Below are 56,769 nucleotides of genomic sequence, written 5' to 3' on the forward strand. Positions count from 1 at the left end.
GTGCTGCGACTGCGGCGTCTGCCCGCAGATGGGCACCCGGATCGAGGTGGGGCCCTCCGGGCGCACCCTGCTGCCCCTGTCCGTGGCACCAGCGGACCTGGACCGGGCTCGCCCCGAGTGAGGAGACATCCGTGACCCCCCGGAACGACCAGCCCGAGCAACAGGCCCCACCAGCGCAACGACTGCGGCTGCGTTACGCCAAGCGCTCAACCGCCCGATTCACGAGCCATCGTGACTTCGCCCGGGCCTTCGAGCGAGCGCTCAACCGCGCACGCATCCCCATGGCCTACTCGTCGGGGTTCAACCCCCATCCGCGCATCTCCTACGCCAACGCCTCCCCGACGGGGGCGGCCAGCGAGGCCGAGTACCTCGAGATCGCCCTGGCCCGGGTGTGCGACCCGGCGAAGGTGGCCTCGGCCCTGGCGGCACAGATGCCCCCGGGGATGGTCGTCCTCGAGGTCGTCGAGTCGGACCGGGCGGCCTGGACCGACGTCCTCACCGCCTCGGCCTGGGTCGCCGGGCTGCCGGGTCGGGCCGAGGAGGGACGTGTCGACAGGGGGGAGGACGACCTCGGTGTCGACTCGGCGGTGGCGGCCCTGCTGGCGGCCCGGAGCTGTGAGGTCGAGCGGATGACCCGCTCGGGGATGCGGACCTTCGACGTGCGCGGGGCCGTCATCGGGTTGGGCCGGCAGGGCGACCGGTTGCGGATGATGCTCCACCACGACACGCCGTTGGTGCGGCCCGACGACGTCCTGTCCGCTCTCGTGGCCCGGGGTGCCCGACTCGATCCGCGGGTGTGCCCGCTCACCCGACTGGCCCAGGGCGTCGTGCAGGGTGAGGGGCTCGACGCGGCCCTCGTCGACCCCTTCGACGGACGGTCGGTCGTCGTCTGGCCGGTGGACGAGGAGTGCACACCCTCCCAGGTGTGACATACTTGGCCGCAGGTGATGGGGTACCTCCCCGACCTCCGGCCTGTCGGTCCTCACCGCGACGCCCATGGCGACCGCGGGGGATGACGGAGCCGAGGGATCACCGCCAGCTTCTGCACCGCGCCCGGTGCTCATGACGTCGTCCCGACGTGTCCACCGGGGACGGGTGCACCCGACTGCGCCGAAAGGCCGAGGAGAGCACGCATGCTCCAGGACGATCCTGAGATCCAGAACACGGCGGATCCCGCCACCCCCCAGGCGGATCCCGCCACCACCACCCGANCCCCCCGCCCCTCCTCCGGCCAGGCCGAGAGCGCCGAGTCCGGCTCTCCCGAGCCGGGGACCGCCGAGGCCGAACCGGAGACTGCCCGGGCCGAGGAGCAGGCCGTCGACGAGGCGCCCGAGGAGCCGACCGAGTCCGGGGAGCCGACCGAGTCCGAGGATCTGGCCGAGGAGTCGACCTCCCGTCGTCGCCGTCGTCGTGGCGGACGCCGTCGTCGCAAGGGGGACGCCGAGGACGAGTCGACCACGGAGAGCGCCGAGGAGGACTCCTCCGACCGGGCCGAGGAGACCCCGGCCGAGGACACCTCCGAGGAGTCCGGCGAGGACCAGGCCGAGGAGTCGACCTCCCGTCGTCGCCGTCGTCGCCGTCGTCGCCGCGGTGAGGACACCGCCGGGTCCCAGGACGACCCGAGCGACGTCGTCGTCAAGGTCCGTGAGCCGAGGTCGCGTCGGTCGGCCGCCGACGAGGTCACCGGGATCGAGGGATCGACCCGCCTCGAGGCCAAGAAGCAGCGTCGTCGCGAGGGCAGGGCCGCCGGGCGCCGTCGCAGCGCCATCCTCACCGAGGCCGAGTTCCTCGCCCGCCGCGAGTCGGTCGACCGTCGCATGGTCGTGCGCCAGTCGGCCGAGTACTCCCAGCTGGCCGTCCTCGAGGACGGTGTGCTCGTCGAGCACTACGTCGACCGGGCCTCGGCCGCCTCGTCCATCGGGAACATCTACCTGGGCAAGGTGCAGAACGTCCTGCCCTCGATGGAGGCCGCCTTCATCGACATCGGCCGGGGGCGCAACGCCGTCCTCTACGCCGGCGAGGTCGACTGGTCCGCGTACGGCAACGAGGGTCAGGACCGCCGGATCGAGCAGGTGCTCAAGTCGGGCGACCAGGTGCTCGTCCAGGTGTCCAAGGACCCGGTCGGTGCCAAGGGTGCCCGCCTCACCAGCCACATCTCCATTCCCGGCCGTTACGTCGTCTACTCGCCCGGCGGCCAGCTCTCGGGCATCAGCCGCAAGCTCGCCGACACCGAGCGCAAGCGTCTCAAGAGGATCATCGAGGACAACATCCCCGCCGACGCCTCCGTCATCGTGCGCACCGCCGCCGAGGGGGCCTCCGAGGACGACCTCGTCCGCGACATCAGTCGGCTCAAGGCCCAGTGGGAGGTCATCGAGCGCAAGTCGCAGTCGAGCCACGCCCCGACGATGCTCTACAGCGAGCCCGACCTCACGGTGCGGATCATCCGTGACCTCTTCACCGAGGACTTCTCCGAACTCGTCATCGCCGGTGACGGCGGCCCCGAGGACGCCTACGACACCATCAAGGCGTACGTCGACCACGTCGCCCCCGACCTGGCCTCGCGGCTCACCCGGTGGGACTCCGAGCAGGGCGATCCGTTCGCGCAGTACCGGGTCGACGAGCAGATCGCCAAGGCCCTCGAGCGCAAGGTCTTCCTGCCCTCGGGTGGATCCCTCGTCATCGACCGCACCGAGGCCATGACGGTCATCGACGTCAACACCGGGAAGTTCACCGGGTCGGCGGGCAATCTCGAGGCGACGGTGACGGCCAACAACCTCGAGGCGGCCGAGGAGATCGTCCGCCAGCTGAGGCTGCGTGACATCGGCGGCATCATCGTCGTCGACTTCATCGACATGGTCCTGCCGGCCAACCGGGAGCTGCTCGTGCGGCGTCTCACCGAGTGCCTGGGACGTGACCGGACCCGTCACCAGGTGGCCGAGGTGACCTCCCTGGGCCTGGTCCAGATGACCCGCAAGAAGATCGGCACCGGTCTGGCCGAGGCCTTCACCGAGGAGTGCAAGGAGTGTGGGGGACGCGGCTACCACCGGCACACCGAGCCGGTCGACTCCCAGGCCCCCGCCGACGGCGGGGAGCGGTCGTCCCGCAAGGGGCACCGGTCCTCCGGTGGCCGCAAGGCGTCCCGATCCTCGTCGAATTGACCCGGGTCGGGGCCGCAGGTAGAGTGGGTAGCCGGTCCGACGTGCGTGTGCGTCGCGTGTGCGCGTACAGCCCCACGTCGGTCAGGTTTTCCGGGGCCGACGGTTCCGGTCCCGTGATAGCGACAACAACGAGAGTAGGTCAGGCGTGTACGCGATCGTGCGTAGTGGCGGCCGCCAGCACAAGGTGGCAGTGGGTGACATCGTCGAGATCGACAAGGTCGCCGACGAGGTGGGCAGCAGCATCGAGCTGACCCCGCTTCTGCTGGTGGACGGCGAGTCTGTCACCTCGGACAAGGACGGACTGGGCAAGGCGAAGGTCACCGCCGAGGTCCTCGGTGAGGCCAAGGGTCCCAAGATCCGCATCCTCAAGTACAAGAACAAGACCGGCTTCCGCAAGCGCCAGGGGCACCGTCAGAAGTACACCCAGGTCAAGGTCACCGGAATCGAAGGCTGAAGGTAGACAGACATGGCACACAAGAAGGGCGCATCCTCGTCCCGCAACGGTCGTGACTCGAACGCTCAGCGCCTCGGCGTCAAGCGCTTCGGCGGCCAGCTCGTCAACGCCGGCGAGATCATCGTCCGCCAGCGTGGCACCCACTTCCATCCGGGCGACGGAGTCGGCCGTGGTGATGACGACACCCTCTTCGCCCTGCGCGAGGGGCACGTCGAGTTCGGCACCCGCCGTGGTCGTCGCGTCGTCAACGTCAACCCTGTCGAGGCCTGATCGCCCAGCCGATCACCTCTCGATCTCGAGCAAGGGAGCCCGGACCGCCCCAGGCGGTCCGGGCTCCGTCATGCCGCGACAGGGGGTGCCGGCAACCTGAACATCCTGAGGGTCCGGTGTGAATACCCGAGAAGTTCTGGAAAGCCGGCGGTTTCGACCTACGGTCGACAGTGGCAGCAAGAAGGATGCGTCCGACGGCATCCATCGGAAGGGAACAGGGGCGAGTGGATTCATGAGTGGTGCCCTGCATGAGACGACCTATGACTACGGCGGCCCGATCTTCCGGCCCCAGCGCAGGGTGGCGCGAATCCAGATGCCTTCGGAGACCCAGGTGCAGACGGCGGTCCGCCCGACCGGGCTCGACGACGTACGCGAGGCCGAGCCATGGCGGTCCGCTGCGGTCGCCATGGCACCGGAGCGCGGGGTCGACATGGCCAGCCGTCAGGCCGACGCCGCACCCGAGAAGGTCCAGCGCCATGGCCTCAACCTCCACGGCCACGAGATTCTCGGCGGTGCCTGTGCCTCGGCCCTGGCGACCGGGGTCGTCGGCAGCCTGGGGATCAGCGGGTCGATGATCGGGTCCGCGGTGACGAGCCTGGTCATCGCCGTCTCCGGGGCCCTGTTCACCCGATGGTTCGCCCACACCCGGCGTCGTGTCGGCGCCGGCCGTGAACGGGGCATCTGGGCCCGCACGGTCGCCGTGGCCGCTGCGCTCACCGTCGTCACCGGGGTCATCGGCGCGCTGGTCCTGGGCCAGGAGGTCGGCTCCGACGTCAACCGCAGCCTGTCGCAGGCGATGGTCGACGTCACGAGCTCCGGCTACCGCTGGCAGCAGATGTTCGAGCGCGCCTGGCCCTACCTCAAGGAGGCGTGGCGCGCCGCCCACCGGTGATCGCCGGTACGCTGGGCCCGACCCGATCTCAGGAGAGTTCCATGGCCATCCCGTCCTTCGTGGACCGAGCCACCATCCTCGCCGTCGCCGGCAAGGGGGGCAACGGCTGCGCCTCCGTCAAGCGTGAGAAGTTCAAGCCGCTGGGCGGCCCCGACGGCGGCAACGGCGGCCACGGGGGATCGGTCGTCGTCCGGGTCGACCCGCAGTTGACGACCCTCGTCGACTACCACCGGCTGTCCACCCGCAAGGCCACCAACGGTGAGCCCGGACGTGGTGACGACCAGGACGGGGCCAACGGACAGGACGTCGTCCTGGCGGTTCCCGACGGCACCGTCGTCTCCGATGCGCAGACCGGTGAGGTCCTCGCCGACCTCACCGGCGCCGGGGCGCAGGTCGTCGTCGCCGCCGGTGGACGCGGTGGGCTCGGCAACGCTGCCCTGGCCACGGCGGCCCGCAAGGCGCCGGGTTTCGCGCTCCTCGGCGAGGCGGGTGAGGAGCGTCGGGTCAACCTCGAGCTCAAGGTCGTCGCCGACATCGGCCTGGTGGGGTTCCCCTCGGCCGGAAAGTCGAGCCTCATCGCGTCGATCTCGCGGGCGAGGCCGAAGATCGCCGACTACCCCTTCACCACCCTGGTGCCCAACCTCGGCGTCGTCGTGGCGGGGGAGACGACCTTCACCGTGGCCGATGTCCCCGGCCTCATCCCCGGTGCCTCCCAGGGCAAGGGACTGGGCTTCGACTTCCTGCGCCACATCGAACGCTGCCGGGCCCTCGTCCACGTCATCGACTGCGCCACCTACGAGCCGGGACGCGACCCGATCACCGACCTCGACGTCATCGAGGCCGAGCTCGAGGCCCACGGCGGCCTGACGGACCGGCCGCGGCTGGTCGTCCTCAACAAGGTCGACATCCCCGACGCCGCCGAGCTCGCCCTCATGGTCAAGGCCGACATCGAGGCCCGCGGCCTGCCGGTGTTCCTCGTCTCGACGAAGACCGGGGAGGGGCTCAAGGCCCTGGAGTTCGCCATGGCCGAGCTCGTCCACCGGGCGCGCGAGGCCGAGCCGGAGCCCGAACCCGAGCGGATCGTCATCAGGCCCGCCCCGGTCGCCGGCGGCCCCGAGTTCCGCATCAAGCGCCAGGGCGATGGGGACGGCGGCTTCCTGTGGCGGGTCACCGGCGACAAGCCGACCCGCTGGGTCAACCAGACCGACTTCACCAACCCGGAGGCCGTCGGCTACCTGTCCGACCGTCTCAACCGGCTCGGCGTCGAGGAGGAGCTGTTGGCCCTCGGTGCCGTGGCCGGTGACGCGGTGGCGATCGGCGGACAGGACGCCGTCATCTTCGACTTCGCCCCGCAGATCGAGTCGGGGGCCGAGATCCTCTCCCGCCGCGGCGAGGACCAGCGTCTGCAGGGGGAGCGGCCGTCGGCGACCCGACGACGTGAGATGGACCGGCGGTACCACGAGGCCCGCGAGCAGTTCGGCGGGGTGGGACGGGACCCGCGCGGCGAGTCGTGGCGGGCCCGGGCTGCCGAGCTCGAGGACGAGGAGTGACCGGCACGCGGGCCGACGTCGCCCGCGCCGGACGGGTCGTCGTCAAGGTGGGGTCGTCCTCACTCACCCTGCCCGGAGGCGGTATCGACGTGTCCAAGGTCGACGCCCTCGTCGGCGTCATCGCCGAGCAGCGGGCCGCCGGCCGTGAGGTCGTCCTCGTGAGCTCGGGGGCCATCGCCACCGGCTTCCCGGCCCTGGGGATGGCCCACCGTCCGCGCGACCTGGCCGGCAAGCAGGCCGCGGCGTCGGTGGGGCAGGGGATCCTCCTGGCCCGCTACACGGGCGGGTTCGCGCGGCACGGACTGCGCGTCGGGCAGGTCCTCCTCACCGTCGACGACCTCGTCCGTCCGCGCAGCTACCGCAACGCCTGGTCGACCCTGGGCAAGCTCCTCAAGCTCGGCGTCGTGCCCATCGTCAACGAGAACGACGCCGTCGCCACCGGAGAGATCCGCTTCGGTGACAACGACCGGCTCGCCGCTCTCGTCGCCGAGCTCATCCGGGCCGAGGCGCTGGTTCTCCTGTCGGACGTCGACTGCCTCTACACGGCACCGCCGTCGATGCCGGGGGCGCGCCGGATCGAGCAGGTCGACGACATCGACTCCCTCGAGGTCGAGACCCGGGGCAGCGGTTCGGGGGTCGGCACCGGGGGCATGGCCACCAAGCTCGAGGCGGCAAGGATCGCCGTGGCCGCCGGCATCCCGGTCGTCCTGGCCCAGGCCCCCGACGGACCTGCCGCTCTGACCGGGGAGGACGTCGGCACCTTTTTCGCTCCCTCGCGCGCCCACCGGCCGCGGCGGCTGCTCTGGCTGGCCCACGCCGCCGCCCCCCAAGGGGAGATCCACATCGACGCCGGCGCCGTCACCGCCCTGCGGGAGCGCAAGGCATCCCTACTGGCGGTCGGCGTCACCCAGGTGCACGGCGACTTCCAGGCCGGTGACCCGGTGGTCCTCGTCGGACCGGACGGGGAGACCATCGGTCGCGGGATCACGTCCTACAGCGACACCGACGTGCGCACCATGAGGGGACGGTCGAGCTCCTGGCTGGCGGCCGAGATGGGTCCGGCCGCCTCACGCGAGGTGGTCCACCGGGACGCCATGGTCCTCGTGCGGAGGCGTCGGGTCTGAACCCGGGTTCCCGAGACCGGCTCAGAACCCCGTCGTCGACCAGGGCAGTTCGGCCCGACGCAGCAGACGGTCGAGGTCCGCGACGCCGTCCGTGTCGCCCTCGACCAGACCGACCCGGGCCAGGGTGAGCACGGAGACCCCGCCGAGGATGGCCGCCGACAGGCCGCGCACGTCGATCCTCACATCGGCGGCCGTCGTGGACGTGACGTGGCCCCGGCCGCCCTCGGTCTCGAGCAACCATCGACCACCGGCCAACCCCAGGGGATCGACGACCTCGAGAGTCACCGCGGCGTCGACCCGGTAGTCGCGCGCCGACAGGACGGCGGCCGGGTCGAGGACACGCAGCCACAGATGGTCGTGGACGCTCGTCACCTTGTACCGGCGGTGGTCGACGAGCACCCAGGGGAGCGGGTCGTCGAGCGGACCCTTGCGCCAGGTCACGGTGTCGATGAGGTCGAGGGAGCCCAGCAGGTGCCACAACGACAGGTATGCCGACCAGGAGGTGACGACGAGGTCCTGGATCGTCGCGGCCGGCTTGTCGTCGCTCCAGGCGGTCCACGTGACGTAGCCGTCGAGGGCGCCGGCGTCGTCCCAGTGGGCGGCTGCGTGGAGCTTGGGGTCGGCCGAGCCCTTCTCGTCGACGAGCCCCAGGTAGGTCGGCATCGTCGTCGGGTCCCGGTGCACCGAACCGGTCCAGCGGCGGTGGGCTGCGTCGAACACCTCGACGGCGACGGCCTCGAGCTCGTCGGGGTCGACGAACTCGGTCGTGCCCACCGCACGGGTCGCCATCGGGAGCCCGCCGCGGGTGTCGACCTCGGCCCGCTGCAACCGGGTGGCGGGGGCGAAGCCGAAGCGTCCGTAGATCGTCGCCTCGCTGGCCGTCAGACCCGCCACCGGAACACCGTGCTCGTGGGCCCGGTGCAGGGAGGCCGTCATGAGCTGACGCAGCAGCCCGCGGCGTCGATGGGTCGCGCGCACCGTGACCGCCGAGATCTGGTGCAGGTCGACCAGGGCGCCGCCCAGGTCGAGCGACCCGGTCCAGTCGACGAAGGTCGCCACCGGACGGTCGACGCCGACGGCGTGGGCCGGGACGGCGTCGACGTAGGCGCCACGCAGGGTGGCGCCGACCGCATGCATCGTCGCCAGCTCGCGACGGACGAACTCATCGCTGGGCTTCTCGCCGTGGAATCCCCGCTCGACGGTGCGGCACCAGTCGGCGAACCACGGGTTCTCGTCGAGGCTGTCGCTGGTCACGGTGCGGTTGCGCATCTCATAGCTCATGACGACAACTTACGATGAGACCCATGACCTCCGCATTCATGACCCAGGCCCGGAACGCCAAGGACGCCGCCGCGGTGCTGCGTCGGGCCGATCGCGCCGTCAAGGACGCCGCCCTGCACGCCATGGCCGCCCGGCTGCGCGAGGGGGTCGACGCCGTCCTGGTCGCCAATGCCGCCGACGTCGACCGGGGCCGGGCCGCCGGGATGAGCCGGGCCCTCGTCGACCGCCTCACCCTCGACGCCGCACGGGTCGAGGCCATGGCCGTCGGTCTCGAGGAGCTCGCCGCCCTGCCCGACCCCATCGGGGAGGTCATCCGCGGCTGGGTCAACCCGCAGGGTCTGCGGATCGAGCAGGTGCGGGTGCCGATGGGCGTCATCGGGATCGTCTACGAGGCCCGACCCAATGTCACCGCCGACGCCGCCGGGATCTGCCTCAAGGCGGGCAGTGCCGCGCTGCTGCGCGGGTCCTCCTCGGCCCTGGAATCGAACCGTGCCGTCATGGCGGCACTGCGCCGGGGCGCGGTCGATGCCGGGCTGCCGGCGGACGTCGTCAACCTCGTGGAGGGTGGGCACGACGTCACCGACGAGATGATGCACGCCCGGGGACTGGTCGACCTGCTCATCCCGCGTGGTGGGGCCGGGCTCATCCAGGCCGTCGTCACCGGGTCGAGCGTGCCGGTCATCGAGACCGGGGTCGGCAACTGCCACCTCGTCATCGACGCCGACGCCGACCTCGACATGGCCATCGCCATCGCCCTCAACGCCAAGACCCAGCGGCCCAGCGTCTGCAATGCCCTCGAGACGGTGCTCGTCCATGCCGGGGTCGCCGACGTCGCCGTGCCGCGGCTCGTCGAGGCCATGACCGCCGCCGGGGTCACCGTCCACGGGGATCCGGCGTCGGTGGCCCTCGACGAGCGCGTCGTGCCCGCCGAGCCCGACGAGTACGACGCCGAATATCTGTCCCTCGACCTGGCCCTCAAGGTCGTCGGGTCGCTCGAGGAGGCCATCGACCACATCGGGCGGTACGGGTCGGGACACTCCGAGGCGATCATCACCCGGTCCCTGGCCTCCGCCGAGCTCTTCACCGCGAGCGTCGACGCCGCCGCGGTCCTCGTCAACGCCTCGAGCCGATTCGTCGACGGCGGACAGTTCGGCTTCGGGGCCGAGATCGGCATCTCCACCCAGAAGCTCCATGCTCGCGGGCCGATGGGACTGGTCGAGATGACGTCGACGACCTACCGCATCCTCGGGGATGGCCAGACGCGGTCGTGAGGGTGCCGGGAGCACGGATCGGCGTGCGATCTCGGCTATGGTGAGGGGCCATGAGCATCATTCCCCTCCTGACGACGACGTGGATCGTCGGCGTGGTGGCCCTCGTCGTGCTTCTCATCTGCCTGCTCGTCGTGCGGTCCATCGGCAACGGACGTCCGCACAGCTGATGTCGTCGGTCGAGCTCGGCCTGGCCCGCGCCCACGACGGACGCAGGTACCGGCTGGGGGTCATGGGTGGCACCTTCGACCCCATCCACCACGGCCACCTCGTGGCGGCCTCCGAGGTGGCCGCGCGCTTCGATCTCGACGAGGTCGTCTTCGTGCCCACCGGCGTGCCCTGGCAGAAGAAGGGACGCAACGTCTCCCAGCCCGAGGACCGTTACCTCATGACGGTCATCGCGACGGCGTCGAATCCGTCGTTCTCGGTGTCGCGGGTCGACATCGACCGCGAGGGGGACACGTACACCGTCGACACCCTCAAGGACCTGCGTCGGGAACGGGGCGAGGACGTCGACCTCTTCTTCATCACCGGTGCCGACGCGCTGCGCCAGATCCTCACCTGGCGCGGGGCCGACGAGCTCTTCGACCTGGCGACCTTCATCGGGGTGTCGCGGCCCGGGGTGCCCCTGGGGCCCAAGGACATCTCACACCTGCCGGCCGACAAGGTCACCCTGCTCGAGGTGCCGGCCATGGCCATCTCGTCGACGGACTGCCGCCGACGGGTCACCGAGCAGCTGCCGATCTGGTACCTCGTGCCCGACGGCATCGTCCAGTACATCAACAAGCGTGGGCTCTACCTGACGCCCGACGCGCCGGCGTCCGACGCCGGGAAGGGAGACCATTGACCGCCGCCGATCAGGCCATCGAGCTCGCACGGGTCGCCGCGGCGGCCGCAGCCGACAAGAAGGGCACGGACATCCATGCCATGGACGTGTCCGAGCACCTGGCCATCACGGACATCTTCCTGCTCGTCTCGGCCGCCAACGAGCGACAGGTGGGAGCCATCGTCGACGCGGTGTCGGAGGCGCTGGCGCAGCGCGGGATCAAGGCGGCGCGAACCGAGGGCGAGCGGGAGAACCGGTGGGTGCTCCTCGACTTCATCGACGTCGTCGTCCACGTGCAGCACCAGGAGGAGCGTCAGACCTACTCCCTGGAGAGACTGTGGAAGGACTGCCCGCAGGTCGACCTCGGGCTCGAGGAGACCCCCGGAGGCGACGCCGTCGCGGGGGCGGGGGAGCCCGGGGAGGACGCGGACTCGTGAGGTCCGACCGGACCCGGCTCGTGCTCGTGCGGCACGGGAGGACCGCGTACAACGTCGAGGGTCGGCTCCAGGGGCGTCTCGACATGCCGCTGGACGAGGTGGGACGGCGTCAGGCCGTGGCCGTCGCCCAGGTCATCGCCGACATGGACCCCGACGCCGTCATCGCCTCGCCGCTGCAGCGCGCCCACGACACGGCCAGGGCCATCGGTGCGCGCGCCGGGGTGGGCATCGAGCTGGACGACCGGCTCGTCGAGGTCGACGTCGGCCGCTGGGCCGGGCACCGGGCGGCCGATCTGCGCCGCGACGACCCCGAGTACGCCGCCGGCATGGTGAGCCCCACCGACTACCGGCGGGCCGGGGGAGAGACCGCCGGGGAGGTCGCCGAGCGGATCGTCGAGGCGTGTCGGGATGCGGTGGTGCGGTACACGGGCGGAACCGTGGTGGTCGTCTCGCACGGCTTCGCCCTGCGCACCGGGGTGTGCTGGTTGCTCGGCGGCGACTACGCGGCGTCGCGCCAGCTCGGCGGGCTGGGGAACTGCTCGTGGACGATCATCGACCGGTTGGCCGACGACGTCGTCGAGTCCAAGGGGTTCACCTCTCCGTGGCGTCTCATGGGCTACAACTGCACGGTCCCGGCCGTCCTCGATGCCGATTTTGCAAAGTGACGGCGAACCGCTAGAGTTCTACGAGTCGCCCGGGAAACCGGGAGGCGCCTGAGACTGGCTTGAACAGCGAGTTTCCGGGGCATTGGCGCAGTTGGTAGCGCGCTTCCATGGCATGGAAGAGGTCAGGGGTTCGAATCCCCTATGCTCCACCAAGAGTGACATTTTCGAACCCTGCCCCGCAGACCAGCGGGCAGGGTTCGAAGTGTCTTCGGGGTCAGACGCTTCGACAGAGACGATCCGTGTGTGACCATGGGTGACGCAGTCCAACGCCGCCTGGACGGCCTGGTCGGGCTGGTAGCGGACGGTCTCCTCGTCGTCAAGGATGATCTTGTCGAAGAGGGCTCGGTTGAGGATACGGCGTTCAGCAGGTTCGCATCGCGCGTAGACGTCGCCGAGATCGGTGAGGATGTCGGCGAGCTGGTCGAGGCCCTCACGGGCGTCCTCGTAGCTGGTGGCGACGTTCTCCAGCCGGTGTTCGATGGCGTCGAGGGTGGTGCGGATGCGTTCCTGCTCTGACTTGAGGAGGTCGAGCGGGATGGCGTCGGCGTAGTGGGCTTGGACGAGCTTGAGTCGCTCGGCGTCGAGCTTCTCCTTCTGGGTGGTCAGGAGTGCACGTTCGTCGTCGGTGGTGGCTTCGAGCTGGTCGAAGACGGCTCCGAGCACCTCGCGGACACGATCGGCCTCGTCGGGGGTGAGGCCGTTGGCGCCGTAGGTGGAGTCGATCCGGTCCTCGATGCGGTCGGTGAGGATGGCGGACCGCGTGCAGCCGTTCTTCTTGCGGCGCCCGGAGCAGGTGAAGTACTCGTAGGTGATGCCGGACTTGCCGGTGGGGCATTCGATCATCATCTTCGCCCCGCACGAGCAGTAGAGCGTTCCCTTGAGGTAGTGGTCGTGGGTGCGGGGCTTCTCTCCGCGCTGGTTCTTGGCGGCCAGTTCGGTCTGGACGCGTAGCCACGTCTCGGTGTCGACAAGAGGGTCGTGAGCGCCGTCGTAGGTGACGCCGCGGAACGTGACGCTGCCTTGGTAGTAGGGGTTGGTGAGGATTTTGTGCAGTGCCTTCGTCGTCACGGGCTTCGACGGGAAGGACGGCGTCGGCCTGGTGGTGAGTCCTCGGGCTTCCAGCTCGGCGGCGAGGGAGGAGAGGGTCCAGTCGCCGGTGGCGTAGGCGGCGAAGGCAAACGTGATGAGGTCGGCCCGCTCGGGATCGACGGTGACGTCTCGGATCTCGTGGCCCTTCGCGTCGGTGGTGCGTACGTTCAGGTACCCGAGGGGTGCTTTGGCAGGAGTGCCGCCCATGCTGGCTTTCTGGGTCATTCCTTTGAGGACTTCTTGAGCGAGGTTCAGGGAGTAGAACTCGGCCATGGAGGCGAGGATGCCGTGCATGAGCATCCCTGAGGGTGTCTCGTCGATGTTCTCCGTCACGGAGACCAAGCTGATGTTCGCATCCCGAAGCGTCGCGTGGATGATCGCGTCGTCGAGGCGGTTGCGAGCCAGGCGGTCGACCTTGTTGATGATGCAGTACTGGACGGGGTTCTCGGTGACGTAGTCGAGCATGTCCTGGAGGGCGCGGCGTTGCGCCGTCTTGGCGGACTCGCCAGGCTCGATGAACTCCTTGACGATGACGGCGCCAAGCTGGTCAGCCTTTCGCTGAGCCGCCTCGCGCTGGGCGGGGACCGACAGGCCCTCTTCAAGACCGTTTCGCGTGGCCTGATCCTTGGTGGAGACCCGAAGGTAGCTGATCGCAGGGACCAGACCATTCGTGTCAGTCGCGCCCGTGGCCTGCTGGATCTTGGCGGCGGTGGCGGCGAGCTTGCGCAGCTCGCCCATATCGAATCCGGACGGGAGGGACGTGAGAGTCATGGTGACCGCCTTTCACGGACCCCTGAGAGGGGTCTTGTGGGGCGCCGGATGGCGGTCACGTCAAGAAGCAGGAAGAACACCCCGAGTGCGGGGCTTAAGAGGCTCTTCAGGATCCAGGGTGTAGTTGTGACTTGACTGTGTGAGAGTCTGCTGTAGTTGGCCTGTGGGGCCGGGGTGCGTGGGGGGAGGACCCTGCGCGAGGATCGGAGTGTCTTAAGTCCCGTCCTCGTGAATCGCAAGGCCCTCCATGAACCACGCTACCTTCGGCGCCCCCGACCTGACCACATTCGCCCGTCTCGACGAACTCGGTCTGGAGGTCACCGGCCAGCTGATCAGTGACGAGGAGACGGTCCTGGCCTGCCGGGTCGTCGCCCCCGACGACTGGTGCCACTGGTGCGGATGCCAGGGGGTCCCTCGTGACACGGTGATCCGCCGGCTGGCCCATACCCCGATGGGCCACCGGCCCACGATCCTTCAGATCCGGGTACGCCGGTACCGGTGCACCGGCTGCGGACACGTGTGGCGCCAGAACACCGACCAGGCCGCCCAGGCCAGGGCGAAACTGTCGCGGGGAGGGCTGGCCTGGGCACTGGAGGGCCTGGTGCTCGATCACCTTCCGGTCTCCCGTATCGCCGCTGGTCTGGGGGTGGACTGGACCACCGCCAACGATGCGGTGCTGGCCGAGGGCACCCGCCGGCTCATCGACGACCCGCACCGCTTCGAGGGCGTGGAGGTCATCGGGGTCGACGAGCACGTGTGGCGCCACACCAGCCGTGGTGACAAGTACGTCACCGTGATCATCGACCTGACACCGCTTCGCGACGCCACCGGGGCCTCCCGGCTGCTCGACATGGTGGCGGGACGTTCCAAGAAGGTGTTCAAGACCTGGCTGGCCGGCCGCGACCAGGCCTGGCGCGACCGCATCCAGATCGTGGCGATGGACGGGTTCACCGGCTTCAAGACCGCAGCCGCCGAAGAACTCCCGGCCGCGGTCGAGGTCATGGACCCCTTTCACGTCGTGCAGCTCGCCGGCGACCAGCTCGATGTCACCCGCCAACGCATCCAGCAGGACACCACGGGCCACCGGGGCCGGGCGGGCGACCCCCTGTTCGGGGTCAGGCTGACCCTGCACACGGGCCGGGACCTGCTCACCGACCGGCAGGCCGCCCGCCTGGAACAGGTGTTCGCCGCCGACGCCCACGCCCCGGTCCAGGTCACCTGGGCCGTCTACCAGGAGATCGTGGCCGCCTACCGCGCCGAGAACCGTGCCGAGGGCAGACGCATCATGGCCCACCTCATCGACGCGATCGCCACCAAAGTCCCGAAGGCCCTGCCCGAAGTCACCACTCTGGGCCACACCCTGAAGAAGAGAGCCGACGACATCCTGGCCTACTTCGACCACCCCGGGACCTCGAACGGGCCCAGTGAAGCCATCAACGGCAGACTCGAACACCTCCGCGGCATCGCCCTGGGATTCCGCAACCTCACCCACTACATCACCAGATCACTCCTGGAGACCGGAGGATTCAGACCCCGACTACACCCTGGATCCTGAAGAGCCGCTTAAGAGTCTGGTGCCAACGACGCCGGTTAGTTGAGCTTGCCCAACAGTCTACCGGGCGCTGACGAGAAGATCCCGGACGTGGGAACCGGCGTTCCCGGTGGTCGTGCCGTTGCCCGCAGCGCGCAGGGCGATGCGGATGAGAACCTCGGCGACCTTCTCGGCGTCGATCTCGCTGCCTTTGATGTAGCGCACGCGGACCGGCCGGTTGGCGTCCGACCGGTCCGTCGTGCGCTTGTAGGAGCGGACCATCATCCTCACCCGCCCTGGGCACTCTCGGGGCGGTCGTGGATCTCGCCGGTGCGTTCGTCGATGCTCGCATAGAACGCGTCTTCGGCCTCTTGCCTCGGGTGGACCTCGTCGAGGACGTACTGGACGAAGTCCTGATCCCGGTCGGTGATCGCGGTCTCGTCCGCGTGTTCGGCGGGCTCTTCCCCGGGCCATGTGGTTTGTCGCGTGGGGCGGTCGCGATCCAGGCGGGTTCCGGAGGCTGTCACCCAGCCACGCAGGCGTTGGCGGGCGTCAGCGAAGTCGCGGTGCCAGCCCAGCGGCGCGGAGCCGTTCTGGTCAGGGTCGTAGGCGCAGAGCCAGTGCAGGTGGAGGGCGGAGAGTTCCCAGAGGAGTTCGGGGTGGCGGTGCCAGTAGGGCGGGATGACGGAGGCTGGGAGCCCGTAGGTGTGGCCCAGCCAGTCGACCCACCGGTTCAGCTCAAGGAGTTCCTGCTCCAGGTCGGTGGCGGTCAACAGATTCCAGTTGACAGGGTGCGGCGGCTCGGCGATGAGATTTTGCGTGTCGTCGTAGTCAGGCTCCTCGTCGAAGCCCGGCGTGTGAGTGGTCATGGTGCGGTCCTCTCCAGGTTCAGCGGCCGAGCACGGGAGCGCTGGGGCTCGCTGGCGGGGTTGGCCGTCAGGGACCCGGCGTGACACCTGACGCATCCTTCACTCATAGCAACGCGATAGTGGGTTCTACGAGGGGTCGGGGGTGTTCTCGTCCGTTTCCGGTCCAGGTGTGGCCAGATCCAGACCATGAGCCCGCCGCCGGTACTCATCGGGCGAGAGCCCGAGTTCGCGGACGAACTGGTGGCGGGCATGCGAGCGTCCCTCCCATCCGACCTGGCGGCCCACCGCTTCCACCGACCATCCTGGCTTCTCCCGCAGCAGGCGCGCCATCTCCTTGGCGCGAAGCGCCGCCAGGAACTACACCGGCGGCAGCCCGTAGGACTCGTTGAACACGCGGGCCAGGTGCCGCCCGGAAATGTGGGCGACCTGCGCCATGTCCTCCAGCGACCACCTGCGCGACAGGTCCGCTTGGATGGCGTCCCCAACGGCGACGATCTCGGGCCGCAGCGGCGGGAACCGCCCGCCCACGCCGTCCCCAGCCAGGGACACGACGGGTTCGCCGGGCAGCTCCCGGTATGGCATCAGCGAGACCAGGTCGGCCAGGAACGCCGCGAACACCGCCTCGATGTCGTAGAACCCGCCCCCAGCGTCCTGGATGGCCTCGGTGCGGTCCAGCAGGTCCAGCATGTCAGCCGTCGCCTGCGCGGGCGGGGTGGTGGCCCACATGTTGTGGCGGAATGCCTTGGTAGCGATCAGCTCGGCCTCGTGACGATCCCGCAGCAGCCCATTCAGCCGCCACGTGAGCTGGTCCAGCAGGTAGTCCAAGTTCACGAACGCCGTCGTCACCGTCGCGCTGCGCTCCGGAATCGCCCCACACAAGGTACCGGCGCAGACGATCACCAGCATCCCCGGCCGGGCATGGGCAGTCCCGTGACGAGAGTGCACGAACAAGCGGCCCTCACGCACCAGCATGAACCGCAAGCACGTGTACGCCACCGGCTCCACCACCCTGGTGGAAGACTCTGTCTCAACATGGATCGGCCCGGGTGCCCGCTGCCTGACAGCACCTGCGCTGCCCGGGAAGATCCTCTCCATACCCCCATTGTCTCGCACTCACACCCCATTCGACGGGGATCGAACACAGTTGATTCCCGTTCAAACCCGATCTGAAACGGTCTGATCCGCTAGACTGGGCCCGTTTGGAGCTGTGCTGCCCCTACCGATCCAAGGAGGCACCTCGTGAGCGAGCCCTGGCTGTCCACAGATGAGATCGCGGCCCACCTCGGCATCACCAAAGACACCGTCTACGCGTGGATCGCCGACAAGGGCATGCCCGCCCACAAGATCGGGCGCCTGTGGAAGTGCCAAGCCACCGAGGTCGACGAGTGGGTGCGCACCGGCGCCGCAGCCAGCGACAGCCCGCACACACATGACGGTGGTGGCCCCTACCCTGAGCAGGCAGGCACCGGGCCGAAACGGAAGGAGGGGCGATGAACGCCAGCGAGACCGAACGCCTGGTCAAGTCCAAGCAGCGCGTCGCCGAGCACGGCGAAGTCTTCACCCCCTCCTGGATGGTCGAAGACATGCTCAACCTCGTCCAAGAAGAATCTGAACGCATCGACTCCCGTGTCCTGGAGCCAGCCTGCGGGTCGGGGAACTTCCTCGTCCCCGTCCTGACCCGCAAACTCCTGACCGTGGCCGCCAAGCACGGCAAGAGCGACTTCGAGAAGCGCCACTACGCCCTGTTCGCCCTCATGTGCACCTACGGCATCGAACTCCTACCCGACAACGCCGCCGAATGCCGCGACAACCTCGCCACCCTGTTCAACGCCTTCCTCGGCATCGACCAGGATGACGACTGGGCCCGCGCCGCCCGAGCGGTGCTGGAGGTCAACATCGTCCAAGGTGACGCCCTGACCATGACCACCCCGAGCGGTGGCCCGATCACGTTCGCCGAATGGGGATACTTGGGCAAGGGAAAGTTCCAGCGCCGCGACTTCCGCTACGACGAGCTGACCCAGCGCTCCGCATGGGAGGCCGAAGGCTCTCTGTTCGCCGACATGGGAGCCGACCTCTTCGCACCCCAGACGACCTACCCGACGATGACCGTGGCAGACCTGGCCGGGCAGGTGAACGCCGCATGAGCATCACCCAAGCCCCGTTCGCACTGCGCGGTCACAACCCCGACGTGCTGACTTGCATTGCGAATCTGTCCAACGACGAAGTGTTCACCCCACCCGAGCTGGCCAACGCCATGCTCGACCTCCTCGCTCAGCGGTGGGCCGACGCTCACGACGGCGCCGACATCTGGTCCGACCCCAACGTCACGTTCCTGGACCCGTTCACGAAGTCCGGTGTGTTCCTGCGCGAGATCACCCGCCGCCTCACTAACGGCCTCGCCCGCGTCTTCCCTGACCGGGCGGAGCGGGTCGACCACATCCTCACCCGGCAGGTCTACGGCATCGGCATCACCCAGCTCACCGCCCTGCTGGCCCGCCGCTCCGTGTACTGCTCCAAGTACGCCAACGGACCCCACTCCATCGCCAGATCGTTCGACAGCGAGGACGGGAACATCTGGTTCCAGCGCACCGAACACACCTGGACCGGGGGCACGCGCGAATACCGCGCCGACCCCCTGACCAGTGACGAGAAGGTCGTCTACACGCACCGCAAGTGCCGCTACTGCGGCGCCAGCGAAGACTCGTACAACCGAGGCGATCAGCTGGAGACCCACGCCTACGCCTTCATCCACACCGACGACATCAACGCCCGCATCCGCGAGCTGTTCGGAGACACCATGCAGTTCGACGTCATCATCGGCAACCCGCCCTACCAGCTCTCCGACGGCGGATACGGGACCTCCGCAGCGCCGATCTACCAGCACTTCGTCGAGAAGGCCCTCGGCCTTGACCCACGATTCGCCGTATTCGTCACCCCCTCGCGCTGGATGGCAGGCGGCAAAGGCCTCGACGAGTACCGCAAGACCATGCTCGCCGACCACAGGATGCACGACATCGTCGACTACCCCAAGCTCTACGAAGCTTTCCCCGGGGTGAAGATCCGCGGCGGAGTTTCCTACTTCCTGTGGGACCGCGACTACGACGGCCCCTGCACCATCCAAACCATGTGGGACGGCCAGCCCGTCGGCGAACCCGTTGCTCGCTACCTAGACGCCTACGACGTCCTCGTCCGATGGAACGCCGCCGTTCCCATCCTCGACAAAGTGCGAGCCAAGCACGAGCCAACGCTCGACGCCCGAGTTTCGACCGGCAAACCTTTCGGTCTTAGGACCTTCTTCCATGGCAAGAAGACGAATCGAGGGATCTTGAATCCGGTTGAGCTCTTTGGCTCTCGCGATGTAACGTGGATTGATCGATCAGAGCTCAAGGCCAATGATGCCTGGGTGGACGACTGGAAAGTTCTCATGACGGCGGTTCAGGGCACGAGCGCCGCCGTTGAGACCAAGTTCCTCTCCAAGCCGATCATCGCCGGACCCGGTACGGCCTGCACCGAGACCTACCTCATTGCAGGCAAGTTCGACACTGAGCTGGCCGCCAAGAGGTACGCGATGTACCTCAGTTCCCGGTTCGCACGATTCCTTGTCTCGCTTCGCAAGTCCACACAGCACGCCACTCGCGACGTCTACGCCTTTGTCCCGGACATCCCGCTCGACCGCGACTGGACTGACCAGATGCTCTACCAGCGCTACGGGCTGACTGACGGGGAAATCGAGTTCATCGAGTCTCAAGTCGCGCCGCACGACAGCACCCTGTTCGACGACATTGAGGCAGACGACGCCGATGAGTAGGCCTGACGATGAGCTGTTCCCTGTCAAGCCTGCGGCGCGGCTGCGGATCTACGCGTGGACCCCGAACGATCCGCCCGCCGACTACGTGGGGTTGATCAAGGTCGGTCAGACGACGAAGGCGGACGTCAACGAGCGCATCCGCGAGTCGCAGGGCCAGATGCAGCAGCCCTACACGCTCCACGTCAACGAGCCCGCCGAACGCGACGACGGGTCGATCTTCCGCGACAGTGACGTCCGGCGCCGCCTGACCGCGAAGGGCTTCGAGAACCCGGTCTTCGGGTCGGCCCGGGAGTGGATGCGCTGCACGCCTGACGACGTGCGCACGGCGATCACGGAACTGCGCACCGGCACCCAGCTGACTGGCACGCACCACGAGACTTTCAGGATGCGTCCCGAGCAGGCCGAAGCTGTGGCGAAGACGTCCGAGTACTACGACTCGATCTGGGCTGAGGACGCCGATGCGGTACCGCGGTTCTTGTGGAACGCGAAGATGCGGTTCGGCAAGACTTTCGCCTCCTACCAGCTGGCCAAGAAGATGGGGGCCCGGCGTGTCCTGGTGGTGACGTTCAAGCCCGCCGTGGAGGACGCCTGGCAGACCGACTTGGAGTCCCACGCAGACTTCGATGGTTGGCAGTACCTGTCCAAGGCCACCGGCGGCACCCCTGACGAGATGGACCGGGATCGTCCGCTCGTGTACTTCGGGTCCTTCCAGGACCTGCTCGGGCGGGACAAGAAGACTGGGCTGATCAAGGTGAAGAACGAGTGGGTCCACACCACACCGTGGGATCTGGTGATCTTCGACGAGTATCACTTCGGGGCGTGGCGGGAGTCGGCGAAGGAACTGTTCGAGGGTGAGGACGAGAAGGTCGCCAAGAAGGAGCTGGCCGCCGAGTACCACGACGGTCTGGTCGCGTTCGATGAGGAACTCGACGAGCTGGGCAACGACGAGGACGAGTTCCTGCCCATCACGACACGCGCCTACTTGTATCTGTCGGGCACCCCGTTCAAGGCGTTGGCGACGGGCGAGTTCATTGAGGAGCAGATCTTCAACTGGGCCTACACCGACGAGCAACGCGCCAAACAGCAGTACGCGTTGGATCATCCGGGTGAGTGGAATCCGTACGGGGCGCTGCCGGAGATGCGGCTGTTCACCTACCAGATGCCTGATGAGCTGATCTCGGTGGCGAGCCAGGGCGAGTTCGATGAGTTCGACCTCAACGCGTTCTTCGAGGCCGCTGGTACCGGGGTGATGGCGGAGTTCGTGCACAAGTCGGATGTGCAGAAGTGGCTGGACATCATTCGCGGCGCCCACATGCCCACCCAGCTCGACGCGATGCGGATGGGTACCCGCCCGCCGTTCCCGTACTCGGATGCCCGGCTGCTGCCCTACCTTCAGCATTCGTTCTGGTTCCTGCCCACCGTCGCCGCCTGCCAGGCCATGGAGAACCTGCTGGCCGAGCGGCAGAACGTGTACTGGCACGACTACACCGTGCTCACCGTCGCAGGCCCCGACGCAGGAATCGGTCTGGACGCCTTGCCCCCGGTGCGTGAGGCGATCAAGGATGGGCACGACACGAAGACGATCACCCTGTCCTGCGGCAAGCTGACGACCGGGGTGACGGTCAAGCAGTGGTCCTCGATTCTCATGCTGCGCAACCTCAACTCGCCCGAGACCTACTTCCAGGCAGCGTTCCGGGTCCAGTCCCCGTGGTCGATCAAGAACCCCGACGGGGACGACCCGAGCGAGGAGCTGATCCTCAAGCCCGCCTGCTTCGTCTTTGACTTCGCGCCTACCCGGGCGTTGCGCCAGATCTCCGACTACGGAATCGGCCTGTCCCCAGAAGCCCCCAACCCTGAGCACGCGGTCGAGGAGCTGGTGAAGTTCCTGCCGGTGCTGGCCTACGACGGGTCGAACATGACGCAGGTCGATGCGGGCGGCATCCTCGACATCGCCATGTCCGGCACCTCCGCGACCCTGCTGGCCCGCAAGTGGGAGTCCGCGATCCTCGTCAACGTCGACAACGACACCCTGCGCCGCATCATGGGCAACGAGGACGCCATGAACGCCGTCATGAACATCGAAGGCTTCCGGGCCCTGGGGTCGGCGATCTTCGAGACCGTGGTCAACAAGTCCGAGCAAGTCAAAGCCACCAAGAAGGATCGCGGTGAGGACCTCACGCCGAAGGAGAAGAAGGAACTCTCCGACGAGGAGAAGGAATACAAGTCCAAGCGCAAGCAGATCCAGGAGAAACTGGTCAAGTTCGCGACCCGCATCCCCGCCTTCATGTACCTGACCGACTTCCGGGAGAACACCCTCCAAGACGTCATCACCAAGCTGGAGCCCGACCTGTTCAAGGCCGTCACCGGCCTGACCGTGGCCGACTTCAACCTGCTAGTCAACCTCGGAGTCTTCAACGCCACCCACATGAACCAGGCCGTCTTCGCCTTCCGCCGCTACGAAGACTCTTCCCTGTCCTACACCGGCATCGAATCCCACAAGGGCCTACGCCACTACGGCCTCTACGACACCGTCGTCGCCATCGACCAGGAGTGACCCCGATGGCGCACACAACGTTCGACAACACGGTGAAGTCCATGCTCGAAGACCTCTTCGGGATGCCGAGTGGCTACGTCATGGACTTCAGCAACGCGAGCTTCGCCTCGTTCGTAGAGCCGTGGATTGGCGTCGATCCTTACGACAGATACCAAGGCTCGAAGGCCGCTGTGCTCCGCCAGATCTGGGCCAAGGAGCCCTCTGAGGTCGTCGCACAGCTCAACTTGGATCTTCTGGATCACTGGCGATTCATCGCACGCCGCGACGAGAAGACGCCGACCGCCTACGAGCAAGATGTGATCGACACCGCCACCGCTATCTTCCAGTCAGCCAGCATTCCGGCACTCTCCGCTGACGACGTTGCATTCCTCAACAAGGACCTTGGCACCCTCAACCTTGATGCGCTCCCATCCGAACTCACCGCTGGGCAGGTCATCGCCGACAGGATGGGCGAGATCGACCGAGCACTGGACGCCGACGCGCCGTTGGCGGTCATCTTTCTCGTCGGCAGCACGGTCGAGGGACTGCTTTCCGAAGTTGCGATGGGTCACCGAAACGAGTTCCTCAGGTCCCCTGCGGCGCCCATGCTGAAGGGCAAGACGAAGCCATTGGATCAGTGGAGCCTGTCGGAGTTGATCGCCATCGCGCGGGCGTGTGGTGTCCTGAGCGAGGATGTCGCCAAGCACGCCGACCAAGTCCGGAACTTCCGCAACTACATCCACCCCAGACAGCAGCTCAAAGAGGCTCTTCAGGATCCAGGGTGTAGTCGGGGTCTGAATCCTCCGGTCTCCAGGAGTGATCTGGTGATGTAGTGGGTGAGGTTGCGGAATCCCAGGGCGATGCCGCGGAGGTGTTCGAGTCTGCCGTTGATGGCTTCACTGGGCCCGTTCGAGGTCCCGGGGTGGTCGAAGTAGGCCAGGATGTCGTCGGCTCTCTTCTTCAGGGTGTGGCCCAGAGTGGTGACTTCGGGCAGGGCCTTCGGGACTTTGGTGGCGATCGCGTCGATGAGGTGGGCCATGATGCGTCTGCCCTCGGCACGGTTCTCGGCGCGGTAGGCGGCCACGATCTCCTGGTAGACGGCCCAGGTGACCTGGACCGGGGCGTGCGCGTCGGCGGCGAACACCTGTTCCAGGCGGGCGGCCTGCCGGTCGGTGAGCAGGTCCCGGCCCGTGTGCAGGGTCAGCCTGACCCCGAACAGGGGGTCGCCCGCCCGGCCCCGATGGCCCGTGGTGTCCTGCTGGACGCGTTGGCGGGTGACATCGAGCTGGTCGCCGGCGAGCTGCACGACGTGAAACGGATCCACGACCTCGACCGCGGCCGGGAGTTCTTCGGCGGCTGCGGTCTTGAAGCCGGTGAACCCGTCCATCGCCACGATCTGGATGCGGTCGCGCCAGGCCTGGTCGCGGCCGGCCAGCCAGGTCTTGAACACCTTCTTGGAACGTCCCGCCACCATGTCGAGCAGCCGGGAGGCCCCGGTGGCGTCGCGAAGCGGTGTCAGGTCGATGATCACGGTGACGTACTTGTCACCACGGCTGGTGTGGCGCCACACGTGCTCGTCGACCCCGATGACCTCCACGCCCTCGAAGCGGTGCGGGTCGTCGATGAGCCGGCGGGTGCCCTCGGCCAGCACCGCATCGTTGGCGGTGGTCCAGTCCACCCCCAGACCAGCGGCGATACGGGAGACCGGCAGGTGATCGAGCACCAGGCCCTCCAGTGCCCAGGCCAGCCCTCCCCGCGACAGTTTCGCCCTGGCCTGGGCGGCCTGGTCGGTGTTCTGGCGCCACACGTGTCCGCAGCCGGTGCACCGGTACCGGCGCACCCGGATCCGGAGGATCGTGGGCCGGTGGCCCATCGGGGTATGGGCCAGCCGGCGGATCACCGTGTCACGAGGGACCCCCTGGCATCCGCACCAGTGGCACCAGTCGTCGGGGGCGACGACCCGGCAGGCCAGGACCGTCTCCTCGTCACTGATCAGCTGGCCGGTGACCTCCAGACCGAGTTCGTCGAGACGGGCGAATGTGGTCAGGTCGGGGGTGCTGAAGGTAGCGTGGTTCATGGAGGGCCTTGCGATTCACGAGGACGGGACTTAAGACACTCCGATCCTCGCGCAGGGTCCTCCCCCCACGCACCCCGGCCCCACAGGCCAACTACAGCAGACTCTCACACAGTCAAGTCACAACTACACCCTGGATCCTGAAGAGCCACATTCGTCGGAAAAGTATCTGCGAGAGCATGCGGTTGCATGCACGCGGTGAGCAGCATGCCCGCGATAGAGATCCGTGTCAGGCGGGACATGACTTGACCTGCTTCCACAGAAAAGTCCGTTGTGTTGCGCTGCCACTCTTGGCGACTCGGTATGTTGTCGTCGCCTTGATCAGTCGTCCGTGACCCTCGTGGCCGTCATCCCATGTGGTTCGGATGGAGCGCCAGTCCTCGCACGACACTAGGGTGATCTCCCCGGGCCTTGTCGATTGACTTGGCACGGCGCGCACTGACACGATCCGATACCTGCCTGACTTCCACGTGCTGCCGAGATCCCAGATCTTGTGAAGCAGCTCGTCGTAGCCCTTCAATGCCGCTCCCTCGGCGTAATCGGTGATGATGGTGGGCACCTTCTCGCCGGGCTGGAGCCCGCCTTGTTTCTCGAGTTGGTAGACGTTCTCCGTGAGGGTCCGGTATGTCTTCTCGGCGGCAGCGACATCCGCCGAAGTAGGCGTCGGAGTAGGCGTACCGGAACGAGTGGGGCCGGGGGTGGCCGTGGCCGTCCTGCTGGGGGTCGGCGTCGTGAGGGGTCGGGGGTCGCCTTCGGCCCCGGTGGCGGCGCATCCGGCGCACAGGGCGAGGCCGACGACAGTGGCGGCGACTCTCGAGGTGACTGCGGGCATGGTGCTCTCCTGTCGGCGATGGTCGAGGTGGGCTCCGTCGCCTCGTTTGTATCCGGCGGTCGTGGCGTGTCGGCAGGGTTGGGGCGGATTGTTCGCCGAACCGTCGTCTGGGTGTCGGCTGTGCGACACCTTGGTTGCGGTATCGCAGAGAGCTGAGTCCCGGGGGCACCGGACAGCGCCATGGAAGCCCGTTGCGCCGACGGTCGGCCCGGTGTGATTCCGATGTCGGCGGCACGGTGTCGGCGGGCGTCACGGCGCAGGGACGGCCCCGCCAGAGGCGAGGCCGTCCCCGTGGTGGTGGCCGATGGGTCAGCGAACCGCAGTGCCGAGTGCCATCACGGACTGCAGATGTCCGTCGGCTCCGGTGTGCGGCAGGACCCCGGGGCGCCGTGCTGGTCCGGTGGCCGAGCCGGCTGGTATCGGGGCCGGTGTCGTCATCGAGGTGGGCGAGTGGGTCGGATCACCGGTGGGTGTCGTGGCGGTGGTCGGGGTCGGGACCTCGCCCGGGGTCGGCGTGATCGTCGGCGTCGGCGTGATCGCCCGGGGTCGGCGTGCCGGTGGGCTCGGCGGAGCTGGTCGGCGTCGGCGTCACCGCCGCACCGGCCATCCTGAGACGAGTCGTTGCGACGTTGGCCGCATCATCGAAATTGACGGCCTTGACCTCGATCATCGACCCGGGAGCGGCGTCCTTGGGCACGGTGAACGTGTAGTGGCCGACGGTGTCGAAGGGTCCCGTGAAGGAGGTGTGGACGTAGGTGCCATCCACGTAAATTCGCGCCTTGCCCTTGCCCTTCGTCAATCCCCCCACGGTGATCTCGTAGGACTGTCCGGCCTCGACGACGGATGCGCTCGAGGCGATCGAGATCGCCGGTGTCGTGGGCGAGGCCGAGGGCCGCGTCGAGGTCGGGTCACCCGTCGGCTTGGGGGCTGAGGGCGACGTCCTGCTCGGTGAGGGAGCGGCCGGAGTCGTCGCAGGCGGCGTCACGGCGCCGTCGGCGAAGGTGTATGCCTGTGTGAGCACCAGTGGCTTGGGCTGGCGGATGCCATTGAGCGCGTACTCGATCCGCACGTCGACGGTGCCGGCGTCATGGTGCGGCGTGACGACCTGACACTGGCCCTTGCCCTGGGCGGTGGGGCGGGTATGCTGGGTGCCGAAGTAGACGTCCTCGACCGTGACGGTGGCCTCCTTCGGCATGGTGACCTCGTGCACCTTGGCTCGGGCACGGCCGCGATTGTCACCGAAGACGCCGAAGACCGACATGTCCTCGTTGCCCCAGGTGTAGGCCCGCCCCGTGGTCGACATGGCGACGGTGTGGAAGGTGCCGCTGGACACCTTGGAGAACATCACACCCTTGATCGCGGGGTCGACGAGCTTGGTGGGGATCGGATTGCCCTCTCTCCACGTGTAGATGTCGCCGTCGACGCTGATGCCGGTCGAGCTCTTGTACCCGGCCGACACCGAGGAGAACCTCACGGCGGTCGCGGCTTTGGTCAGGGGTGCGGACGTCGAGGTCGACCCTGTCCCGAGCTGGCCTTGGTCATTGATTCCCCAGCCGTACAGGGAGCCGTCCGAGGCCAGGGCGAGCGTGTGGTCAGCTCCTGCGGAGACGGACCGGAAGGACGGGGCCGTCGCCGGCGTCGTCACGGCGGAGGGGCGGAGCACCTTCTCGCTGCTGTCGGCGGTTGACAGGCGGCCCTTGGTGTTGCGTCCCCAAGCGTAGAGCTTGCCCTCGGAGGTCACCGCGGCGGAGTGTTCCTTGCCCGCGTCGGCATTGATGAAGCGCAGACCGGGGGCCTCGACGGCTTCGAAGTGGGAATGGCTCTGAGGGCAGTCGAAGGCCGAACCGGTGACCCCGGGAGGTGGCGTCTCGCACCCGATGCCCAACTGTCCGTAGGTGTTCCGGCCCCAGGCCACGAGATGACCCTCGACATTGCGCACCAGGGAGAAGTCGTCTCCAGCCGAGATGTCAGCGGGGTTGGGCCAGCCCTCGTCCAGATCGAGCTCGACCTGGATGGCGGACGCCGTCCTCTCCGTGATCTGATCGCCCAGGCTCATCGACCTGATGGACTTGGTGCCGACATTGACCATGGGACCCTGCATGGTGCCCCATGCCATGAGGCTTCCAGAGGTGTCCAGGGCGAGCGAGTGATGGGCGCCCGCAGCGACCGACGTGTAGACGGCCTTGATGCCTTGCGGGTAGTCGGGGGTGATGAGCGCGGGCAGGGTCGCGGTGGGGACCGCGGGGGACAATCCGCTGGCCTGTCCGCCCTGGAGATTGACATTGCTTCCCCAGGCGTAGACACGACCGTCCGTGCCGAGGGCGAGGGGGTGCTGGTCTCCCGCAGCGATGTCCGTGAAGCTCACCGGGGTGGTGCTGGGTAGGGACAGAGTGATCTGCCGGCCACCAGCGGTGGGTCCGGAGACCGAGGAGATCGTGGCCTTCAACGGCTCCGAGGAGCCGGGGGGCGGCATCGGCCCTGCTCGCGCTGGTGGCCCCCAAGGGGGCCGCCAGGGCTGTGCACAGGGAGGCGGTCAGTGCCAGAGCACGTCTGGAGAGTGACATGTCCATCCTTTGTTGATAATGAGAATCGCTCTCGGATGGTAGTGGATCATGCCTCCCCATTGACATCGCAGGTCACCACGGATGAGCGGACCACCCGGGGTCCCGCCAGTCGTCCGACCTGTGGCTCAAGTCCCGTGGCTGCCGCGCGTCCTGCGCGCGGAGGCCCCGGGATCTGCCCGTGGCATCATCTCGGGGCCATCACCGGACGGCCGAGGGGATGGTCCCGCCGAAGCCGAGACCATCCCCATCGCGGTGCGGAGCCATCCGCCGATCACTTCCTCCGGTGGTCGAACCGGATGCCCTCCTTCGTCGCGGTGGCCGTCGAGTCGTACTCGCCATCGGTGAACTTCATGGTCCACGGATCGGTCGTCGACTCGCTGATGACGTCGATCCGGGCCCCGTGGAGATGGTCACGGTAGAACGCGATGAGGACGTCGACCGGGTAGCCGGTGATGAGGAAGGAGGACCCGGTGGGGTCATCCTTGAGATCGCGGATGTTCCCGGACGCGGGGAACGGGAAGGGCTGCGGGACGTTCTGGATGTTGACCGCCGAGCGGTAGACGACGTCGATGGCCTGGGCCTTCTCCTCCGCCGTGCCGGTCGAGGCCGCGCCCGAGGCGCTCGGGCTGGGCTGGGCCCCCTCGGAGGACCCGTCCTTGTCGAGGTCGGACGGGCTGCCCATGACCCACTGGGTGATCGTCGTGTCGCCGGCCCAGGTGACCGACGGGGCATAGGCGTCGGTGCTGTAGACGTCCGCCAGGGCGAAGTGCTGGACCGTCTTGAAACCGGCCTGGCTGATGGCGTCGCGGAACGTCTTCTGCCACTCGGTCGACGTCTTGTCGAAGGTGACGTTGCCGCCCTGCGGCGTCGTCTGGGCCATGAGGACGGTGGCCGGGGGCACCTTGATGGGCGGGTAGTGGAAGGTCTGTCCGTCCATGGTGAGGGTGGGGGCCTCCTGGCCGGACTGTCCGGAACCCGCCGGCTGGATGCTCTGGCTCGCCGAGGCCGAGCTCGTGGTCCGGGTGGCGGTCGACTGGGCGGAGCTGGCCACGGGGGCGGCCGGGACGGCGGAGTTCCCACAGGCGGCGAGGCCGATGGTGAGTGCGGTGGCCGAGATCATGGCGATGGCGGCCTGTCGTGGGCGGGAGATGATGCTCATGGAAGGTCCTTTCGCCTGGTGGTGACTCCATCCTGTCGAGGCAATACGCCGTCGTCATGACGGAAATCCTGTTGTCGGCAGAATGGTGGACGGCCGGGTGCGCAAGAATGATGGCATGCAGCCAGCTCACCGAGCGCACACTCCGCTCAGCCTGCTGAGGGCAGCAGTGACCGTCGTCGCGGTGGCCCAGGCGGCATCATGGCCACTGGCCCGGGTGTCGGCCCCCGACACGGGGCTCCGGTCGACCCCGATGGGGGTGGCGGCGTGGGCTCTGGGAGCCGCCGGCCTGGGCCTCGGTGTCCTGTTCGTGTGGCGCGGACGGCCGGCCGTGCCGGTCCTCGTGGGTCTGGCCGGTCTGGCCGGTGTGCTCGTCCTGGCCGGTGGGCTGCTCACCGAGGCCGGACACGGCGCCTCGTACGCCCATCCGACCTTCGCCTGCAGCGTCGGAACGGTCATGTGCCTGGCCGTCCTCGTCGACCTCACTCCGTGGCGATCCGTGATGGGGGTCGCCGTGGCCTATCTGGTCGGCGCCTGGCGCACCGTGGCCCTGGGGGCTCCTGCGCTCAGTGCCGTGAGCACCGAGGTGGCCACCCTGGTCGTCGTCCCGCTGGGAGCCCATGTCCTGGCGCGCATCGCCCGCCGGGCGGAGTCCGGTCAACAGGAGACCGCCCGTCAGCTGGAGTCGGCCGAACGAGGGCTCCGTGCCCTCGAGGAGCGAGAGCGCGAGCGGGCTCGCCAGTACCGCACCCTTCACGACACCGTCCTGTCGACGCTGAGCGCCCTGGCTCGCGGGACCGTCGACCCGGCGCAGCCCGAGATCCGCCGGCGCCTCGTCGCCGAGTCGGATTATCTGCGAGGGCTCATCGCGACGTCGACGTCGACAGCCGGAATGCAGTTCGTCGGACGTCTTGCGGCGATCACTCGCGAACAGTCTCCGACGGGACTTCGGGTCCATCCACACATATCCGGTGTCCCTGATGTTCTCCCGGAAGACGTGGTTGAGGCTGTTTCCGGTGGTGTCTGGGAGGCTCTCAACAATGTCGTCAAGCATTCCGGGAAGCTCGAGGCCTGGGTGACCATCGTGGGTACCGAGAAGGGTGGCGTGAGCGTCACCATCGCCGACCGTGGGTGTGGATTCGACCCGGGCGCGGCGCGCCGCGGACTCGGCGTCGACCAGTCGATCAGCGCGAGGATGAAGGAGGCCGGTGGGGTGGCCCATGTCGACAGCCTCGTCGGGGAGGGGACGACCGTGGAACTGGAATGGCCCGCATGATCACCCTGTGCGCCATCGACGACGACCGGATGCTCCTCGAGGGCATGCGCGCCTGGCTCGCCGGTCGCCAGGACGTGCGCCTCATCGAGATCTTCACGTGCCTGCCGGACTACGTCCGATGGGCGGCCGACGGTCGCGAGCTGCCGGACGTCGTCCTGCTCGACCTCAACCTGTGCGACCGGTCCCGTCCGGCCGACAACGTGCGTCGGGTCCTGTCCACCGGCCCGGCGGTGCTCGTGGTCTCGACCATCCCCGACAGCGATGCCGTCCTCGAGACGATCGAGGCCGGGGCATCGGGCTACCTCACCAAGGACCAGGACCTCGACGTCCTCTGCGACGCCATCACCGAGGTCGCCGCCGGCCGCTCGGTCGTCTCACCCGAGCTGGCCTTCGTCATCAGCCGGGACGATCGCCCCACCCGGCCGCAGCTGTCGCCCCAGGAGGTCGCTGTTCTCACCGCCTACGCCTCGGGGGCGACGATGGCCGCAGCGGCGCGCCGGGCCGGCGTCGCGTACGGGACGGCGCGGGAGTACCTGGAGCGGGTCAAGCGCAAGTACTCCGAGGTGGGGCGTCCGACCTACACCAAGCTCGACCTGGCCAACCGGGTGCGCGAGGACCGGCTGGAACTGCGCGGACTGGACGAGTCCTGAGCCTGGGTGCGGGGGCGCGCCCTCCGAGCGCAGTCTCGGAGGGCGACCATGTCAGGAAAAACCCCTGTGCGCGCGTTTCCTCCCCTCGAGGGGAACAAATCGTCGCTCAGGGGATTTTCCTGACGCTCACCTCCGACGACCGACGTCGCAGGCGGTGAGGGTCACTTCATGCGACCGTTGCTGGTGAGGTACTTCTTGAACGGTCCGGTGATGGCGTAGGTGCAGTCGGACTGCACCGAGGCGAAGAGGATGTCCCCGCGCCTGGTGAATGCCGGCCCCGCCCACTCGCCGCGGTCCGCGAGGTCGCGGGCGAATTCCTGCGAACCCGACCTCGGGGTCCACGAGATGAGGGAGCAGGGATTGTCGCCGTCCTCGCACATCATGACCGTGCCGAAGGGCGACACCGTGATGTTGTCGGGTCCGTTGAACTGCTTGATGGCCTCGGTGTCGTCGCCCGGGACGATGGCACCCAAGGAGTTCCCGGCCGGGAAGTACTCCTTCATGGTGAGGGTCTGGGCCTTGAAGTCGTAATACATGATCATGCCCCAGTCCTCGTCGATGCCGTACTTGGCGGCGTCCTTGGCATCGACATAGGACAGCGTGAAGAACAGACCCTTGCCATCGCTCCAGCAGCCCTCGACCTTGTGATGGACGGTGGCTCCCGGGAACTGCTTGCGCAGATCCGACCTCTGAGCCTGGCGGTCGGCGCCTCCATCGACCCACCGCACCGGGTAGGCCTTGCCGAGATCGTCGGCGGTGAGCTCGCCGTAGTGGCGCAGGGCGATGCCGTTCCTCACGAGCTGGGCCGCCTGGAGGACACCATCGTTCTCGTCGAACTGACGGGCGATGTATGGCTTGATGACGGTGCCGTGAGGAGCGGTCCACCGGTAGAAGAGGCCGTCGGCGGCGTCCTCGGTGAGGTAGGCCGACTTACGATCGGGGCCGATGGAGGCTCCCTCGAACACCGCGCGACCCCAGGCCTTGATCGGCATCGGGCACTGCTTGGCGACGACATCGGGGAAGACCTCGAAGATGTACCCGTGGTCCTGCTGGAGGGTGGACGTCTCACCCTTGGCATTCTTGACGGTGGCACCGGCGCGTGAGGTGTCCTCCTCGCACGACAGCCAGGACCCCCACGGCGTCTCGCCGCCGGCGCAGTTGCGAATGCAGCCGGACAGGCCGACCCACTGCTGGATGAAACGGCCCGAGCGGTTGAGTTCGACGACGGTGACGCCGCCCATGCCCGTCGCGCAGCCGGCGTCGTAGACCGTGCCGTCGACGAGCGGGACGGTGTGGTCGACGTCGGCGCGATTCTCGTGGTTGCGCACCAGACGGATCGAGTTGCCGACCTCGAAGCAGCCGGTGCCGTCCAATGTGGATGGGGTGGCTCCGACCCTGGCGCCGTAGCGATCGGCCAAGAGGGGCTCGACGCCGACCGTGCTGATCCGGGACGCGGTGAAGCCGGCCGGAAGGGCCAACTGGCCGTCATCGACGATTGAGGTGAGGTTGCCGAAGGGGGCAGCGCCCTTGTGGGGATGGACCTTGCGGCCGGCCTGTGCGGGCAGGACGTCGATGGCGGCGACGGCAACGGCGGCGAGGCCGGCACCGAGGAGCGAGCGTCGGGACAGGTGGGTCATGATGGTCTCCTGGTGAGGGGAACGGTGTGGTTGCCAGTTCAACAGGCAGACATCGATTACCGGTGCGAATCCGGTGAACGTCTTGTGAACGTTGTGCGGAACTCCTGCTCCTGTCGTTGCGGCAGGTCGAGGAGCACGGCCGGGGGCGATCCACGGCGAGGTGTCACGCCGCGACAGGATCAGGAAAATCCCCTGTGCGGGCGTTTCCTCCCCTCGAGGGGAACAAGTCGTCGCTCAGGGGATTTTCCTGACGCTCACCTCCGACGACCGCTGTCGCACCCCCCGGCGGCCCGGGGCCATACCCCTCATCTCAGGGCGAGTCCGGGCCCCTGCCGGCCCCCACGGGGATCCGCAGAGTCATGATGCAGCCGCCATCGGCTCGCGCTACCTCGATCGACCCGCCATGGGCCTGAGCGATGGTGCGGACGATGGGCAGCCCCAACCCCGAACCGGTCGCCGCTCCGGGCGTGCGGGCAGCGTCGCCTCGCCACCCGGCGTCGAACATGTGGGACAGGTCGTCGTCCGACAGACCCTGGCACGAGTCGCGCACCGCGACCCGAACCTCATCCCCCGACTCCACGACCACCTCGACCGTCCCGCCGGCGCGGCTGTACTGGATGGCGTTGACGACGAGGTTCTGGACGGCGCGGGTGAGCAGGCCGGCATCCCCGACCACCTCGCACGGCCCGGACGGCTCGGCCCCGCGCAGGCTCACCCTCCGCGATTCGGCGAGCGGGGTGAGCGCCCCGATGAGGTCGGAGACGAGGTCGGCCACGGACACCTCGTCGGCGGCCACCGGCTGGCTCCCGGCCTGTAGACCGGCCAACGACATGATGTCCTCGACCATGCTGCTGGTCCGGTCCGCCTCGGCTCGAATCGACCGGCAGTAGGCCTGCGGGTCCCTGGCGACGCCGTCCTCCATGGCCTCGGCCATGGCCCGGATCCCGGCCAGGGGGGTGCGCAGGTCATGGGACAGCCAGGTGATGAGTTCCCGCCTGGCCCCCTCGACCTCGCGCAGCCGCCGCTCGTCGGCCAGTCGGGCCGCGGCCTCGGCGCTCATCCTCGTGGCCCGCACCGACACGAGGATCCCGACGAGCAGGGCCGCGGGCGCGGTCGCGGCGACGAGCAGCAGCGCCACCCGGACGCTGCCGACGAGCATGTAGTGCACCCCGACCCCGAGCCCGACGGCCATGGCGACGACGACCGAGACCGGGCTGAGGATCGCCGCCCAACGCATGGACCTGCGCGAGACGCGCAGGGTCACCAGGGTGACCGCGACGCCGACGCCGAGGGTGGCCAGGACGGCCCACAGGAGGCCGTTCATCGGGCCGGCTCCCATCGGTAGCCGTGACCCCACACGGTGACCAGACGGGTCGGGTGGGCCGGGTCGGACTCCACCTTCCCCCGCAGCCGCCGTACGTGGACGGTGACGGTCGAGGCGTCCCCGTACTCCCAGCCCCACACCGCTCCCATGAGCTCCTCGCGGGAGAAGACCTTGTCGGGATGTCCCACCAGGTGTGCCAGGAGGTCGAACTCGCGCAGGGTGAGGCCCAGCTCCACCCCGGCCAGCGTGGCCTTGCGGGCGGTGAGGTCGACGACGAGGTCGGCGTCACTGAGGATGTCGCGCCCGGCCGTGGGCTCCTCGCTCGGCGCCGCCGCCCGACGGAGCACCGACTGGACCCGCAGCACGAGTTCGCGCGGGCTGAACGGTTTGGTGAGGTAGTCGTCGGCCCCCATCTCGAGGCCGAGGATCCGGTCGGTCTGCGATCCCTTCGCGCTGAGCATGACGACCGGCGTCGACAGACCCTGGGCGCGCATCCGGCGGAAGACCTCCAGACCGTCGAGACGGGGGAGCATGAGGTCGAGGACGACGAGGTCGGCCGCCGCGGCCAGCTCGAGCCCGGTCAGGCCGTCCCCGGCCTCGGTGACTTCGTGGCCGGCCGCGGTGAGGTAGTCCGACACGACGCCACGGACGGTGGGGTCGTCATCGACGACGAGAATGCGCACCGCTCCACCATAGGGCGACCCGTCCGCCCCTGCGGGCCCGTCGGACCGTGCAGGCTCATCCGAAGGTGAAGGCATGGGCGCTCACTCCGGCGTCGACGGTGAGGATGACCTGGGTTCCGGCGGTGGCTCGTGACAGGTGGGCGATCCGGTACATCCGGTCGCCGTCGAGGGTGATGACGCCGTCCTTGACGTCGGCGCCGCCCGGCGCCGTGCCGTCGGTGGTGCTCACCCGAACCTTCTGCCCGGGCCGTCCCGCCAGGACGAGGAACATGTCGTGCCCCCGGAAGTCGTACTCGATGCGTGCCCCGTCGGCCTTGGCGATGATGGACTCCGGCCCGATCTGCCAGGTGCCCGACAGCGCCCAGGTGTCGGGGGAGAGACGCCCGGCGGTGGTGAAGGTGCGTGTTCCCGACAGCTCCGGGGTCCCGACATACCCCATGGCGCGGGCCGAACCGAGATACGTCTCCGGGGACGTCGGGGCGTCGTCACCCTGCGTCGTCCCGGCGCTCGCGACGGCGCTCGCGTGACCGGAGGGATGACCCAGCAGCTCGCGAATCCTCTCCTCGGTCTGCTCGTACTCCCCCTCGCCGAAGTGGGTGTAGCGGATGACCCCGTCCCGGTCGATGAGGTACTTGGCCGGCCAGTACTGGTTGTGGTAGGCGTTCCAGGTGCGGAAGTTGTTGTCGAGGGCCACCGGGTAGGCGATCCCGGCGTCCTTGACGGCCTTGCGGACGTTGTCGGGCACCTTCTCGAAGGAGAACTCGGGGGCGTGGACGCCGATGATCTCCAGTCCCTGGTCGTGGTACGCCTTGTACCAGGAGTTGAGGTACGGCTGGGTCCGCACGCAGTTGACGCACGAATAGGTCCAGAAGTCGACGAGGACGACCTTGCCGCGCAGGGACGACATCGTCAGCGGTGCCGAGTTGATCCACCCCGTGATGCCGGTGAGTTCGGGTGCCGTGTGATGGGTCGGCTCGGCGGCGGAGTCGGAGTTGAGGGCCTTGCGCTCCAGGCTCGTCGTGATGCCCGGGGCGTGGTCGGCCGTCCACGCCTGGAAGCGTCGGTCGGCTCCGGTGGCGACGAGCAGGCCGACGATGATGAAGCACACCGCGATGGCCCGTTGGAACCAGCCGCGGGGGTCGGCGAGCCAACGGATCCGGTCGACCAGATGCCGTCCCAGCAGCGAGACGGCCAGGAGTGCCGCCGCCAGACCGACGCAGTAGAGCCCGAGGTAGACCATGCCGGCCACCCTGTCGGCCGGCAGGACGGTCGCGATGACCCAGGCATAGGTCGGGCTGCACGAACTGAACACCGGCCCCAGGGCAGCGCCGGTGAGCAGGGCACGGGCCGTGTCGTTGCGCGCCCGACCCGAGGCGTCGAGGAGGGCGTGGGACCGGCGGTCCAGGCCGGTCCACGTCGCCACCCGGCTCCACGCGGACGGGAAGAGCATGCTCAGTCCGAGCAGAACGACGATGACCCCGGAGGCGATGCTCCACACGCGCGGGTCGACGTGGACCAGGAGGGTCGAGGCCTTGAGGAGCAGGCTGAACGCGACGAGGCTCACGACGAGGCTGCCGGCGATGAGCCAGGGACGACGCCGACCGCCCCCCGCCCCCAGGCTGCCACCGACGATGATCGGCAGGAACGGCAGCACGCAGGGGGCCAGGACGGTGAGGACGCCGGCCACCAGGGACAGGAGGGCGGTCAGGAGCATCGGTCAGCCCTTCGAGGTGGACGACATGGCGGGCGAGCTCATGGCGCCCGACGGTGCCATGGCCGAGGAGGACATGGCGGACGAACTCATGCCGTCCGAGGGCTTCATCATGGCCGATGACATGGCGCTGGAGGGTGACATCGCACCCGAGGCCATGGCCGACGAACTCATCGCGTCCGACGGGGTCATCATGGCCGAGCTCGACATCATGGCCGAGGGACTCCCGGACATCCCGGGGTCCGAGGTCTTGTCACCGCACCCGGCCAGGCCGAGGGTCGTCGTCAGGGCTGCTGCTGCGGCCAGTGCCGCGAATCTCTTGTTCATGACACCACCGTGCCGGTGCGCCCATGACGGCGACGAGGGTGAAGTCCTTACGAAACGGTGACGTCGCTAGAGTGTGTCGAAGACGCGGGAGCCCCCGTCACGGAGTCCGACACTCCGGGTCCGACCACGGACCGTCCAGGGGCTGAGAGGGTGCCATGGGGCACCGACCGCCTGAACCTGTCCGGGTCATGCCGGCGAAGGGAGAACATCGTGACCGTTGACGCGCCCATCCACGACCAGGTGGCCAGGGCGGTGGCCGCCATGAGGCAGGCCAACCCCCTCACCCAGTGCCTCACCAACATCGTCGTGGCGAACTTCACGGCGAACGTCCTCCTGTCGGCAGGGGCATCCCCGGCCATGGTCGACAACGCCCGGGAATCGCACCTCTTCGCCCAGGTGACCGGGGGAGTGCTCGTCAACACGGGGACGCCGTATCCCGAGACCGCCGAGGCCATGGTGCTGGCAGCGGGCGCCGCGGCGTCCGCCGGGACCCCGTGGGTGCTCGACCCGGTCGCCTGCACCCTGCCCTGGCGCGGCCAGATCGCGCGGGACGCCCTCGCCGCCGGGCATCCGGCGATCATCCGTGGCAACGCCTCCGAGATCATGGCCCTGGCCGGGATCGGGGAGGGGGGACGCGGCACCGACGCCGTCGACACGACCGAGTCCGCTTTGCCGGGGGCCCGTGACCTGGCCCGGACCCACCGGTGCACCGTCGCCGTCTCGGGCCCGATCGACCGGATCACCGACGGCGACCGCGTCGCCACGGTGAGCGCCGGACACGAGTGGATGACCCTCGTCACCGGTGTCGGCTGCTCCCTCGGTGCGCTCATGGCCGCCTTCGCCGCCGTCGAGGCCGACCGTCTCGTCGCCGCCACGGCCGCCACCGCGATGCTCTGCGTCGCCGCGGACCGGGCCGCCCTGCGCACGGTCGCCCCGGGTTCGTTCGCCACCGCCCTGCTCGACGAGCTGTACCTGGTGGCCCCGGACGAGGTCGCCGACCGGGGAGGGATCGACCGTGTCCAGGCCTGATCTCGACCTGTCGGTCTACCTCGTCACCGACACCGGCCAGTGCGGTGGGCCCGACGCCGTCGTCGAGACCGTGCGCCGGGCCGCCGGGGCCGGCGTCACCCTGGTCCAGCTGCGCGACCACGACCTGTCCGACGAGGACTTCGTGACCCTGGGGCGTCGGCTCGTCGAGGTGCTCGCGGGCACCGGGGTGCCGCTGCTCGTCGACGACCGGGTGCACCTCGTCGCCCCCATCGGTGCTCAGGGAGCGCACGTGGGCCAGTCCGACCTGGGGATCGTCGAGGCCCGTGCCGTGCTCGGCCCCGACGCCGTCCTCGGCCTGTCGGCGCAGAGCCCCGAGCACGTCGCCGCAGCCCTGGCTGCCGGGCCCGACGTCGTCGACTACCTCGGGGTGGGCGCCCTCCACGAGACCGGGACCAAGCCGGAGGCCGGTGACCTGGGCCTGGCCCGGGTCGCCGAGGTCACCGCGGTGAGCCCGTGGCCGGTGTGCGCCATCGGTGGGGTCAAGGCAGTCGACGCCGATGACCTCGTCCGCGTGGGGTGCGACGGGATGAGCGTCGTCTCGGCCATCTGTGGCCAACCCGACGTCGCCGCGGCGACGAGGGAACTCGTCGAGGCCTGGGACCGGGCCCAGCGGCGAGCACGCAGCTGAGCCGTACCGAATCGGGTCCCGGGGCGACCCGGCCGGGTCGTCCCGGGTGACGTCGACCCAGTTGGGTCGCGCCCCGACCTGTGTCAGGGCCCGACTTCTATGATGAGGACCATGACCACCAGCGAAGTGACACGTCGAGCCTCCAAGATCTCCGTCATCGGTGCCGGCAGCGTCGGCAGCTCCCTGGCCTACGCCTGTCTCATCCGTGGGTCCGCCGACATCGTCTGTCTGTACGACATCGCCAAGGACAAGGTCGAGGCCGAGGTGCTCGACCTGGCGCACGGGACGCAGTTCACCCCGGCGTCGGTCATGGGCGGGGCCGACATCAAGGACACCGCCGACTCGGACATCGTGTTCATCACCGCCGGAGCCAAGCAGAAGCCGGGTCAGACGCGACTCGACCTGGCCGGCGTCAACGCGAACATCCTCCGCTCGCTCATGCCGCAGCTGCTCGAGCAGTCGCCGAATGCGCTGTACGTCCTCGTCACCAACCCCTGCGACGTCCTCACCGTCGTCGCCCAGGAGATCTCCGGGCTGCCGGCCAGCCGGGTCTTCGCGACCGGCACCATGCTCGACACCTCGCGACTGCGGTGGCTCATCCGCCAGTGGGCCAACGTCTCCCAGCGCAACGTCCACGCGACGATCGTCGGGGAGCACGGCGACTCGGAGTTCCCGCTGTGGTCGAGCGCCCAGATCGCCGGCGTGCCGATCCGCGACTGGAAGGTCGACGGGGAGCTCGTCTTCACCGACGAGGTGCTCGACGACCTGGCCCACGAGGCCGCCTTCGCCGCCTACAAGATCATCGAGGGCAAGGGGGCGACGAACTACGCCATCGGCTTGACCGGGGCTCGGCTGGCCGAGTCCCTGCTCGACGCGGGCCGCTCCATCCTGCCCCTGTCGAGCGTCCTCGACGACGTCCACGGGGTGTCCGGGGTCGCCCTGTCCATGCCCTGCCTCGTCTCCCGCGACGGGATCGAGCGGGTGGTGCCGGTTCCCATGAGTGACGACGAGATCACCAAGCTCCACGAGTCCGCCGAGCGGCTCCGTGACACGGTCAACAGTCTGGGCCGGTGAGATGAGCGATTCGTTCGAGTTCGTCGACACCCCCGAGGGTGAGGTCGTGCGCATCGGAGCCCGCGGCTCCGAGGTGCTCTCCAACCCCCTCATCAACCGGGGCACCGCGTTCACCGCGGAGGAACGACGCGCCCTGGGGCTGTCCGGGCTCATGCCGTCCGGCGTCATGGACATGAGCGACCAGCTCAAGCGGGTGTATGCGCAGTACTGCACCCAGCCCGACCCGCTGAGCAAGTACCTCTACCTCAACACCATGCACGACCGGAACGAGGTGCTGTACTTCCGGCTGCTCTCGGAGCACATCGAGGAGATGCTGCCGATCGTCTACACCCCGACGATCGGGCAGGCGATCCAGGAGTACAGCCACTGGTACCACCGCCCGCGCGGCGTCTACCTGTCCATCGACGACCCCGACGGCATCGAGTCGGCCCTCACCTCGATGGGTCACGGGCCCGACGACGTCGACCTCATCGTCGCCACCGACTCCGAGGGAATCCTCGGCATCGGCGACCAGGGCGTCGGTGGGGTGGCCATCACCGTCGGCAAGCTCGCCGTCTACACGGCCGCTGCCGGCATCCACCCGCATCGCGTCCTCCCAGTCGTCCTTGACGTCGGCACCGACAACCTCGATCTGCTCAACGACGAGGGCTATCTCGGGGTGCGTCACGCCCGGGTGCGTGGGCAGCGGTACGACGACTTCATCGACCGTTACGTCGAGACCGCCACGAGGCTGTTCCCGCACGCCATGCTGCACTGGGAGGACTTCGGCGCCTCCAACGCCATGCGCATCCTCCACAAGTACCGCGAGGAGCACTGCACCTTCAACGACGACATCCAGGGCACCGCGGCCGTCGTCCTGGCCGCCTTGGTGAGCGCCGTCAAGGCCTCCGGCACCCGGCTCACCGACCACAGGATCGTCGTCCACGGAGCCGGGTCGGCCGGTATCGGCATCGCCAACCTCACCTTGCGCCTCATGACCCAGATGGGCATCGACGAGCACGAGGCGCGAACCCATTTCTGGGGCCTGGGGTCGCGTGGTCTGCTGCGGGAGGGCCTGCGGATGCGCGACTTCCAGGAGCCCTACGCCCGGCCGGCCGGCGAGTTGGCCGGCTGGAAGCTCGACGTCCCGGGTCGGTACGGACTGGCCGACGTCGTCCGCAACGTCAGGCCCACCATCCTCATCGGGTGCTCGGCGCAGTCGGGGGCCTTCGACGAGCGGATCGTCCGGATGATGGCGGGCGACTGCGAGCGGCCCATCATCATGCCGCTGTCGAACCCGACGTCGAAGGCGGAGGCGCTGCCGAGCGACATCCTCGAGTGGACCGACGGGAGGGCCCTCATCGCCACCGGATCCCCGTTCGAGCCGGTGCCGTACCACGGTGTCACGTACCACATCGCCCAGGCCAACAACGCCCTCATCTTCCCGGGGGTGGGGCTGGGAGTCATCGCCTCACGGGCCCGTCTCGTCTCGCAGGGGATGATCGCCGCGGCCGCCCAGGCCCTCTCGAGTGTCGACATGTCCCGGGAGCGCGGCGCGTCGGTCCTGCCGGACATCGACCAGCTGAGGCCGATCTCGGCCCGGGTGGCCATCGCCGTGGCCCAGGCCGCGGCGGATGAGGGCCTGGCGCAGGTCGAGCTGGGCAATCCGGTGCAGACGATCTTCGACACCATGTGGCGTCCGGTGTACCCGCGGATCGAGGTCGTCTGATCGAGCCCGGGACGGCAGACGTGCCCGGGGTGTCCGCTCGGCTCAGGCGGGGACCTCGAGGGCGGTGACCGGGTCACGGTCGTCGGCCAGGGTGAGGACGAGGGTCGCTGCGGTGTGCGGCGAGATGATCGTCACCGTGCCATGGACGGTCCGTCCTGCCTCGATGGTGCCGGTGGACATGTCGTCGGCCGCTCCGGGAGTGGGTCGGTGCACGGCTGCCGTGTCGTTCTCCATGAGGAAGAAGGAGTAGTCCGAGAGCGTGCCCTCGGTCACCCGGATCGTCATGGAGACGACGACCTGGCCTCCCTGCCAGTTCGTGCCGGTGATGGTCCACACGCCCTTGGCGTCACCCGAGCTCGTCTGGAAGGGCACCGAGTTCGACGTCGCCACGGCCGTGGGCACCCGGACGGGCGAGGTCGTCGGTGCACCGGTCGCGGACGGTGTCGGGGTGGTCGAGGCGATGTCGGGGGTCCGGGCCAGACGCCACCCTGCGACGAGAACAGCCCCGACGACGATGACGGCGGCGACGACGAGGAGCCAGCCGGATCGGTGCCGAGGCGGCCGGTACTGGCTGATGTCGGGGTGGCTCATGCCCCTCAGCCTACGTGGGTTGTCCACAGGGGCCCGGACGATCCCGTCCACAGCTGGGCGGTCGGGTGCCGGATTTCGCCGGACGCCCCGATAACTGTGGTCATGAGGAACACCACACATTCTCCCCTGCACATCCGCTCCGTCGACGACGTCATCACCGTGCTGCCCCATCTGCTCGGCTTCCGACCCACCGACAGCCTCGTCGTCATGATCGTCGGCCCCCGGACCTGTCCGGCGGCCGGGCTCGTCGCCCGCATGGACCTGCCCGCCATGGCCTCCCCGGAGGGCTTCCGGGCCGGTGTCGGGTCCCTCGAGGCGTGTCATCCGGGGACCGACCTGCTCTTCGTCGTCTTCACCGACGACATCCCCACCGGACAGCAGGTGCTCCGGGAAGGGTTGTCGTCGTTGAGGTGCTCGCGGGTGCTCGACGCCGTCGTCACCGACGGCAGCTCGTGGTGGGGGATCGACGAGGAGGAGGGGCACCCGGTGGTCGACGACGGCCGCGCAGCCGCCGAGGCCATCTACCGTGGCCTGTCGGTGCTGCCGGACCGGGCCGCCCTGGCACGCACGGTCGCCGGTCCCGGACCAGAACCCCGCCCCGAGGACGCCGAGCTCTTCGACGAGTCCTGGCGGATGCTCCGCGAGATGACTCTGCCCGACTTGTTCGACCTGGCCGACACCTTGCTCGCGGCCCCGACGATGGAGGAGGACGAGCCCGGTCCGCACCCGGCGGGGATCGATGCCCTGACGGCGGTGCACCTGGCCCGCATGCTCGAACTGCCGATGATCCAGATCGCCCTGTGGCAGGGCACCGAACGTGCCGACGCCCGCCGACTGGTCGACCTGTGGAAGCAGGTGCTGCACCACTGCCCCGACCACCTCGCCGGCCCGGTCCTCGGCCTCTGTGGGCTGGCGGCGTGGCTGTGCGGGGACGGGGCGACGACCTCGGTCTGCCTCGAGCGCGGCGGCGAACTGGAGTGCATCGACGCCCTGTTGCTGGGGGCGCTCGACGTCGTCCACCGGTCGATGCTGCCGCCGGAGGCCTGGGACGCCCTCGAGCGTGACCCCTACGTCATCGTCGAGACCGCCCCGGTCGCCCGAGACGGGGCGGCGTGAGGAGGGTCGATCCGGCGGGGACGGGGTCAGACGTGCTGGCCGACGACCAGGCCCACGGCGTAGGTGACGCCCATGCCGAGGGCGCCGACGACGACGTTGCGGACCATGGGGCGCCACTTGGGCCCTCCTCCGGTGGCCGCCGAGCCGAATCCGGTGAGCAGCAGCCCGATCATCGTGGCGACGATCGTGGCGATGACGCGGGAGGAGCTCGGCGACAGCACCATGGCCAGCAGCGGGATGATGGCACCGACCGTGAACGCCGCCATCGAGGCGATGGCGGCATGCCACGGGTTGGTGAAGTCGTCCGGGTCGATGCCGAGCTCGGCCTCGGCGTGGGCACGCAGGGCATCGTGCTCGGTGAGCTCCCGCGCGACCTCACGGGCGGTGCCCTCGGACAGCCCCTTGGCCCGGTAGATGTCGACGAGCTCGGCGAACTCCGACTCGGGGTAGAGCCGCAGTTCGTCGGCCTCCACGGCCAACTCGGCCTGTTCGGTGTCCTTCTGTGAACTCACCGAGACGAACTCGCCACCGGCCATCGACAGCGCCCCGGCGACGACCCCGGCCAGGCCGGCGACGAGCAGCTGCCCGCGGGTCGCCGATGCGCCGGCGACGCCCATGACGAGGCCGGCGGTCGAGAGGATCCCGTCATTGGCGCCGAGGACCGCGGCGCGCAACCAGTTGAGTTTGGACGACAGGCTGCCTCCCGAGGCCGACTCGTTCGCCGGGTGGCCATCGGCGAGGGTGGGGGAGGGGTTCGTCATGACCGACATCTTCGTCGGTCGTTGAACGGTCCACAACGAAGGGAAGGGAATCCTCATCTGGTCACGTTGCTAGAGTTCGGCCTGTGTGCCGCCCGTCCTGGCGCGGCAGGACGTGGAGGAACAGCAGTGAGCGAGGCCGTGGACGCCGCGGGTCGTGGGTACGACGCCGCCCGGTCGCAGGAGAAATGGGCGAGGTTCTGGCAGGAGCACGAGACCTTCGCAGCCCTGGACGACGGGTCGAGGGAACGCCGCTACGTCCTCGACATGTTCGCCTACCCCTCGGGCGACCTCCACATGGGCCACGCCGAGGCCTTCGCCATCGGCGACGTCGTCGCGCGCTACTGGCGGCTCAAGGGCTTCGACGTGCTGCACCCGGTCGGCTGGGACTCCTTCGGTCTGCCGGCGGAGAACGCCGCCATCCGGCACGGCACCCATCCGGCCGAGTGGACCTACGCCAACATCGACACCCAGGCGGCTTCCTTCCGGCGCTACGGGATCTCCTTCGACTGGTCGCACCGTCTGCACACCTCCGACGAGGAGTACTACCGCTGGACCCAGTGGCTCTTCCTCCAGTTCTTCGCCAAGGGGTTGGCCTACCGCAAGGACTCCTGGGCCAACTGGTGCCCGAACGACCAGACGGTCCTGGCCAACGAGCAGGTCAAGGAGGGGCGCTGCGAGCGGTGCGGCGCCATCGTCACCAAGCGACAGCTCAACCAGTGGTACTTCAAGATCACCGACTACGCGCAGCGTCTGCTCGACGACATGGCGCAGATCGAGGGCAACTGGCCCGACCGCGTCCTCAACATGCAGCGCAACTGGATCGGCCGGTCCGAGGGGGCCTACGTCGACTTCGTCATCGACGGCCGGGAGGAGCCGGTGCGGGTCTTCACGACCCGTCCGGACACCCTCTTCGGGGCCACCTTCATGGTCGTCGCCCCCGACGCCCAGCTGGCCGACGAGATCGTCTCGGACGAGCAGCGTCCGGCCTTCGAGGAGTACCTCGAGCAGGTCAAGAAGCAGACCGAGATCGAGCGTCAGTCGACCGAGCACGTCAAGACCGGCGTCGACCTCGGTGTCCAGGCGACCAATCCGGTCAACGGGGAGAAGATCCCGGTGTGGGCCGCGGACTACGTCCTGTCCGAGTACGGCACCGGAGCCATCATGGCCGTTCCCGCCCACGACCAGCGCGACCTCGACTTCGCCCGCACCTACGGGCTCCCGGTCGTCCCGGTCATCGACACCGGTCAGGAGGATCCGCGCGAGTCCGGGGTGGCGACCGTCGGCGACGGCGCCTACGAGAACTCCGGTTTCCTCGACGGCATGACGACGAAGGCCGAGGCCATCTCGGCGATGTGCCGATTCCTCGACGAGCGGTCCATCGGCGAGCCGACGGTCACCTACCGGCTGCGCGACTGGCTGCTCAGTCGCCAGCGGTTCTGGGGCTGCCCCATCCCCATCGTCCACTGCCCGGCCTGCGGCGACGTCCCAGTGCCCGAGGACCAGCTCCCGGTGCGCCTTCCCGACCTGCGTGGAGCCGACCTGGCCCCCAAGGGCACCTCCCCGCTGGCCGGTGAGGAGGCCACGGCCTGGCGCGAGGTGCCCTGCCCCACCTGCGGCGGCCCGGCCGAGCGTGACACCGACACCATGGACACCTTCGTCGACTCCTCCTGGTACTTCCTGCGTTACTGCTCGCCGCACTACGCGGAGGGGCCCTTCGACCTCGACGCGGTGCGCCGCTGGATGCCGGTGTCGCAGTACGTCGGTGGTGTCGAGCACGCGACGATGCACCTGCTCTACTCGCGGTTTTTCACCAAGGTGCTGCACGACCTGGGGCTGGTCGACTTCGACGAGCCCTTCACCCGGCTCATGAACCAGGGCCAGGTCATCAACCAGGGCAAGGCCATGTCGAAGTCCCTGGGCAACGGCGTCGACCTGGGCAAGCAGATCGACGAGTTCGGGGTGGACGCCGTCCGCACCACCGTCATCTTCGCCGGCCCGCCCGAGGACGACATCGACTGGGCCGACGTCTCGCCCGGGGCGAGTCTCAAGTTCCTCCAGCGTGCCTGGCGGGTCGCCCACGACGTCGACAGCCCGGTCGACGCCGATGTCGCCAGCGGTGACGTCGCACTGCGGCGCACCACCCACCGGGCCATCGCCGAGGTGAGCGAGCTGCTCGAGTCGGGACGGTTCAACGTCATCGTCGCCCGCGCCATGGAGCTCGTCAACGCCACCCGCAAGGCCATCGACACCGGTTGCGGTGCGCAGGACCCGGCCGTGCGCGAGGCGGTGACCTTCACCGCCCAGGTCATGAGCCTCTTCGCCCCGTACGTGGCCGAGGACATGTGGGAGCTGCTCGGTCTGGAGCCCTCGGTGGCCAACTCCACCTGGCCGACGGCCGATCCGGCACTGCTCGTCGCCCAGGAGGTGACGATGGTCGTCCAGGTGAGCGGCAAGGTGCGCGCCAAGATCCAGGTCGACCCGCACATCGGCGAGGAGGAGGCCCGTGCGGCGGCCCTGGCCGATCCGAACGTCCAGCGGTTCCTCGACGGCAAGCAGATCGTCAAGGTCATCGCCAAGCTCCCGAGGATGATCTCGATCGTCGCCCGGTGAGACCCTGACGACAAGGCCCCTGTGGACAACCTCCACGGGGGCCTTGTGCGTTGTCCACAGATTCTCAACTGGGTGCCGGATTCGAGGCGGTTTTGACGACAACTGTCATGTGAGTGATGCCTTTCGAGACCGACTCGAGAACCTGCTGTCCCAATTGCCCGCCCGCGACGTGCCGCCCGACGATCCCGCTGGCCCCGAGGATGGTCGACGGCGCGTCCAGCCTGCCCATCTCACGGCCGTCGGAGTCGTCCTCGTGCTCGTCCTGGCCGTCGTCGGGGTCGGGCTCATGAGGTCGCGCCCCTCGACGGTGCCCGAGGCTCCCCAGCTCGTCGCGACGGGGACCCCGGCTCCAGCTGCCTCCACCGGCGACCCCAGCGGTGGCCGGCCAGCCGACCGGACCGACTCCTCGACGGCCGGTGCGTCCCGTCCGTCCGGGGCCCCGGAACCGCTCCCGGCGTCCGCCAGTCCCGCGGTGATTCGAGTCCACGTCATCGGCAGGGTGGCCCGGCCCGGTGTCCACGAGGTTCCGGTCGGGGCGCGGGTCGTCGACGCCGTGGACGCCGCGGGCGGGATGACGACCGGCGCCCACCCGGGCACCCTCAACCTGGCCCAGCCGGTCTGCGACGGATGCCAGGTCGTCATTCCGGCGGCCGGCAACGGGACGCTCGTGCCGCCGGCCGCAACGGGGTCCGCCGGTTCGGTCGCCGGCGCCGGAACACCCCAGTCGGCGGCCACTGGGTCCGGGTCGGCCGGTGCGGGACCCAGCGACCTCGTCGACCTCAACACCGCCAGCCAGTCCCAGCTCGAGGCCATCGACGGCGTCGGCCCGGTGATGGCCGGCCGTATCCTCGCCTGGCGGCAGCAACACGGGCGGTTCACCAAGGTCGACGAACTCCAGGAGATCGACGGCATCGGGCCCAAGACCTTCGCCCGGCTCAAGGACCATGTCCGCATCTGACGCTCGCCCCGACCTGCGTATGGTCCCGGTCGCACTGGCCTCGGTGGTCGTGGCGGCGGTGGCCACCGGCGGACACCGGGTGTGGACGGTCGGCCTCGTCGGCGCGTGCCTCCTCGTGGCGGTCGGCCTGCGTCGACGCCGATCCGTCGCCCTGACGCTTCTCGTCGCCGCGGTCGTCGCCACGGCCGGCGGCGCCCGGGAGTGGGCGATGCACGGAGTCGGGATCGCCCGACTCGCCGCCGACCGCGCGGTCGTCACGGCGAGGGTGGTCGTGACCGGAGAGTGCCGGGTGCTGGCGGCCCGAGGGTTCCGACCGGAACTCACCCTGCTGCCGGTGCGGACGGCCCGGGTGTCCGGCCGCGGAACGGTCATTCGGCAGTCGGCGCCGCTCATGGCCAGCTCGAGTGGTGGGCATGAGCTGTGCCAGGTGTCGGTGGGGCAGGTCGTCGACCTGTCGGGACGCCTGGCACCGAGCGAAGCCGACGATCCTCAGGCCGGACGGTTGACGGTGCGTGGGCCACCGCGGGTCGTCGCCGGACCGAATCACCTCGACCGAGGCGTCAATCGGGTGCGTCGGGCGCTCGTCGCAGCGGTGGCGCACGACCGGGCCGAGCAGCGCGCCCTCGTGCCCTCGCTCGTCGTGGGGGACACGTCAGCGGTGCCCGAGTCGGTCACCGAGGACTTCAAGGCCACCTCACTGACCCACCTCACGGCGGTCTCGGGGGCCAACCTCGCCTCGACGACGGCGCTGCTGTGGTGGGTGGGGTCCTGGCTGGGCTGGCGGCGACCATGGTTGCAGGTCGTCTCGGTGCTCGGCGTCGTGGGGTTCGTCCTCGTGTGCCGGGCCGAGCCGTCGGTGGTGCGAGCTGCGGCGATGGGGCTGGTGACCCTGGCCGCCACCGGGGTGTCCTTCGACCGTTCGGCCGGGGTGCGAGCCCTGTGCGTCGCGGTGAGTGCGCTCATGCTCGTCGACCCGTGGCTGTCGCGATCGGTGGGGTTGTGGTTGTCGGTCAGTGCCACGGCCGGCATCCTGTGGTGGACACCGCCCTGGGCGCGTGCCATGTCCTGGGCGGGGGACGGCCCGGCGCGCGCCCTCGTCGTGCCGTGGGCGGCGCAGCTGGCGACCCAACCCGTCGTCACCTGGCTGTCCGGCTCGGTCTCGATGACCGGCCTGGTGGCGAACATGGTCGCTGCACCGTTCGTCGGTCCGGCGACGATCCTCGGCATGACGGCGGCCATCGCCGCGAGCCTGTGGACCCCCCTCGGGGTGCCGGCCGGATGGCTGGCCGGGTGGTGCGTCCAGCCGGTGCTGTGGATCGCCCACGCCGGTGCCCGGGCACCTGCCGGTCTGCTCACGTGGCCCGCCGGACCGCTGGGTCTGGTGGTGCTCGCCGGGATCTGCTTGGGGCTGGCCTGGATGACGCCGGCCGTCCTGTCGCGGCGATGGTCGACCCTCGTGGCGCTCGTGGTCGTCGTCGCGGCTGCGGTCGTGAGGATGCCGGTGCCGGGTTGGCCGGGGCCTTGGTCGGTCATCGTCTGCGACGTCGGGCAGGGCAGCGCCACACTCATCCGGGCCGGACCCCACTCGGCGGTCCTCGTCGACACCGGGCCCGAGCCGGGGCCGCTGCGCACGTGCCTGTCCGACGCCGGCGTCCGGGAGTTGCCGCTCGTCGTCCTCAGTCATTACCACGCCGACCACATCGGCGGCCTCGACGCCGTCCTGGGGCTGCGCACGACGCATCTGGTGCTCGTCTCCGACCTCGACTCACCGGCGCACGAGGCACGACGGATCGCAGCCCGGGGACGCGCCGCCGGTGCCGTCGTCCGCCATGTCGCCCCCGGGGAGGTGCTCCGGGTGGGAGAGGCGAGGGTGGAGGTCGTCGACTCGCCGCTGGTCGGCGTCGAGGAGGAGGGCAACGGCGAGTCGAGCACCGAGAACAACTCCTCGGTGCTCGTGCGGGCCACGAGCGGCTCGGTGAAGGCCCTCGTCACCGGGGACATCGAACCGCTCGGTCAGCAGTCGGCCCATCGACGTCACCCGGATCTGGCGGCCGACCTCATCGTCATGCCCCACCACGGGTCCTCCCGTCAGGACCGGGAGTTCTGGGCGGCCACCGGGGCACGTCTGGCCATCTCCTCGGCCGGGATCGACAACCCGTACGGGCATCCCGCCCCCAAGGCGCTGCGGCTGGCCGCCGAGCTGTCGATGACGGTCCACCGCACCGACCGGGAGGGCTCGCTGTCGGTGGGGCGGGGCGCGTCAGGCCTGGTCGTCCGGGGCGCCGGACGCCGATGAGCTCGGTTCCTCGGCCGACGGGGCCGTCGCGGTGGGCGGGGCCCCCGCAGGGGTGGCGGGGGTCGGCGCGTCACCCGAGACCTCGTCCTGCCCGGCGACTCGGGACGGGGCGGCATCCGTGGTCCGCTGCGAGCGCACGACGTGGTCGACCGCCGCCCCGAGCAGGGCCATGATCGCGATCGTCTGCACGAGGTTGTCGACGAGGGTGAGGTACGGGGCGATGGTCACCCGCGTCACCATGTCCTGCGGTCCGACGAGGGCGCGCAGGCCGTACGCGGTGGCCGCCGTGATCCGGTTGAGCAGGATGAACGTCAGGCAGAACAGCACCATCGGCACCAGGCCGGCGCTGGCGACACTGCGCAGGGCGTCCATGGTCGACCTGATCGGCGTCACGACCGGTTCGACGACGCGCGCTCCGATTCGGGTCACCGGGCGTGGGATGCGCTTGAGTCGGGCATCGGCCTGCTCGGGGGTGAGGAAGGGAGGGGTCTTGCGGAGTTGTTCGCCGTACACGGCTGCGCCGATGGCCAGCCACGACACCGGGACGATGACGACCGCACCCAGATCACCGAGCATCGACCCGATCCACTCGATCGTCGAGGTCACCGGGCTCGCCACCTCGCCGAGCCGGTGCCACCAGTCGATGACCCGAGCGATGGCGACCCGGCTCGTCACCCAGGCCCGCACCTGGGCGATCTTCGCGGCGAAGGTCACCGACAGGGTGATCATCCACAGGGCCTCGAGGTAGCCGGCCAGCGACGCCCAGCCGGCGTTGCGCCTGCCGAGCTGGAGCCCGGCGATGACCTTGCGGGCCACCATGGCGATGACGACGATGGCGACGAGCTTCCATCCGGTCGCCAGCGCGGTGCGGTTCGGGTCGAGGTAGAGCTGGGTCATCGTCTCGTCGAGGATGACGTCGTGGACGAAGGCCTGGCCGTCGGCCTTGAGCAGACCCTGGGCGGCGTAGACGGCCAGGAAGGGGATGAGCACCTGGCTCGCCGCCTGGATGCGCGAGGAGAGGTTGCGGCCGCGGTCGGCCTCGGCGAAGGCGGGCAGGCTCGGTGTGATGACCCGCAGGATCGCCACCCACGACAGCAGGGTGGCGATGGGGCCACCGGCACGAGGAGCACTCCGAGGGTCGAGTTCCACGCGCTCACCGTGACCGCCGCCCACAGCACGGCCCCACGAACCGTCGCCCCGGCCAGGTAGAGGGCGAGCATCATCGGGAGATGGCGTCCCAGGACGACGAGGGCCTTGCCGACGACCAGGGCGAACCCGCCGAGCGCCTCACCGACGAGGGCTCCCGGGCCGGGCAGGTGGGCATGCCGTGGGCGTGACGCGGGGGAGGGAGAGCGCGAGGCCGAGGTCGACGCCGTCATCACCCCTCCTTGACGGGGAAGGTGAGGTAGTCCGGATGGTCTCAACGAATCCGTGCCTGGGTGGGACTCACCGCGGTGGGCAGCGCGAACCACGACTCCACCTGCCAGCTCGGCGGACGCGACCCCTCCGGCACGAGGGCCCCGGTGAGCGGGTCGATCGACGGCCCCGGGTTGTCGAAGGGCACGCACGAGGTGCGGGTCGAGGAGAAGGACTTGCCCGTGACGAGGACGTCCGGCTGGTAGGTGCGTCCCTCACCGTCGAGGAGGGACACCTCGCAGGTCGTCATCGGTACGCCGGGATCGGCCCGGACGAGGAACGTCACGTGCCACAGGGACATGCCCGTCGGCACCGAGCGCTCACCACCGCCGTCGCGGGCCGCGTCGATGAGGGTGACGTCGGCCACCCGCCGCACCTGCGGATGGGCGAGTTCGGCCACCTGGTCCAGATGAGCCGTTCCCCCTGCATCGGCGCGCACCTCGTGCGAGAAGGTGTGTGGCCGGAACACCTGGACGTACCGGTACGAGTTCGCCGCCACGCGCAACGGGACGAGCAGGAGGAGGGCCAGCAGACCCCAACGGTTGTCGCGCCACCATCTCATGAGGCCGCCTCCGCCTGTCTCAGCGCGATGGTGCTGCTCGTCGACGCCAGCGAGGCGGCGTCCTGGACCGACCACCGGGGATCGATCTCGACGACGTCATCGGCCGTCTCGTCGCCGGCGAGCTGGGCGGGGAACCGCAGGACCGCCCCGGCCAGGGCGTCCTTGGCCACCTCGACGGCCAGCTGGCAGCGCATGGGCACCTCGGTCTGCACGAGTGAGCACGTCGACGACACCGACTGCTGCCCCCGTAGGTGCGTCCGTCAGTGGCCACGAGGTACGGCCCGTACAGCGGCGAGGGCTCGTCATGCGCCGTCCACGTGAGATCGACGACGACCCACACCCCGGTCGTCGATCCCTTCTGCAGGGCGGTCGTCACGATGTGCGCCGTGCGCACCCGGGTGACCGTCACGTCACCGGTGCGCATCGACACCCTCTGCCCGATGGTGCCGTGCCGTACGTACGGCCGGTCTGCGATGGCCGTCGCGTCGGGCAGCAGGGAGTTCACCCACGACCCCAGGGCCAGGGCGGCGACGATGACGACGATGAGGCTGAGCCGACGGGTCCTCATCGGGCCTCCTCGACCGGGACGGACAGGTGCGCGGTCACCGTCGGGTCGAGCCACTGCCTGGACCCGTCCAGGGAGGACCGTCGGTACGTCCAGCCGGTGACGTCGACCTCGAGGGTGCTCGGTGCCGGCTGCGAGGTCGACTGGAACCACACGATGACGTAGGTGGCCGGCATGGACGGCCCGATGGTCGCCGCTGCGGTGTCGTCGACCGCTCGGTACACGTCGACGCGTGGGACCTTCGACACCTTCCCGGACCAGTCGAGCTGGTCCTTGAGGGTGGGTGTGAGGGTCTGCTTCAGCAGGGCGGCGTGCACCGGCAGCTTCGAGGTGTTTGTCACGGTCATCGACAGGGCGATGAGGCGCTGCCCGGGCCTGGCCGGGACGAGGGTGCCGAGGGAGGGCAGCGCGTGGGCCTTGCGCGCGGCGATCCGCCATGGTCCGGCCTGCACGGTCTGGTCGGCCCTGACCGTCCTCACCTCGGTCGACGTCGCCGCGGTGGCCGAGCGCCAACCGCCGAACAGGCCGACGAGGAGCAGGACGAGGGCGGTGACGAGGACGACGAGGGTCGTCGGGTCGAGGACGTCCTTGAGCACCGTCCACGCCGTGACGAGACGTGACGGTCTGCTCTCCTCGGGGGGTGCGGCCATGGCCGGCATCCTAGGGTCGTGCGGGGCCACATCGGCCGACCTGCGCGGGGTGGCGATGTCGGTTTCGACGCCCTGCTGCGCTACGGTGGTCCGCCGGTGGCACGACCGGTCGTCGGGAGGGGGAACGGTGGGCTCACGGTTCACGACGAAGGGTCCGCGCATGCCGATGCGGTTGCGCACCTGGCAGCGGGAGGCCCTCGACCGGTACATCGCCGATGACCCCACCGACTGGCTCGTCTGCGCCACCCCGGGGGCCGGCAAGACGACCTTCACCCTGGCGGTGGCGGCCCACCTGTGGCAGAACCACCTGGTCAACCGGGTCATCGTCGTCTGCCCCACCGACCACCTGCGCTCCCAGTGGATCGCCGCGGCCCGGCGTCAGGGATTCGACCTGCGCGACACCCCCAACTCCGAACGGCTCCCTTCCGACGCCCACGGCTGCGTCGTCACCTACGCCCAGGTGGCCCAGAACCCCGCCATGCACGCCGGACGGGCCACCAGCCACCGCTGCCTCGTCATCTTCGACGAGATCCACCACGCCGGTGACGTCATGAGCTGGGGATCGGGGGTCATCGACGCCTTCTCGGGGGCCAGGCGCCGCCTCGGCGTCACCGGCACCCCGTTCCGCTCCGACGAGGCCAGGATCGCCCACGTGCGGTACGAGGACGTCGGCGAGGGGGTGTTCGAGTCGGTCTCGGACTACTCCTACGGCTACGAGGAGGCGCTGCGTGACGGCGTCGTGCGGCCGGTGACCTTCGCCACCTACTCGGGCCGGTCGACCTGGACCGACGCCGTCGGCGAGGAGCACACCGCCATCCTCGGTGACTCCGAGCTCACCCGGGCCACCGAGGAGATGGCCTGGCGTACCGCCCTCGACCCCGACGGAGAATGGATCGCCCATGTCATGGCGGCGGCCTGGGCGAGGGTCAACCAGCTGCGCGACTCCGGCCGGATCCCGCACGCCAAGGTGCTCATCCCGGCGTCGAACCAGAAGGTCGCCAAGGAGTACGCCGAGGTGTGGCGTCAGGTCACCGGCGACGAGGCCGCGGTCATCCTCTCCGAGGACGTCGCCTCCAGTCGCAAGCTCGCGACCTACCGTGACGACCCCGAGGCCATCTGCGCGGTCTGCGTCCGGCTCATCACCGAGGGGGTCGACGTCCCCGACGCCGCCGTCCTCGTCTACTCGACGACGGCGTCCACCCCGCTGTTCTTCGCCCAGATGGTCGGCCGGGTCGTGCGCGCCCGCAACCGCAAGGAGCGAGCCACGGTCTTCCTGCCGGCCGTCTCCCGCCTGCTCGGGCTGGCCTCGCAGATGGAGGAGCAGCGCGACCACGTCATCGGGCCGCCCACCGAACCCGACCTCATCGAGGAGGCGAACCGGGAACGCACCGAGCCGGACGCCGAGACCGGCAGCTGGCAGGCCATCGCCTCCGACGCCATCCTCGGCGAGGTCATCGACACCTACGCCCCGACCCCCAGTGACGGGGGGTTGTTCGCCCTCGACGGCCTGCTCACCCCCGCCCAGGAGCGGGCGCTGTTGGCCCGCGACGAGAAGCACCGCGCCGAGCAGGCCCGCCAGGTGGCCCGTGACCGGCGGGCCGCACGCGCGTCCCGGGCCGCCCAGGAACGCCAGGAGCGACGCGAGGACCTCATCGCCGTCCAACGCGCCGGCGGGTCGGTGTACGACACCATCGATGACCCCAGGGAGATGCGCCGGCAGATCCACACCGCCCTGCTCGACTTCGCCCGCGACCACAGCCTCACCCCGCAGGCCGCCTGGGGTCAGCTTTACCGTGAGATCCCCGGGGCCCGCAATGACGCCGCCCCCATGGACCTGCTGGCCCGGCGGCTGTCCTGGCTTCACTCGCACTGACTCACCCCACTGGCATGATGGTCGCCGTGACTGGTTCGGTGTTCGGTACCTGCCTGCTCGTCCACGGCTCGGAGACGCTGCTGAGCGACCGCGCCGTGGCCGAGCGGATCGGTGCCGCCCGCACCGAGGAGCCGCAGGTCGAGGTCATCGACCTCGACGGCACCCAGCTCGACGCCGGCCGTTTCGTCGAGGCCACCGGCGGCTCCCTCTTCAGTCGCGCCACCGCCGTCGTCCTGCGCCAGCTCGGGGACATCGACAGGCAGCTCGTCGACCTCGTCGTCGAGACCGCCGCCGACCCTGCCGAGGATCTCTGCCTCGTCCTGGTCCACCCCGGAGGCGTCAAGGGCAAGGGCATTCTCGACAAGCTGCGCAAGGCGAAGGTCCACAAGGTCGACGCCGTCGCCCCCAAACCGTGGAAGGTCCCCGATTTCATCTCGGGGGAGGCCCGCCGAGCCGGTCTGCGGATGGACGCCGACGCCGTCGCCGCCCTTCACCAGAGCCTCGGCAGCGACCTGCGCACCCTGGCCGCGGCCGTCGCCCAGCTCGCCGCCGACGCCGAGGGGCCGGTTGACGCCGAGGCCGTGCACACCTACTTCGGTGGGCGGGTCGAGGTGACCTCCTATGCCGTCGCCGACGCCGTCCTGGCCGGCAGGGTCGACGAGGCCCTCGAGAAGCTGCGTTGGGCCCTGTCGACCGGGGTCGCACCGGTCCTCGTCACCAGCGCCATGGCCACCGGGCTGCGCAGCCTGGGACGCTACCTCGACGCCCGGACCCAACGGATGGGCGACGGCCAGATCGCCAGCGCCATCGGTGTCCCGCCCTGGAAACTCAAGGACCTGGAGTCCCAGCGGCGTCGCTGGGACCGGCTCGCCGTCGCTCGGGCCATGCGCGAGGTGGCCACCGCCGACGCCGCCGTCAAGGGCGCTGCCGTCGACCCGGACTACGCCCTGGAGGCCATGATCCTGGCCATCGAGGCGGCTCGCTCGGCGCGCCCCGTGCACTGACCGGTACCGTGCGCTGACCAGGCCGGGGGGGGGGGAGCGACGACCTCGTCACGCCGGGATGCGGAACTGTCGGGAACGACGAACAGCGCCCCGACCACCCAGTGGGTCGGGGCGCTCCCGTCACACCCGCAGCGCTCGCGATGCGAGCCCGGTGCCCGGTTCGGGCGAGGCGGGCGCAGCGGCCTGGATCAGGCCAGCTCGTTGAGCTTCTTGGAGATGGCCGACTTGCGGTTGGCGGCCTGGTTCTTGTGGATGACGCCCTTGGAGACCGCCTTGTCGAGCTGACGGTTGGCGACCTTGGCGAACTCGGTGGCCTTCTCGGTGTCGCCGGCCTCGGCAGCCCGACGGAAGTTGCGCACGTAGGTACGCAGGGCCGACTTGACGGCCTTGTTGCGCTGGCGGGACTTCTCGTTGGTCTTCACGCGCTTGATCTGCGACTTGATGTTGGGCACTGGGCAGCCTCTGTTTTCCTTGAGTTGACGTGGTCGTGCGCCTGGGCGGGCGCGACAGGACACACTACCAGCCCCGGCGTCCGCCCCCAAATCACCCGGGAGTACTCACGCCGGCCGGCAGCCGGGAGGATCAGTCCCGCGACGACAACCAGAGGCAGTCGTAGGGCTCGAGTCGGATCATCGCCGGGGTGAGGTCGTAGTCGAACCCGCTGAGCAGCTCGACGGCGCTGTCACCCAGGGATTCGCGCACCGCCCCCAGCGGGAACCAGACGGCATCCTCGGTGACGTTGTAGAGCTCGATGAGGCTGCCCTCGGGGTGCGGGCGTCCCCACATCATGACCCTCTTGTCGGGGGAGGGAAGCACCACCGTCTCGACACTGGCGTGCAACTCAGGGCAGGTGCGGCGCACCTCGATGGCCCGCCGAATCCCCGCCCAGATACGTCCGGGCACCGACGACGGATCCGACCTCGCCTGCGCCACCCGGTCCCAGTCCATGACCGGACGATGGACCCACCGGTTGTCGGCGGCGTGATCGGGGTCGTCGACGTAGCCGTCGTCGTTGAGCATCCCCACCTCGTCGCCCATCCACAGCAGCGGGACGCCGCCATAGCCGAGGATCGCCGTGTGGAGCATGACGATCCGTGCGATGGCATCGTCGATGCGCGCCCGATCGCCCTTCTCCAGGGCCAGCTCG

Annotated in this window: 52 protein-coding genes, 1 tRNA gene and 2 pseudogenes (2 of these 55 running past the window's edge); 33 read left to right on the forward strand and 22 right to left on the reverse strand. The window is 69.2% G+C overall.

Annotated elements, in window-relative coordinates:
• The 8 genes and pseudogenes from E0E30_RS03460 to proB all read left to right on the forward strand — a co-directional run.
• On the forward strand, positions 1–121 hold the end of the coding sequence (locus E0E30_RS03460; RefSeq protein WP_411913986.1) for a TIGR03960 family B12-binding radical SAM protein. It extends 1,844 nt beyond the left edge of the window; 121 of the gene's 1,965 nt are visible here — the last part of the coding sequence; the start codon falls outside the window, past its left edge; its stop codon occupies positions 119–121.
• 10 nt (positions 122–131) lie between these two features.
• On the forward strand, positions 132–929 hold the full coding sequence (locus E0E30_RS03465; protein ID WP_245306483.1) for a TIGR03936 family radical SAM-associated protein: 798 nt from the start codon (positions 132–134) through the stop codon (positions 927–929).
• 630 nt (positions 930–1,559) lie between these two features.
• Positions 1,560–3,158 (forward strand): annotated as a pseudogene (locus tag E0E30_RS03470) (Rne/Rng family ribonuclease); the annotation flags it as partial.
• Positions 3,159–3,303: 145 nt separating this feature from the next.
• Positions 3,304–3,612 carry a 50S ribosomal protein L21 gene (gene rplU, locus E0E30_RS03475; RefSeq protein WP_130865110.1) on the forward strand — a complete coding sequence of 103 codons (309 nt, stop codon included), beginning with the start codon at positions 3,304–3,306 and terminating at the stop codon, positions 3,610–3,612.
• Between the two features lie 12 nt (positions 3,613–3,624).
• Positions 3,625–3,882, forward strand: coding sequence for a 50S ribosomal protein L27 (rpmA, locus tag E0E30_RS03480; RefSeq protein ID WP_130865111.1), 258 nt, complete (start codon positions 3,625–3,627; stop codon positions 3,880–3,882).
• A 232-nt stretch (positions 3,883–4,114) separates the two neighbouring features.
• Complete coding sequence (locus E0E30_RS13575; protein ID WP_167853839.1) at positions 4,115–4,774, forward strand: hypothetical protein; 660 nt, start codon at positions 4,115–4,117, stop codon at positions 4,772–4,774.
• Positions 4,775–4,815: 41 nt separating this feature from the next.
• Positions 4,816–6,324, forward strand: coding sequence for a GTPase ObgE (obgE, locus tag E0E30_RS03490; protein WP_130865113.1), 1,509 nt, complete (start codon positions 4,816–4,818; stop codon positions 6,322–6,324).
• Positions 6,321–7,448, forward strand: coding sequence for a glutamate 5-kinase (proB, locus tag E0E30_RS03495; protein ID WP_130865114.1), 1,128 nt, complete (start codon positions 6,321–6,323; stop codon positions 7,446–7,448). The genes obgE and proB overlap by 4 nt, the downstream gene beginning before the upstream one ends.
• 21 nt (positions 7,449–7,469) lie before the next feature.
• Here the strand turns inward: proB and E0E30_RS03500 are convergent, their stop codons facing one another.
• The gene (locus E0E30_RS03500; RefSeq protein ID WP_130865115.1) at positions 7,470–8,729 is read right to left on the reverse strand and encodes a GNAT family N-acetyltransferase; all 1,260 of its coding nucleotides are present in this window, start codon (positions 8,727–8,729) and stop codon (positions 7,470–7,472) included.
• A gap of 23 nt (positions 8,730–8,752) precedes the next feature.
• On the opposite strand from E0E30_RS03500, the gene E0E30_RS03505 reads away from it, so the two are divergent.
• From E0E30_RS03505 to E0E30_RS03530, 6 genes are all read left to right on the forward strand, one after another.
• Positions 8,753–10,000: a glutamate-5-semialdehyde dehydrogenase gene (locus E0E30_RS03505; RefSeq protein ID WP_130865116.1), complete on the forward strand. Its 1,248-nt coding sequence runs from the start codon at positions 8,753–8,755 to the stop codon at positions 9,998–10,000.
• 166 nt (positions 10,001–10,166) lie between these two features.
• Positions 10,167–10,844, forward strand: a complete 678-nt coding sequence (gene nadD / locus E0E30_RS03510; RefSeq protein ID WP_130865117.1) for a nicotinate-nucleotide adenylyltransferase — start codon at positions 10,167–10,169, stop codon at positions 10,842–10,844.
• On the forward strand, positions 10,841–11,260 hold the full coding sequence (gene rsfS, locus E0E30_RS03515; protein ID WP_130865118.1) for a ribosome silencing factor: 420 nt from the start codon (positions 10,841–10,843) through the stop codon (positions 11,258–11,260). Before nadD ends, rsfS begins: the two co-directional genes overlap by 4 nt.
• Positions 11,257–11,925 (forward strand): histidine phosphatase family protein, encoded by a 669-nt coding sequence (locus tag E0E30_RS03520; RefSeq protein WP_130865119.1) that lies wholly within the window; start codon positions 11,257–11,259, stop codon positions 11,923–11,925. The genes rsfS and E0E30_RS03520 overlap by 4 nt, the downstream gene beginning before the upstream one ends.
• 76 nt (positions 11,926–12,001) lie before the next feature.
• Positions 12,002–12,077, forward strand: a tRNA-Ala gene (locus E0E30_RS03525).
• Positions 12,078–12,174: 97 nt separating this feature from the next.
• A complete protein-coding gene (locus E0E30_RS03530) occupies positions 12,175–12,441 on the forward strand; it encodes a hypothetical protein (protein WP_130865120.1) in 267 nt (88 codons plus the stop codon).
• 264 nt (positions 12,442–12,705) lie between these two features.
• On the opposite strand, the pseudogene E0E30_RS13865 reads toward E0E30_RS03530, so the two are convergent.
• Positions 12,706–13,785: pseudogene (locus tag E0E30_RS13865) on the reverse strand (recombinase family protein); the annotation flags it as partial.
• Positions 13,786–14,032: 247 nt separating this feature from the next.
• Between E0E30_RS13865 and E0E30_RS03540 the strand changes: the two are divergent.
• Positions 14,033–15,340, forward strand: coding sequence for an ISL3 family transposase (locus tag E0E30_RS03540; RefSeq protein WP_130865121.1), 1,308 nt, complete (start codon positions 14,033–14,035; stop codon positions 15,338–15,340).
• Positions 15,341–15,397: 57 nt separating this feature from the next.
• On the opposite strand, the gene E0E30_RS03545 is transcribed toward E0E30_RS03540, so the two are convergent.
• The 4 genes from E0E30_RS03545 to E0E30_RS03555 form a co-directional block, all read right to left on the reverse strand.
• A complete protein-coding gene (locus tag E0E30_RS03545) occupies positions 15,398–15,601 on the reverse strand; it encodes a hypothetical protein (protein ID WP_210115764.1) in 204 nt (67 codons plus the stop codon).
• A gap of 2 nt (positions 15,602–15,603) precedes the next feature.
• Positions 15,604–16,185, reverse strand: coding sequence for a hypothetical protein (locus E0E30_RS03550; RefSeq protein ID WP_130865122.1), 582 nt, complete (start codon positions 16,183–16,185; stop codon positions 15,604–15,606).
• A gap of 126 nt (positions 16,186–16,311) precedes the next feature.
• Positions 16,312–16,539: a helix-turn-helix domain-containing protein gene (locus E0E30_RS13585; protein ID WP_280953299.1), complete on the reverse strand. Its 228-nt coding sequence runs from the start codon at positions 16,537–16,539 to the stop codon at positions 16,312–16,314.
• Positions 16,540–16,542: 3 nt separating this feature from the next.
• The gene (locus E0E30_RS03555) at positions 16,543–17,280 is read right to left on the reverse strand and encodes an AraC family transcriptional regulator (protein WP_245306486.1); all 738 of its coding nucleotides are present in this window, start codon (positions 17,278–17,280) and stop codon (positions 16,543–16,545) included.
• Positions 17,281–17,424: 144 nt separating this feature from the next.
• Here E0E30_RS03555 and E0E30_RS03560 point away from each other — a divergent pair, with 144 nt between their 5' ends.
• The 5 genes from E0E30_RS03560 to E0E30_RS03580 are packed head-to-tail and all read left to right on the forward strand — an operon-like array spanning position 17,425 to position 23,359.
• A complete protein-coding gene (locus E0E30_RS03560; RefSeq protein WP_130865123.1) occupies positions 17,425–17,679 on the forward strand; it encodes a helix-turn-helix domain-containing protein in 255 nt (84 codons plus the stop codon).
• Positions 17,676–18,329, forward strand: coding sequence for an N-6 DNA methylase (locus E0E30_RS03565; RefSeq protein ID WP_130865124.1), 654 nt, complete (start codon positions 17,676–17,678; stop codon positions 18,327–18,329). The genes E0E30_RS03560 and E0E30_RS03565 overlap by 4 nt, the downstream gene beginning before the upstream one ends.
• Entirely contained in the window at positions 18,326–19,993 is a 1,668-nt protein-coding gene (locus E0E30_RS03570; protein ID WP_130865125.1) for an Eco57I restriction-modification methylase domain-containing protein, read from the forward strand. The genes E0E30_RS03565 and E0E30_RS03570 overlap by 4 nt, the downstream gene beginning before the upstream one ends.
• Positions 19,986–22,547, forward strand: coding sequence for a restriction endonuclease (locus E0E30_RS03575; RefSeq protein WP_130865126.1), 2,562 nt, complete (start codon positions 19,986–19,988; stop codon positions 22,545–22,547). Before E0E30_RS03570 ends, E0E30_RS03575 begins: the two co-directional genes overlap by 8 nt.
• 41 nt (positions 22,548–22,588) lie before the next feature.
• On the forward strand, positions 22,589–23,359 hold the full coding sequence (locus E0E30_RS03580) for a hypothetical protein (RefSeq protein WP_130865127.1): 771 nt from the start codon (positions 22,589–22,591) through the stop codon (positions 23,357–23,359).
• Here the strand turns inward: E0E30_RS03580 and E0E30_RS03585 are convergent.
• The 4 genes from E0E30_RS03585 to E0E30_RS03600 all read right to left on the reverse strand — a co-directional run bounded on the left by E0E30_RS03585 (position 23,296) and on the right by E0E30_RS03600 (position 29,155).
• Positions 23,296–24,603 (reverse strand): ISL3 family transposase, encoded by a 1,308-nt coding sequence (locus tag E0E30_RS03585; RefSeq protein WP_130865128.1) that lies wholly within the window; start codon positions 24,601–24,603, stop codon positions 23,296–23,298. The genes E0E30_RS03580 and E0E30_RS03585 overlap by 64 nt on opposite strands.
• Before the next feature lie 226 nt (positions 24,604–24,829).
• Positions 24,830–25,432, reverse strand: a complete 603-nt coding sequence (locus E0E30_RS13245) for a hypothetical protein (protein ID WP_167853871.1) — start codon at positions 25,430–25,432, stop codon at positions 24,830–24,832.
• 460 nt (positions 25,433–25,892) lie between these two features.
• Positions 25,893–27,797 (reverse strand): RCC1 domain-containing protein, encoded by a 1,905-nt coding sequence (locus E0E30_RS13730; protein WP_167853872.1) that lies wholly within the window; start codon positions 27,795–27,797, stop codon positions 25,893–25,895.
• Positions 27,798–28,267: 470 nt separating this feature from the next.
• Positions 28,268–29,155 (reverse strand): hypothetical protein, encoded by an 888-nt coding sequence (locus E0E30_RS03600; RefSeq protein WP_130865131.1) that lies wholly within the window; start codon positions 29,153–29,155, stop codon positions 28,268–28,270.
• A gap of 115 nt (positions 29,156–29,270) precedes the next feature.
• On the opposite strand from E0E30_RS03600, the gene E0E30_RS03605 reads away from it, so the two are divergent.
• The gene (locus tag E0E30_RS03605) at positions 29,271–30,428 is read left to right on the forward strand and encodes a sensor histidine kinase (RefSeq protein WP_167853873.1); all 1,158 of its coding nucleotides are present in this window, start codon (positions 29,271–29,273) and stop codon (positions 30,426–30,428) included.
• Positions 30,416–31,078 (forward strand): response regulator, encoded by a 663-nt coding sequence (locus E0E30_RS03610; RefSeq protein ID WP_210115765.1) that lies wholly within the window; start codon positions 30,416–30,418, stop codon positions 31,076–31,078. The genes E0E30_RS03605 and E0E30_RS03610 overlap by 13 nt, the downstream gene beginning before the upstream one ends.
• 161 nt (positions 31,079–31,239) lie before the next feature.
• Here E0E30_RS03610 and E0E30_RS03615 read toward each other — a convergent pair whose 3' ends face one another.
• From E0E30_RS03615 to E0E30_RS03630, 4 genes are all read right to left on the reverse strand, one after another.
• Positions 31,240–32,715 (reverse strand): alkaline phosphatase PhoX, encoded by a 1,476-nt coding sequence (locus E0E30_RS03615; RefSeq protein WP_130865133.1) that lies wholly within the window; start codon positions 32,713–32,715, stop codon positions 31,240–31,242.
• A gap of 310 nt (positions 32,716–33,025) precedes the next feature.
• A complete protein-coding gene (locus E0E30_RS03620) occupies positions 33,026–34,039 on the reverse strand; it encodes a sensor histidine kinase (protein ID WP_130865134.1) in 1,014 nt (337 codons plus the stop codon).
• A complete protein-coding gene (locus tag E0E30_RS03625) occupies positions 34,036–34,722 on the reverse strand; it encodes a response regulator transcription factor (RefSeq protein ID WP_245306487.1) in 687 nt (228 codons plus the stop codon). Before E0E30_RS03625 ends, E0E30_RS03620 begins: the two co-directional genes overlap by 4 nt.
• 55 nt (positions 34,723–34,777) lie before the next feature.
• Positions 34,778–36,436, reverse strand: coding sequence for a cytochrome c biogenesis protein DipZ (locus tag E0E30_RS03630; protein WP_130865136.1), 1,659 nt, complete (start codon positions 36,434–36,436; stop codon positions 34,778–34,780).
• A gap of 25 nt (positions 36,437–36,461) precedes the next feature.
• Between E0E30_RS03630 and E0E30_RS03635 the strand changes: the two genes are divergently transcribed.
• From E0E30_RS03635 to E0E30_RS03655, 5 genes are all read left to right on the forward strand, one after another.
• Positions 36,462–36,821 carry a hypothetical protein gene (locus E0E30_RS03635; RefSeq protein ID WP_130865137.1) on the forward strand — a complete coding sequence of 120 codons (360 nt, stop codon included), beginning with the start codon at positions 36,462–36,464 and terminating at the stop codon, positions 36,819–36,821.
• Positions 36,822–37,021: 200 nt separating this feature from the next.
• Positions 37,022–37,789 carry a hydroxyethylthiazole kinase gene (gene thiM, locus E0E30_RS03640; protein WP_130866719.1) on the forward strand — a complete coding sequence of 256 codons (768 nt, stop codon included), beginning with the start codon at positions 37,022–37,024 and terminating at the stop codon, positions 37,787–37,789.
• The gene (thiE, locus tag E0E30_RS03645; protein ID WP_130865138.1) at positions 37,776–38,438 is read left to right on the forward strand and encodes a thiamine phosphate synthase; all 663 of its coding nucleotides are present in this window, start codon (positions 37,776–37,778) and stop codon (positions 38,436–38,438) included. Before thiM ends, thiE begins: the two co-directional genes overlap by 14 nt.
• Before the next feature lie 111 nt (positions 38,439–38,549).
• Complete coding sequence (locus E0E30_RS03650) at positions 38,550–39,512, forward strand: L-lactate dehydrogenase (RefSeq protein ID WP_411913987.1); 963 nt, start codon at positions 38,550–38,552, stop codon at positions 39,510–39,512.
• A 1-nt stretch (position 39,513) separates the two neighbouring features.
• Complete coding sequence (locus tag E0E30_RS03655) at positions 39,514–41,220, forward strand: NAD-dependent malic enzyme (RefSeq protein ID WP_130865140.1); 1,707 nt, start codon at positions 39,514–39,516, stop codon at positions 41,218–41,220.
• Positions 41,221–41,262: 42 nt separating this feature from the next.
• Here the strand turns inward: E0E30_RS03655 and E0E30_RS03660 are convergent, their stop codons facing one another.
• Positions 41,263–41,811 (reverse strand): hypothetical protein, encoded by a 549-nt coding sequence (locus E0E30_RS03660; RefSeq protein ID WP_130865141.1) that lies wholly within the window; start codon positions 41,809–41,811, stop codon positions 41,263–41,265.
• Positions 41,812–41,913: 102 nt separating this feature from the next.
• Between E0E30_RS03660 and E0E30_RS03665 the strand changes: the two genes are divergently transcribed.
• The gene (locus tag E0E30_RS03665; RefSeq protein ID WP_130865142.1) at positions 41,914–42,927 is read left to right on the forward strand and encodes a DUF4192 domain-containing protein; all 1,014 of its coding nucleotides are present in this window, start codon (positions 41,914–41,916) and stop codon (positions 42,925–42,927) included.
• Positions 42,928–42,953: 26 nt separating this feature from the next.
• Here the strand turns inward: E0E30_RS03665 and E0E30_RS03670 are convergent, their stop codons facing one another.
• Entirely contained in the window at positions 42,954–43,688 is a 735-nt protein-coding gene (locus E0E30_RS03670) for a VIT1/CCC1 transporter family protein (protein ID WP_210115766.1), read from the reverse strand.
• Between the two features lie 138 nt (positions 43,689–43,826).
• Between E0E30_RS03670 and leuS the strand changes: the two genes are divergently transcribed.
• The 3 genes from leuS (at position 43,827) to E0E30_RS03685 (ending at position 49,552) form a co-directional block, all read left to right on the forward strand.
• Positions 43,827–46,298 (forward strand): leucine--tRNA ligase, encoded by a 2,472-nt coding sequence (gene leuS / locus E0E30_RS03675; protein WP_130866720.1) that lies wholly within the window; start codon positions 43,827–43,829, stop codon positions 46,296–46,298.
• Positions 46,299–46,407: 109 nt separating this feature from the next.
• Positions 46,408–47,256 carry a helix-hairpin-helix domain-containing protein gene (locus E0E30_RS03680; RefSeq protein ID WP_130865144.1) on the forward strand — a complete coding sequence of 283 codons (849 nt, stop codon included), beginning with the start codon at positions 46,408–46,410 and terminating at the stop codon, positions 47,254–47,256.
• 19 nt (positions 47,257–47,275) lie between these two features.
• Positions 47,276–49,552 carry a ComEC/Rec2 family competence protein gene (locus E0E30_RS03685; protein WP_130866721.1) on the forward strand — a complete coding sequence of 759 codons (2,277 nt, stop codon included), beginning with the start codon at positions 47,276–47,278 and terminating at the stop codon, positions 49,550–49,552.
• Here E0E30_RS03685 and E0E30_RS03690 read toward each other — a convergent pair.
• From E0E30_RS03690 to E0E30_RS03705, 4 genes are all read right to left on the reverse strand, one after another.
• Positions 49,517–50,701, reverse strand: coding sequence for a hypothetical protein (locus tag E0E30_RS03690; protein WP_130865145.1), 1,185 nt, complete (start codon positions 50,699–50,701; stop codon positions 49,517–49,519). The genes E0E30_RS03685 and E0E30_RS03690 overlap by 36 nt on opposite strands.
• A gap of 271 nt (positions 50,702–50,972) precedes the next feature.
• Positions 50,973–51,530, reverse strand: a complete 558-nt coding sequence (locus tag E0E30_RS03695) for a hypothetical protein (protein WP_130865146.1) — start codon at positions 51,528–51,530, stop codon at positions 50,973–50,975.
• A complete protein-coding gene (locus E0E30_RS03700) occupies positions 51,527–51,724 on the reverse strand; it encodes a hypothetical protein (protein ID WP_130865147.1) in 198 nt (65 codons plus the stop codon). The genes E0E30_RS03695 and E0E30_RS03700 overlap by 4 nt, the downstream gene beginning before the upstream one ends.
• Positions 51,725–52,094: 370 nt before the next feature.
• A complete protein-coding gene (locus E0E30_RS03705; protein ID WP_130865148.1) occupies positions 52,095–52,745 on the reverse strand; it encodes a hypothetical protein in 651 nt (216 codons plus the stop codon).
• A 160-nt stretch (positions 52,746–52,905) separates the two neighbouring features.
• Between E0E30_RS03705 and E0E30_RS03710 the strand changes: the two genes are divergently transcribed.
• Together E0E30_RS03710 and holA are read left to right on the forward strand one after the other, a co-directional pair.
• The gene (locus E0E30_RS03710; RefSeq protein ID WP_130865149.1) at positions 52,906–54,618 is read left to right on the forward strand and encodes a DEAD/DEAH box helicase; all 1,713 of its coding nucleotides are present in this window, start codon (positions 52,906–52,908) and stop codon (positions 54,616–54,618) included.
• Positions 54,619–54,644: 26 nt separating this feature from the next.
• Entirely contained in the window at positions 54,645–55,622 is a 978-nt protein-coding gene (gene holA / locus E0E30_RS03715; RefSeq protein WP_245306488.1) for a DNA polymerase III subunit delta, read from the forward strand.
• Between the two features lie 188 nt (positions 55,623–55,810).
• Here the strand turns inward: holA and rpsT are convergent, their stop codons facing one another.
• A complete protein-coding gene (gene rpsT, locus E0E30_RS03720; RefSeq protein WP_130865151.1) occupies positions 55,811–56,074 on the reverse strand; it encodes a 30S ribosomal protein S20 in 264 nt (87 codons plus the stop codon).
• A 130-nt stretch (positions 56,075–56,204) separates the two neighbouring features.
• Positions 56,205–56,769, reverse strand: the end of a protein-coding gene (locus E0E30_RS03725; RefSeq protein WP_130865152.1) for an alpha-amylase family protein. It continues 1,349 nt past the right edge of the window; 565 of the gene's 1,914 nt are visible here — the last part of the coding sequence; its start codon lies beyond the right edge, outside the window — the gene reads right to left on this strand; it ends in the stop codon at positions 56,205–56,207.

It is taken from the genome of Acidipropionibacterium timonense (assembly GCF_900605005.1).
GTDB lineage: Bacteria > Actinomycetota > Actinomycetes > Propionibacteriales > Propionibacteriaceae > Cutibacterium > Cutibacterium timonense.

Bases quoted from the DNA above. Each gene is read 5' to 3' on its own strand.
- E0E30_RS03665 (WP_130865142.1), top strand. From the start codon at position 41,914: ATGAGGAACACCACACATTCTCCCCTGCACATCCGCTCCGTCGACGAC.
- rpmA (WP_130865111.1), top strand. From the start codon at position 3,625: ATGGCACACAAGAAGGGCGCATCCTCGTCCCGCAACGGTCGTGACTCG.
- E0E30_RS03605 (WP_167853873.1), top strand. From the start codon at position 29,271: ATGCAGCCAGCTCACCGAGCGCACACTCCGCTCAGCCTGCTGAGGGCA.
- E0E30_RS03585 (WP_130865128.1), bottom strand. From the start codon at position 24,603: ATGAACCACGCTACCTTCAGCACCCCCGACCTGACCACATTCGCCCGT.
- E0E30_RS03620 (WP_130865134.1), bottom strand. From the start codon at position 34,039: ATGAACGGCCTCCTGTGGGCCGTCCTGGCCACCCTCGGCGTCGGCGTC.
- E0E30_RS13245 (WP_167853871.1), bottom strand. From the start codon at position 25,432: ATGCCCGCAGTCACCTCGAGAGTCGCCGCCACTGTCGTCGGCCTCGCC.
- obgE (WP_130865113.1), top strand. From the start codon at position 4,816: ATGGCCATCCCGTCCTTCGTGGACCGAGCCACCATCCTCGCCGTCGCC.
- E0E30_RS03700 (WP_130865147.1), bottom strand. From the start codon at position 51,724: ATGCGCTGCCAGCTGGCCGTCGAGGTGGCCAAGGACGCCCTGGCCGGG.
- E0E30_RS03600 (WP_130865131.1), bottom strand. From the start codon at position 29,155: ATGAGCATCATCTCCCGCCCACGACAGGCCGCCATCGCCATGATCTCG.
- E0E30_RS03570 (WP_130865125.1), top strand. From the start codon at position 18,326: ATGAGCATCACCCAAGCCCCGTTCGCACTGCGCGGTCACAACCCCGAC.
- E0E30_RS03505 (WP_130865116.1), top strand. From the start codon at position 8,753: ATGACCTCCGCATTCATGACCCAGGCCCGGAACGCCAAGGACGCCGCC.
- E0E30_RS03500 (WP_130865115.1), bottom strand. From the start codon at position 8,729: ATGAGCTATGAGATGCGCAACCGCACCGTGACCAGCGACAGCCTCGAC.
- E0E30_RS03540 (WP_130865121.1), top strand. From the start codon at position 14,033: ATGAACCACGCTACCTTCGGCGCCCCCGACCTGACCACATTCGCCCGT.
- E0E30_RS03635 (WP_130865137.1), top strand. From the start codon at position 36,462: ATGGCGGGCGAGCTCATGGCGCCCGACGGTGCCATGGCCGAGGAGGAC.
- E0E30_RS03580 (WP_130865127.1), top strand. From the start codon at position 22,589: ATGCTCGAAGACCTCTTCGGGATGCCGAGTGGCTACGTCATGGACTTC.
- nadD (WP_130865117.1), top strand. From the start codon at position 10,167: ATGTCGTCGGTCGAGCTCGGCCTGGCCCGCGCCCACGACGGACGCAGG.
- E0E30_RS03610 (WP_210115765.1), top strand. From the start codon at position 30,416: ATGGCCCGCATGATCACCCTGTGCGCCATCGACGACGACCGGATGCTC.
- thiM (WP_130866719.1), top strand. From the start codon at position 37,022: ATGAGGCAGGCCAACCCCCTCACCCAGTGCCTCACCAACATCGTCGTG.
- E0E30_RS03685 (WP_130866721.1), top strand. From the start codon at position 47,276: ATGGTCCCGGTCGCACTGGCCTCGGTGGTCGTGGCGGCGGTGGCCACC.
- E0E30_RS03550 (WP_130865122.1), bottom strand. From the start codon at position 16,185: ATGACCACTCACACGCCGGGCTTCGACGAGGAGCCTGACTACGACGAC.
- E0E30_RS03650 (WP_411913987.1), top strand. From the start codon at position 38,550: ATGACCACCAGCGAAGTGACACGTCGAGCCTCCAAGATCTCCGTCATC.
- E0E30_RS03575 (WP_130865126.1), top strand. From the start codon at position 19,986: ATGAGTAGGCCTGACGATGAGCTGTTCCCTGTCAAGCCTGCGGCGCGG.
- E0E30_RS03705 (WP_130865148.1), bottom strand. From the start codon at position 52,745: ATGGCCGCACCCCCCGAGGAGAGCAGACCGTCACGTCTCGTCACGGCG.
- E0E30_RS03545 (WP_210115764.1), bottom strand. From the start codon at position 15,601: ATGATGGTCCGCTCCTACAAGCGCACGACGGACCGGTCGGACGCCAAC.
- E0E30_RS03660 (WP_130865141.1), bottom strand. From the start codon at position 41,811: ATGAGCCACCCCGACATCAGCCAGTACCGGCCGCCTCGGCACCGATCC.
- E0E30_RS13575 (WP_167853839.1), top strand. From the start codon at position 4,115: ATGAGTGGTGCCCTGCATGAGACGACCTATGACTACGGCGGCCCGATC.
- E0E30_RS03655 (WP_130865140.1), top strand. From the start codon at position 39,514: ATGAGCGATTCGTTCGAGTTCGTCGACACCCCCGAGGGTGAGGTCGTG.
- E0E30_RS03630 (WP_130865136.1), bottom strand. From the start codon at position 36,436: ATGCTCCTGACCGCCCTCCTGTCCCTGGTGGCCGGCGTCCTCACCGTC.
- E0E30_RS03615 (WP_130865133.1), bottom strand. From the start codon at position 32,715: ATGACCCACCTGTCCCGACGCTCGCTCCTCGGTGCCGGCCTCGCCGCC.
- E0E30_RS03710 (WP_130865149.1), top strand. From the start codon at position 52,906: ATGCCGATGCGGTTGCGCACCTGGCAGCGGGAGGCCCTCGACCGGTAC.
- E0E30_RS03565 (WP_130865124.1), top strand. From the start codon at position 17,676: ATGAACGCCAGCGAGACCGAACGCCTGGTCAAGTCCAAGCAGCGCGTC.
- E0E30_RS03670 (WP_210115766.1), bottom strand. From the start codon at position 43,688: ATGACGAACCCCTCCCCCACCCTCGCCGATGGCCACCCGGCGAACGAG.
- E0E30_RS03695 (WP_130865146.1), bottom strand. From the start codon at position 51,530: ATGAGATGGTGGCGCGACAACCGTTGGGGTCTGCTGGCCCTCCTCCTG.
- E0E30_RS03555 (WP_245306486.1), bottom strand. From the start codon at position 17,280: ATGGAGAGGATCTTCCCGGGCAGCGCAGGTGCTGTCAGGCAGCGGGCA.
- E0E30_RS03530 (WP_130865120.1), top strand. From the start codon at position 12,175: ATGGGTGACGCAGTCCAACGCCGCCTGGACGGCCTGGTCGGGCTGGTA.